This window comes from Oceanobacillus profundus, assembly GCF_003515705.1.
GTDB classification, from domain to species: domain Bacteria; phylum Bacillota; class Bacilli; order Bacillales; family Amphibacillaceae; genus Oceanobacillus; species Oceanobacillus profundus.
On record NZ_QWEH01000004.1, the window covers coordinates 57,672 to 115,342 of the forward strand.

Annotated in this window: 53 protein-coding genes (1 of these 53 only partly in view); 44 read left to right on the plus strand and 9 right to left on the minus strand. The window is 37.8% G+C overall.

Annotated elements, in window-relative coordinates; all coding sequences use genetic code 11:
- The 5 genes from ezrA to D1B32_RS07640 form a co-directional block, all read left to right on the plus strand.
- A protein-coding gene (ezrA, locus tag D1B32_RS07620) for a septation ring formation regulator EzrA (protein WP_118889044.1) crosses the window boundary here: on the plus strand, positions 1–1,238 show its 3' portion. 457 nt of this gene lie to the left of the window's left edge; only the last 1,238 of its 1,695 coding nucleotides appear in the window; its start codon lies beyond the left edge, outside the window; it ends in the stop codon at positions 1,236–1,238.
- 117 nt (positions 1,239–1,355) lie between these two features.
- The gene (locus D1B32_RS07625; RefSeq protein ID WP_095307356.1) at positions 1,356–2,495 is read left to right on the plus strand and encodes a cysteine desulfurase family protein; all 1,140 of its coding nucleotides are present in this window, start codon (positions 1,356–1,358) and stop codon (positions 2,493–2,495) included.
- Positions 2,496–2,502: 7 nt separating this feature from the next.
- On the plus strand, positions 2,503–3,705 hold the full coding sequence (gene thiI, locus D1B32_RS07630) for a tRNA uracil 4-sulfurtransferase ThiI (RefSeq protein ID WP_095307355.1): 1,203 nt from the start codon (positions 2,503–2,505) through the stop codon (positions 3,703–3,705).
- 149 nt (positions 3,706–3,854) lie between these two features.
- A complete protein-coding gene (locus tag D1B32_RS07635) occupies positions 3,855–4,052 on the plus strand; it encodes an alpha/beta-type small acid-soluble spore protein (protein WP_095307354.1) in 198 nt (65 codons plus the stop codon).
- A 182-nt stretch (positions 4,053–4,234) separates the two neighbouring features.
- A complete protein-coding gene (locus tag D1B32_RS07640; RefSeq protein WP_095307353.1) occupies positions 4,235–5,824 on the plus strand; it encodes an amidohydrolase in 1,590 nt (529 codons plus the stop codon).
- A 50-nt stretch (positions 5,825–5,874) separates the two neighbouring features.
- Here D1B32_RS07640 and D1B32_RS07645 read toward each other — a convergent pair whose 3' ends face one another.
- Positions 5,875–6,675 (minus strand): NAD kinase, encoded by an 801-nt coding sequence (locus D1B32_RS07645; protein WP_095307352.1) that lies wholly within the window; start codon positions 6,673–6,675, stop codon positions 5,875–5,877.
- A 143-nt stretch (positions 6,676–6,818) separates the two neighbouring features.
- Between D1B32_RS07645 and D1B32_RS07650 the strand changes: the two genes are divergently transcribed.
- The 5 genes from D1B32_RS07650 to D1B32_RS07670 all read left to right on the plus strand — a co-directional run bounded on the left by D1B32_RS07650 (position 6,819) and on the right by D1B32_RS07670 (position 11,050).
- A complete protein-coding gene (locus D1B32_RS07650) occupies positions 6,819–7,415 on the plus strand; it encodes a DUF2953 domain-containing protein (RefSeq protein WP_095307351.1) in 597 nt (198 codons plus the stop codon).
- On the plus strand, positions 7,415–7,885 hold the full coding sequence (gene ytfJ, locus D1B32_RS07655) for a GerW family sporulation protein (RefSeq protein ID WP_095307349.1): 471 nt from the start codon (positions 7,415–7,417) through the stop codon (positions 7,883–7,885). Before D1B32_RS07650 ends, ytfJ begins: the two co-directional genes overlap by 1 nt.
- Positions 7,886–8,035: 150 nt before the next feature.
- Complete coding sequence (gene tpx, locus D1B32_RS07660) at positions 8,036–8,536, plus strand: thiol peroxidase (RefSeq protein ID WP_095307348.1); 501 nt, start codon at positions 8,036–8,038, stop codon at positions 8,534–8,536.
- A gap of 252 nt (positions 8,537–8,788) precedes the next feature.
- Positions 8,789–9,772, plus strand: a complete 984-nt coding sequence (locus D1B32_RS07665) for a class I SAM-dependent methyltransferase (protein ID WP_095307347.1) — start codon at positions 8,789–8,791, stop codon at positions 9,770–9,772.
- A 93-nt stretch (positions 9,773–9,865) separates the two neighbouring features.
- Entirely contained in the window at positions 9,866–11,050 is a 1,185-nt protein-coding gene (locus tag D1B32_RS07670; RefSeq protein WP_118889045.1) for an acetate kinase, read from the plus strand.
- A 205-nt stretch (positions 11,051–11,255) separates the two neighbouring features.
- Here the strand turns inward: D1B32_RS07670 and D1B32_RS07675 are convergent, their stop codons facing one another.
- Positions 11,256–11,684, minus strand: a complete 429-nt coding sequence (locus D1B32_RS07675) for a universal stress protein (RefSeq protein WP_095307345.1) — start codon at positions 11,682–11,684, stop codon at positions 11,256–11,258.
- 136 nt (positions 11,685–11,820) lie between these two features.
- On the opposite strand from D1B32_RS07675, the gene D1B32_RS24010 reads away from it, so the two are divergent.
- Both D1B32_RS24010 and ald read left to right on the plus strand, forming a co-directional pair.
- Entirely contained in the window at positions 11,821–11,979 is a 159-nt protein-coding gene (locus tag D1B32_RS24010; protein WP_168927288.1) for a hypothetical protein, read from the plus strand.
- Between the two features lie 196 nt (positions 11,980–12,175).
- Positions 12,176–13,297 carry an alanine dehydrogenase gene (gene ald, locus D1B32_RS07680; RefSeq protein ID WP_095307343.1) on the plus strand — a complete coding sequence of 374 codons (1,122 nt, stop codon included), beginning with the start codon at positions 12,176–12,178 and terminating at the stop codon, positions 13,295–13,297.
- A 236-nt stretch (positions 13,298–13,533) separates the two neighbouring features.
- On the opposite strand, the gene D1B32_RS07685 is transcribed toward ald, so the two are convergent.
- Positions 13,534–14,631 carry a M24 family metallopeptidase gene (locus D1B32_RS07685; protein ID WP_095307342.1) on the minus strand — a complete coding sequence of 366 codons (1,098 nt, stop codon included), beginning with the start codon at positions 14,629–14,631 and terminating at the stop codon, positions 13,534–13,536.
- Positions 14,632–14,899: 268 nt separating this feature from the next.
- On the opposite strand from D1B32_RS07685, the gene D1B32_RS07690 reads away from it, so the two are divergent.
- Complete coding sequence (locus D1B32_RS07690; protein ID WP_095307341.1) at positions 14,900–15,565, plus strand: PspA/IM30 family protein; 666 nt, start codon at positions 14,900–14,902, stop codon at positions 15,563–15,565.
- 126 nt (positions 15,566–15,691) lie between these two features.
- A complete protein-coding gene (locus D1B32_RS07695) occupies positions 15,692–16,372 on the plus strand; it encodes a metal-dependent hydrolase (RefSeq protein WP_095307340.1) in 681 nt (226 codons plus the stop codon).
- 146 nt (positions 16,373–16,518) lie between these two features.
- Here D1B32_RS07695 and D1B32_RS07700 read toward each other — a convergent pair whose 3' ends face one another.
- Positions 16,519–17,349: an STAS domain-containing protein gene (locus D1B32_RS07700; protein ID WP_095307339.1), complete on the minus strand. Its 831-nt coding sequence runs from the start codon at positions 17,347–17,349 to the stop codon at positions 16,519–16,521.
- A gap of 180 nt (positions 17,350–17,529) precedes the next feature.
- On the opposite strand from D1B32_RS07700, the gene D1B32_RS07705 reads away from it, so the two are divergent.
- The 6 genes from D1B32_RS07705 to D1B32_RS07730 all read left to right on the plus strand — a co-directional run bounded on the left by D1B32_RS07705 (position 17,530) and on the right by D1B32_RS07730 (position 24,747).
- Positions 17,530–18,291 (plus strand): prepilin peptidase, encoded by a 762-nt coding sequence (locus D1B32_RS07705; RefSeq protein WP_095307338.1) that lies wholly within the window; start codon positions 17,530–17,532, stop codon positions 18,289–18,291.
- A gap of 495 nt (positions 18,292–18,786) precedes the next feature.
- On the plus strand, positions 18,787–19,347 hold the full coding sequence (locus D1B32_RS07710) for a glycerol-3-phosphate acyltransferase (protein ID WP_262366388.1): 561 nt from the start codon (positions 18,787–18,789) through the stop codon (positions 19,345–19,347).
- Complete coding sequence (locus D1B32_RS07715) at positions 19,344–20,963, plus strand: aminotransferase class V-fold PLP-dependent enzyme (RefSeq protein WP_118889046.1); 1,620 nt, start codon at positions 19,344–19,346, stop codon at positions 20,961–20,963. The genes D1B32_RS07710 and D1B32_RS07715 overlap by 4 nt, the downstream gene beginning before the upstream one ends.
- Positions 20,951–22,804, plus strand: a complete 1,854-nt coding sequence (locus D1B32_RS07720; protein ID WP_095307335.1) for an LTA synthase family protein — start codon at positions 20,951–20,953, stop codon at positions 22,802–22,804. The genes D1B32_RS07715 and D1B32_RS07720 overlap by 13 nt, the downstream gene beginning before the upstream one ends.
- Positions 22,805–23,140: 336 nt before the next feature.
- A complete protein-coding gene (locus D1B32_RS07725) occupies positions 23,141–23,368 on the plus strand; it encodes a hypothetical protein (protein ID WP_095307334.1) in 228 nt (75 codons plus the stop codon).
- Between the two features lie 71 nt (positions 23,369–23,439).
- Positions 23,440–24,747 (plus strand): DRTGG domain-containing protein, encoded by a 1,308-nt coding sequence (locus tag D1B32_RS07730; protein ID WP_095307333.1) that lies wholly within the window; start codon positions 23,440–23,442, stop codon positions 24,745–24,747.
- A gap of 54 nt (positions 24,748–24,801) precedes the next feature.
- On the opposite strand, the gene D1B32_RS07735 is transcribed toward D1B32_RS07730, so the two are convergent.
- On the minus strand, positions 24,802–25,098 hold the full coding sequence (locus D1B32_RS07735; protein ID WP_095307332.1) for a YtpI family protein: 297 nt from the start codon (positions 25,096–25,098) through the stop codon (positions 24,802–24,804).
- Positions 25,099–25,216: 118 nt separating this feature from the next.
- On the opposite strand from D1B32_RS07735, the gene D1B32_RS07740 reads away from it, so the two are divergent.
- On the plus strand, positions 25,217–26,164 hold the full coding sequence (locus D1B32_RS07740; RefSeq protein WP_095307330.1) for a DHH family phosphoesterase: 948 nt from the start codon (positions 25,217–25,219) through the stop codon (positions 26,162–26,164).
- 44 nt (positions 26,165–26,208) lie between these two features.
- Here D1B32_RS07740 and D1B32_RS07745 read toward each other — a convergent pair whose 3' ends face one another.
- From D1B32_RS07745 to ytrH, 3 genes are all read right to left on the minus strand, one after another.
- Positions 26,209–26,412 carry a YtzJ family protein gene (locus D1B32_RS07745; RefSeq protein WP_336623541.1) on the minus strand — a complete coding sequence of 68 codons (204 nt, stop codon included), beginning with the start codon at positions 26,410–26,412 and terminating at the stop codon, positions 26,209–26,211.
- Between the two features lie 103 nt (positions 26,413–26,515).
- Positions 26,516–27,019, minus strand: coding sequence for a sporulation membrane protein YtrI (gene ytrI / locus D1B32_RS07750; protein WP_095307328.1), 504 nt, complete (start codon positions 27,017–27,019; stop codon positions 26,516–26,518).
- Positions 27,019–27,351 (minus strand): sporulation membrane protein YtrH, encoded by a 333-nt coding sequence (gene ytrH / locus D1B32_RS07755; protein ID WP_095307327.1) that lies wholly within the window; start codon positions 27,349–27,351, stop codon positions 27,019–27,021. The genes ytrI and ytrH overlap by 1 nt, the downstream gene beginning before the upstream one ends.
- A 140-nt stretch (positions 27,352–27,491) precedes the next feature.
- Here ytrH and dnaE point away from each other — a divergent pair, with 140 nt between their 5' ends.
- From dnaE to D1B32_RS07795, 8 genes are all read left to right on the plus strand, one after another.
- Positions 27,492–30,842: a DNA polymerase III subunit alpha gene (gene dnaE / locus D1B32_RS07760; RefSeq protein ID WP_118889047.1), complete on the plus strand. Its 3,351-nt coding sequence runs from the start codon at positions 27,492–27,494 to the stop codon at positions 30,840–30,842.
- 319 nt (positions 30,843–31,161) lie between these two features.
- A complete protein-coding gene (ystJ, locus tag D1B32_RS07765; RefSeq protein ID WP_095307324.1) occupies positions 31,162–32,397 on the plus strand; it encodes an NADP-dependent malic enzyme in 1,236 nt (411 codons plus the stop codon).
- Between the two features lie 28 nt (positions 32,398–32,425).
- Complete coding sequence (locus tag D1B32_RS07770; protein WP_095307323.1) at positions 32,426–33,079, plus strand: FadR/GntR family transcriptional regulator; 654 nt, start codon at positions 32,426–32,428, stop codon at positions 33,077–33,079.
- A 428-nt stretch (positions 33,080–33,507) separates the two neighbouring features.
- Positions 33,508–34,362, plus strand: coding sequence for an acetyl-CoA carboxylase, carboxyltransferase subunit beta (accD, locus tag D1B32_RS07775; protein ID WP_095307322.1), 855 nt, complete (start codon positions 33,508–33,510; stop codon positions 34,360–34,362).
- A 2-nt stretch (positions 34,363–34,364) separates the two neighbouring features.
- Positions 34,365–35,321 carry an acetyl-CoA carboxylase carboxyl transferase subunit alpha gene (gene accA / locus D1B32_RS07780; RefSeq protein WP_095307321.1) on the plus strand — a complete coding sequence of 319 codons (957 nt, stop codon included), beginning with the start codon at positions 34,365–34,367 and terminating at the stop codon, positions 35,319–35,321.
- A 253-nt stretch (positions 35,322–35,574) separates the two neighbouring features.
- Positions 35,575–36,534 carry a 6-phosphofructokinase gene (gene pfkA, locus D1B32_RS07785; RefSeq protein WP_095307319.1) on the plus strand — a complete coding sequence of 320 codons (960 nt, stop codon included), beginning with the start codon at positions 35,575–35,577 and terminating at the stop codon, positions 36,532–36,534.
- Between the two features lie 73 nt (positions 36,535–36,607).
- A complete protein-coding gene (pyk, locus tag D1B32_RS07790) occupies positions 36,608–38,368 on the plus strand; it encodes a pyruvate kinase (protein ID WP_095307318.1) in 1,761 nt (586 codons plus the stop codon).
- 152 nt (positions 38,369–38,520) lie between these two features.
- The gene (locus tag D1B32_RS07795) at positions 38,521–38,910 is read left to right on the plus strand and encodes an FxsA family protein (RefSeq protein ID WP_095307317.1); all 390 of its coding nucleotides are present in this window, start codon (positions 38,521–38,523) and stop codon (positions 38,908–38,910) included.
- 5 nt (positions 38,911–38,915) lie between these two features.
- Here the strand turns inward: D1B32_RS07795 and ytvI are convergent, their stop codons facing one another.
- The gene (gene ytvI / locus D1B32_RS07800) at positions 38,916–40,022 is read right to left on the minus strand and encodes a sporulation integral membrane protein YtvI (RefSeq protein WP_095307316.1); all 1,107 of its coding nucleotides are present in this window, start codon (positions 40,020–40,022) and stop codon (positions 38,916–38,918) included.
- 407 nt (positions 40,023–40,429) lie between these two features.
- Here ytvI and citZ point away from each other — a divergent pair, with 407 nt between their 5' ends.
- The 15 genes from citZ (at position 40,430) to D1B32_RS24430 (ending at position 57,200) form a co-directional block, all read left to right on the plus strand.
- Positions 40,430–41,551, plus strand: a complete 1,122-nt coding sequence (gene citZ / locus D1B32_RS07805) for a citrate synthase (protein ID WP_095307314.1) — start codon at positions 40,430–40,432, stop codon at positions 41,549–41,551.
- 67 nt (positions 41,552–41,618) lie between these two features.
- A complete protein-coding gene (gene icd / locus D1B32_RS07810; protein WP_095307313.1) occupies positions 41,619–42,893 on the plus strand; it encodes an NADP-dependent isocitrate dehydrogenase in 1,275 nt (424 codons plus the stop codon).
- A gap of 317 nt (positions 42,894–43,210) precedes the next feature.
- Positions 43,211–44,149, plus strand: a complete 939-nt coding sequence (gene mdh / locus D1B32_RS07815) for a malate dehydrogenase (RefSeq protein WP_095307312.1) — start codon at positions 43,211–43,213, stop codon at positions 44,147–44,149.
- 362 nt (positions 44,150–44,511) lie between these two features.
- Positions 44,512–45,204, plus strand: coding sequence for a response regulator transcription factor (locus D1B32_RS07820; RefSeq protein WP_095307311.1), 693 nt, complete (start codon positions 44,512–44,514; stop codon positions 45,202–45,204).
- A complete protein-coding gene (gene pnpS, locus D1B32_RS07825; RefSeq protein ID WP_095307310.1) occupies positions 45,204–46,568 on the plus strand; it encodes a two-component system histidine kinase PnpS in 1,365 nt (454 codons plus the stop codon). The genes D1B32_RS07820 and pnpS overlap by 1 nt, the downstream gene beginning before the upstream one ends.
- A gap of 263 nt (positions 46,569–46,831) precedes the next feature.
- Positions 46,832–49,474, plus strand: a complete 2,643-nt coding sequence (gene polA / locus D1B32_RS07830) for a DNA polymerase I (protein ID WP_095307308.1) — start codon at positions 46,832–46,834, stop codon at positions 49,472–49,474.
- A 14-nt stretch (positions 49,475–49,488) separates the two neighbouring features.
- On the plus strand, positions 49,489–50,316 hold the full coding sequence (mutM, locus tag D1B32_RS07835) for a DNA-formamidopyrimidine glycosylase (protein ID WP_095307307.1): 828 nt from the start codon (positions 49,489–49,491) through the stop codon (positions 50,314–50,316).
- Between the two features lie 13 nt (positions 50,317–50,329).
- Positions 50,330–50,929: a dephospho-CoA kinase gene (gene coaE / locus D1B32_RS07840; protein WP_095307306.1), complete on the plus strand. Its 600-nt coding sequence runs from the start codon at positions 50,330–50,332 to the stop codon at positions 50,927–50,929.
- A 181-nt stretch (positions 50,930–51,110) separates the two neighbouring features.
- Positions 51,111–52,142 carry a glyceraldehyde-3-phosphate dehydrogenase gene (locus D1B32_RS07845; RefSeq protein WP_118889048.1) on the plus strand — a complete coding sequence of 344 codons (1,032 nt, stop codon included), beginning with the start codon at positions 51,111–51,113 and terminating at the stop codon, positions 52,140–52,142.
- Between the two features lie 291 nt (positions 52,143–52,433).
- Positions 52,434–52,832, plus strand: coding sequence for a cytosolic protein (locus tag D1B32_RS07850; RefSeq protein ID WP_095307303.1), 399 nt, complete (start codon positions 52,434–52,436; stop codon positions 52,830–52,832).
- Between the two features lie 28 nt (positions 52,833–52,860).
- Positions 52,861–53,328, plus strand: coding sequence for a transcriptional regulator NrdR (gene nrdR / locus D1B32_RS07855; protein ID WP_095307302.1), 468 nt, complete (start codon positions 52,861–52,863; stop codon positions 53,326–53,328).
- A gap of 40 nt (positions 53,329–53,368) precedes the next feature.
- Positions 53,369–54,709, plus strand: a complete 1,341-nt coding sequence (locus D1B32_RS07860) for a replication initiation and membrane attachment family protein (RefSeq protein ID WP_095307301.1) — start codon at positions 53,369–53,371, stop codon at positions 54,707–54,709.
- A gap of 26 nt (positions 54,710–54,735) precedes the next feature.
- On the plus strand, positions 54,736–55,662 hold the full coding sequence (dnaI, locus tag D1B32_RS07865; RefSeq protein WP_118889049.1) for a primosomal protein DnaI: 927 nt from the start codon (positions 54,736–54,738) through the stop codon (positions 55,660–55,662).
- Between the two features lie 245 nt (positions 55,663–55,907).
- Complete coding sequence (locus tag D1B32_RS24585; protein ID WP_379602426.1) at positions 55,908–56,096, plus strand: transposase; 189 nt, start codon at positions 55,908–55,910, stop codon at positions 56,094–56,096.
- Between the two features lie 975 nt (positions 56,097–57,071).
- On the plus strand, positions 57,072–57,200 hold the full coding sequence (locus tag D1B32_RS24430; protein WP_262366389.1) for a hypothetical protein: 129 nt from the start codon (positions 57,072–57,074) through the stop codon (positions 57,198–57,200).
- The last annotated feature ends 471 nt before the right edge of the window (positions 57,201–57,671 follow it).

A 57,671-nucleotide genomic window follows, 5' to 3' on the forward strand; every position in this document is an offset into this window, starting at 1 on the left:
AACTTTCACAAAGTCGCTATCTCTATGGAAAAGCAGAGCTTCAGTTTGATAATAAGCTGGATGAACTGGAAGACAAATTAGCTTCTTATCATGAATTAGTTGAGGCTGGTGACTATATGGAAGCGAGCCAAATTGTTCAACATGTAAAAGTTGAACTAACCGAATTAGAAGGGATTCTGAATGAATTTCCAGCAATCTACAAAAAATGTAAACACGATCTTCCTTCTCAATTCGATAATTTACTTGCAGGGATTAAGGAAATGAAAGAAGACGGTTATCGAGTCGAGCATCTTTCCTTAGAAAAAGAAATCTATACATATCAGGAAAGAATTTCGGACGTGCTGGAGCAGCTGGAAGCTGGTGACATGTCTGAAGCAGATGACCTCATCTCGGAAAGTGAAGAGAGAATTAAAGAAATGTATGAGCTTTTGGAGAATGAAGCACATGCGAAAAATTATCTCGAAGCACATATTCCTGAATATGAAAATTCCCTCGAAGAGCTTGGAGCAACTTTCGACGCGACGAAAATCGAAGTGGAAGAAATAAAAAAAGCTTATTATGTTGAAAATAATGATTTAGAACGATTTTTATCAGTTGGTAAGACAATTGCCAAATTAAGTGAACAATTACAAAAGCTATCTGATAACATGGAAGAAGAAGGAAAGACGCATACAGAGTTACGTGAGCAGGTGGAGGATGGCTTTAAGAAAATAACAGAACTAGAAGAGAAGCATAAAGAGTTTAAGAAAAGCATCCATAATTTGCGCAAAGATGAGATGGAAGCTAGAGAAAAGCTTGCTGAGATGCGAAATCAAATTACGTACCTGAATCGCCGGTTAAAGAAAAGCAATATTCCCGGTGTACCAAACTTTATTTGGTCAAGTATAGAGACGGCTGTTGCTAAAAACGGTAAAGTTATTGAAGCGTTAGAGAAGCAGCCATTGGACATGGCGGCTGTACAGCAAGCATTAACAGAAGCGCAAAGTTCCCTGGAGCAATCTGCAGAACAAGTAGAAATTATGTTAGATCAGGCATATTTAACAGAACAGGTTATTCAGTATGCAAACAGATACCGAAGCAAGAATCCAGAACTTGCTGCTAAACTGAAAGAAGCGGAGCGTCTTTTCCGTGCGTGTGAATATGAATTATCACTTGAAAATGCAGCAAAAGCTATTGAAGAAGTAGAGCCAGGTGCTTTGAAGCGAATCGAAGCAAACCAAACGGCTGTTAATAGCTAATAACAAAGGTATTCCGCATAAGCGAATGAGGGCTGTCTTTAAGAAACGTTATTCAGTTTCTTAGGTCAGCCTTCCCTTTTTGTTTTTGTACTATCTATAAATGAGGAGTTTAATGAAATGATTTATTTAGACAACAGCGCAACAACAAAACCACATCCATCCGTGCTGGAAAGCTTTCAGCAAGTATCCAGCACGTACTTTGCTAATCCTTCGTCGATACATCAATTAGGTGGAACTGCGGAGAAGCTCCTTTTGACTGCGAAAAAACAAGCAGCAGACATAATTGGAATCGGTGTGGATGAGGTTGTATTTACTTCTGGTGGAACCGAAGGGAATAACACAGCGGTAAAAGGGATTGCCCTCGAGCATCAAGGGAGAGGAAAGCATATTATCACATCTTCTATTGAACATCCTTCGATATATGAGACATGTCAAAGCTTGGAAACATTAGGGTTTGAAGTTACCTATTTACCAGTAGATGAAAACGGAGTTGTATCTGTAACAGAATTGGAAAAAGCAATTCGTAACGATACGATTTTAATAAGTATTATGCATGTCAATAATGAAACAGGCTCAATCCAACCTATAGAAAAAATAGGTGAAATTGCAAAGAAATACCCGAAGCTATTCTTCCATGTGGACGCTGTTCAAAGTATTGGCAAGGTTCCGCTCAAGTTAAAAAATAGTGGAATTGATATATGTACCTTTTCTGGTCATAAGATTCATGGTTTGAAAGGTACTGGTATGCTCTATATAAACAATCGCACCAAACTGTTCCCGCTCCTTCATGGGGGAAATCAAGAGTACGCCATAAGATCAGGAACGGAAAACCTCGCTGGTTCTGTTTCGTTTGTAAAAGCATTACGTATAATAAAAGAACGTGAAAAAAATGAACACCATCATTTATTAAACATGAAAAACTACTTGTACGACGAATTAAATGAGATGGATGGAGTAGAAGTAAACACTCCGGAACTTGCTGCAGCTCATATTATTAATATGTCTGTACCGGGTATTAAACCAGAAGTAATTATTCATATGCTTGGGGAACAGGAGATTTATATCTCGACGAAATCCGCTTGTTCATCTAAACTGAAGGATGAGAGTAAAGTATTAGCTGCTTGCGGTTATGGGCGTGAACGAACAACAACTGCATTACGCGTAAGCCTATCCTATGATAATACGATGGAAGAAATGAAGTTGTTCATTCAAGCATTAAGTAAAGCAATCAAACAATTTAAAGAAGCAATGGAGTAGATTATCTATGCAATATGATCATATATTAATTCGCTATGGTGAAATGTCATTAAAAGGTAAAAACATTAAGCAGTTTATTATTCGCTTGCAGGAAAATATTCAAGCGAAGCTAAAAGACTTTCCAAATGTAAAAGTTAAACGAACTCAAGGAAGAATGTTCGTTCTTTTACATGGAGAAGATCCGAAACCAATTATGGACAAGCTTCAAAAGATATTTGGCATCCACAGCTTAAGCTTGGCCATTATGGTGGACAATGATTTAGAAAAAATTAAAGAAGCAGCATTGTACGCGTTGAAAGAGAATACAGATGTAAAAAAATTCAAAGTGTCTGTTAAACGTATTAATAAAGATTTCCCTGTACGCTCACAGGAGCTTAATCAAATTCTTGGTGGACATTTATTAAAAAACACAGAAGATATTCTTGTTGATGTTCACCAGCCTGATTTGGAAATAAAGGTGGAAGTTCGATTAGAAGCAACGTATATTACTTCCAGTGTAATTCCTGGTCTAGGAGGGCTACCTGTTGGAACATCAGGAAAATCACTTTTGCTTCTTTCGGGTGGAATTGATAGTCCGGTTGCAGGCTATCTAGCGATGAAGCGTGGTGTACAACTAGAAGCAATTCATTTTCACTCTCCACCTTTTACGAGTGAACGTGCGAAGCAAAAGGTATTGGATCTGGCAAAACAGCTGACGAAATATGGAAAAGCGATTAAAATTCATATCGTACCGTTTACGAAACTGCAGCAAGAGATTTTCCGTGAGATGCCTGACGAGTATGCGATGACCATCATGAGACGGATGATGTTCCGTATTAGTGAACGCGTATGCGAACAGGAGTCAATTCTATCACTGACAACAGGAGAAAACCTCGGCCAGGTAGCAAGTCAGACGATGGAGAGTATGCACGCAATAAACGAAGTAACGAATTATCCAATCATACGTCCGTTAGTTGCGATGGATAAGCTGGAAGTTATTTCGATTTCACAGGAGATTGGAACATACGAAACCTCAATACTGCCATATGAGGATTGTTGTACGATTTTTGTACCAAAGTCTCCAAAAACAAAACCGAAGCGGGTAAAGATCAATCATTATGAATCAAAGCATGATTTTGCAGCATCGATTGAAGAAGCAATTGAAAATATCGAGACCATAACGGTTTACGACAAAAAGGATATCGAAGAGTCCTTTAGTGATTTGTTTTAGTGTGTGTTCTCGATGTGTCATTTTCACCGGAATTTTGAACAACCGCTTTTAACAAATATTAGACAGAACTAACAGGAAATACCAATTTTATTTCTGCATGTTTTCCCTCCAGGTGACACATTCTATAAGTACCAAGGAGGTGAACTAACATGGCGACAAACAATTCAAACCAATTAGTAGTTCCTGGTGTTCAACAAGCACTAGATCAAATGAAGTATGAAATTGCTCAAGAATTTGGTGTACAACTTGGTCCAGACACAACTTCTCGTGCTAACGGTTCTGTTGGTGGAGAAATTACGAAACGTCTAGTTTCAATGGCTGAACAACAGTTTGGTGGTATGCAATAACAATAATTAAATAAAATTGGCTGGAGCTACTCTTGAATTCAAGAGTAGCTCTTTAGTATTATTCGAGGCTAACATTTTTAGGCATTTCTAAACTTGCAAGCAAAAAATGTTGCTTGCATTTTCCACTACCAATGCGTAGAGTTTTAAATAATCGAATACTTTACAGATCTAGGGGGAAAAACATGGGAGTGTTATGGTTTGGTGGACAGATTTATACGTTGGAAAATGAAGGAGAAGCTGTTGATGCAGTCTATACTGAAAAAGATGCAATTAAGGCAGTTGGTACATATGAATCGATACACAAGCAATTTGATAAACAAATTGAGCATGAAATAAATCTTCAAGGTAAAACGATGCTTCCTGGATTTGTTGATAGTCACCTGCATATCATTGGTCATGGTGAAAAGCTATTACGCCTGGATTTATCACAAATGAAGTCAGCAAGTGATGTCAAAGCTGCATTAAAGGGAAGAGTAGCGCAGCTGGCCGAGGGAGAATGGCTAATAGGAGAAGGGTGGAATGAAAATCAATGGGATGATCCAGTAATCATTCATAAATCAGAACTCGATGCAATCTGCCCAGATAACCCAATGATGCTTACTCGTGTTTGCAGACATGCATTGCTCGCTAATTCCAAGGCGATGGAGCTAGCTGGTGTTGATAATACAACCCCAGATCCAGATAGCGGAATAATAGTACGAGACGAACAAGGGGAGGCTACAGGATACTTTCATGATGCCGCACAAGACATCATAAAAGGAATGATGCCGGAAGTAACGGGGAGCTATTTAGAAAATGTAATTAAAATAGCGGTAAATGATCTCGTATCAAAAGGATTGGTTGGTGGCCATACGGAAGACCTTTTTTATTATGGAGGTTTCAAAAAAACTTTGGACGCATATTATCGTGCAATACACACTTCTAATAAATTTAAGGCGCATTTGCTAGTTCATCATGAAGTGATGGATGAATTATTTGCAGCAAATCTAGGTTTTAGGAGCGGAACTGAGTATGTTGAACTCGGAGCCATTAAGATTTTCTCTGATGGGGCTCTCGGGGGAAGAACAGCATGGCTCAGCCAAAGCTACTGTGATGATCCAGAAAATAGGGGTGTACCAATGCATACGAAGGCAGATCTTGAAGGACTTGTTGCAAAAGCAAGATCCCGTGACCTACCAGTTGCAATCCATGCGATCGGTGATCAGGCACTAGAAGAGGTAATAGCTGTTATTGAAAAATATCCAATACAAGGGGAAAAGCGAGATCGGATTATTCATGGGCAAATTTTAAATGAATCCACATTGCAAAGGCTTAAATGTCTTCCGGTAGTGGTTGATATCCAGCCGACATTTGTTGCCTCCGATTTTCCATGGGTTATTGAACGAATTGGGTATCAACGTCTTCCACTTGCCTATGCTTGGAAAACATTACTCGATAATCACATAAGGTGTGCAGGTGGTTCAGATGCACCTGTAGAGCAGGTAGATCCCTTGCTTGGTATAGAAGCAGCAGTACGGCGTCAGTCTACATTTGATGGGAATATATACAACGGCGCTGAACAAATATCAGTCTTTGAGGCAGTACATCTATATACAACCGGCAGTTCATATGCTATCGGAAGGGAATCATCAAGAGGATTTATTAAAGAAAATTACAAAGCAGATTTCACTATTTTAGAAGAAGATATTTTTCAAGTAAAAGAAGATCAGATTCATGCGATTCAAATTGCGATGACAGTTATTGATGGGGACATTGTTTACAGTCGTATGTAGCGTATCCAAAAATCCTTCTCGGGAGATAACGAGAAGGATTTTTTAAGCTTTTATAAAAATGTTCGTTTTACGCGATCCCAATAAGAGTTATTTTTCAATTTTACGGTTTTGATGACGCAATCGTCCATCGTAACCTGAATATTATCGATTTGACGAATTGGATGTGCTTCATTATCGAGACTAATAATTGGATAATCATTTCCTGTTTGAAGTACATTAAGTCTTAAATGACGATTCTTATTTAAAATGAATGAGGAACCAAGTGTACGATACTGATTATTATTCAATGACGCAACTTCAGAAATTTGAAAGCATGCTGTTAATGGGTCAATAACGGCACCGTTGGCAGATTTCGTGTAGCCGGTGCTACCAGTAGGTGTAGCGACGACTAGACCATCACCACGGAATGTTTCGAAATGGTTTCCATCAATTTCCACATCCATTACGATTGTTTTTACAATTGTCGAACGAATGGTTACCTCGTTAAGACAATAAAAGGAATTGCCATCATTAATCTGTGCTTTAATAATCGGAAATCGTCGTACCTCTAATTCATCATGTTGAAGGGAATGGAGCATCTGATCAAAGTTATCAATGTTGAAATCACAATATAACCCAGATTGCCCTTCACGCGTGATTCCAGTATAGAGACAGTCCTGTCTGAAGCTTGTTTTTCTCACAGCTTGCAGGAACGCACCATCACCGCCAACGCTCACGATAAGATTGGCATCCTTGTGGTTATCAACGATAGTGAATCCGTTTTCAATAGCTAAATTTTGTAAGGTTTCAACTTTATCATCTGTTTCTCCGTCTCTATTATAATAAAAAAACATGTTTCTGCGATTGTCCATTACTAAACCCTCCAATTGCTACCATTTTCTTTATCATAGCACTCCTTTTTTTAATATCCTAATAATCAGGCATTAAAACGTTTAAAAATATTGTAAATGCTACAGACTAGTGACAAAAGATTGTGTAAGAAAGTTGGCACGATATGCTGCTTATCATTTTACTGGTAATTATTCTGTTTTTATGGCTAATATTCCTATCTCATGTTTACATTTCCATGCAGTACATTTATGACCAGACGAAACAGCATGTTACTGTTTCTGTATTTATTTTGCGAATCAGATTGTATAAAAAATACTACGATCTCTCCAACATCAATGAAAAATCGAATACAAGCAGTGAAACTGATTTGAATTTCTTTTCAGGAAGAATAAAATCGTATCATCAAAAACTTCAAAAGGTTGATCAGCTTTTAAATACTGTTCTAAAGCCAATTTGCTTGCGTCATTTTACATGGAGTACAGTTGGGGGTACCGGAGATGCAGCTCTTACCGGCATCATGATTGGGGGGATATGGACAATTAAAAATACTGTGAGTCTCTATTTAATAAACAAATTACAATTGAAATGTAAGCCAATTATTCATGTTGAACCTAATTTTCAACATCGATTTTTATATACAAATCTAGATTGTATGTTATCGATGCGTTTAGGGAAAGCTATGTACGTTTTTACAAAGCGGAAGAAGTATCTTCAATTGATGAAGGAAGCTTTACAAGCTGATAAAGGAGGAAATGAATAATGGAAGAGCATCCAATACAAGGTTTAATGACAACCGCAATGGAGAATCTACAGAAAATGGTGGAAGTAAATACGATTATCGGAGACCCAGTTAAGTCGTTGGATGGGAGTTTGATAATCCCTGTATCGAAAGTAGGTTTCGGTTTTGCTGCTGGAGGTAGCGAATTTAGCCCGAATCAATCTAATGGTGACGCAGAGGCTACGCTGCCGTTTGGTGGTGGAAGTGGGGGAGGAGTTTCAATTACTCCAGTCGCCTTCTTAATTGTTAACGAGAAAGGCATTAAAATGGTTCATATGGATCAGCATATTCAACTGTACGAAAAGATGATAGACTTTGCTCCTCAAGTAGTTGATAAGGTGCAACAGTTCATGAAAGAATCTGCTAGTTCAAAAAAAGATAATAATAAAGAGGAAAAAGCAAAACAAAAAGATGAGCGACATGGGGATGGCCCGCTTCAATTTGATATCTAGAATAGGTTTTATCTCAAACTATTTTGGGTAATTGTATGATGAATGCCTCGTTCACATAAATTTAACAGTTTTTCAGCTCGAATTATTGGACAGGCAAAGTGGTTATCTTCATAATAATGGTAGGTTTAAATAAAGGGAGGAATACAAACGATGGTAAATGTTACTTTTAAGCAGGAGCCTGTTACGTTAGTTGGGACTGAGGTTAAAGTAGGAGATAAAGCTCCTGATTTTAAAGTGTTATCCAATGATTTAAAAGAGGTTACGTTAAAGGATTATAGTGGAAAAGTAAAATTAATCAGTGTTGTTCCTTCTATTGATACTGGCGTTTGCTCCGAGCAGACAAGACGCTTTAATGAAGAGGCAGATAAGTTAGATAATGTTGTTGTCTTAACGATTAGCATGGATCTGCCATTTGCTCAAAGTCGCTGGTGTGCTGCTAACGGAATTAAGAAAGTTGATACACTATCAGATCATCGCGATGCAGATTTTGGCCAAAATTACGGTGTATTAATGGAGGAATTGCGACTGCTTGCAAGAGCAATCTTTGTCGTTGATTCCAATGATGATGTCAGACATGTAGAATACGTTGAGGAAGTATCTACACACCCTGACTACGAAGCAGCATTGAAAGCTGCTGGTGAAGCAGAATAAGGAAAGAAAAATCTCTCCCGTTTTACGAGGAGAGATTTTCCTGGTAAAGGCTTGCTCAACAGTTCACCAAATAGTCTTTTTTAGAAGGATAAAAAGTAACAGTGAGATTTTTTACATAAAAGCAATGGGGGTCAGCCCCTATGTTATTTTAAATTTTGAGGTTTTTTAAGACTGATTACAATTTAGTTTACATGTTGTTGTATAATTTGTTACACTGGAAAAGTTGTGAAAGAATAGAATGGGGGATAGTTCATGGAAAAATCAAGTGTCGAAACATTATTCGGCTGGTTGGATGAAACAACGACAATCATTCAGCAGCACCTGAATGAACCGTATCTCGATAGCCTAACAGTTGCGATGGAATACTTATTTTATGAAGGTGCACCTGAAGACATGGACGATATTTTAAATCGAAAATTACATAGCGCTTTAGCAAACATAGATTTTCATTCTTTTGAAGTTGAAGATATCCGTAAGGCAGTTCAACTCGTAATCTTAAAAGGAATGAAAGACGCAACGCAAGAGCAACATGTGATGACACCAGAGTCAGTCGGGTTAATTGTAGGGTATCTTGCCGGCAAGCTCACAAAAGATAAAGAAGAGCTGCGTATTTTTGATCCGGCTAGTGGAACGGCTAATTTACTGACAACTGTTCTTGGTCAGCTCAAGCAAAATGTAAAAGCTTATGCTAGTGAAGTTGATCCAACCTTAATTCAGTTATCTGTTATTAATGCGAACCTACAGAAAAAGGAAATTGAGTTTTTTCATCAGGACAGCTTAAGACCATTCCTGATTGATCCAGTCGACTTAATTGTTGCCGATTTGCCAATTGGATACTATCCAGACGATATCGTAGCGAATGAGTACCAGTTAAAAGCAGATACTGGTCATTCTTACGCACATCACTTGTTTATCGAGCAAAGTTTGCGTTATACAAAAGAGGCGGGTTATCTGATTCTAGTCATCCCTGAATTTCTTTTTGACAGTGACCAATCAGATAAGCTGCATGCATATCTTCAAGAACATGCTCATATAATTGGGGTTATTCGCTTACCTGAATCAGCATTTAAATCAGAAAAGAATGCAAAGAGCATTCTCTTGTTGCAGAGAAAATCCGCAACAACAAGTGCGCCAAAACAGCCGCTACTTGTACAAATGCCATCTTTTAAGAATGCAAATGCGACAGCAGACATCCTAGGCCAAATGAACAGATGGTTTGAAAATTACCAAGCATAAATGGACTGTAAAAGCCCCAACCTCTAAGTGTGGGGAGAGGGATCCCGTCAAATGATTTCACTTTATCAACATTAATTTTAGGAGTTGACAGCAATGAGTAATGTATTAGCAATTAATGCAGGTAGTTCTTCATTAAAATTTCAATTGATAAAAATGCCAGAAGAAGTGGTTACGGCGATCGGATTAGTTGAACGAATTGGAATGAGTGATTCAATTTTTACAATTGAAGTAGATGGAAATAAGAATAAAACAGTAATCGATATTCCAGATCATGGTGTTGCTGTTAAGATGCTATTGGATTCTCTGATTTCTACTGGTGTGATTCAATCATTTGATGAGATTAATGCTGTTGGACATCGAGTTGTACATGGTGGGGAATTTTTCAGTGATTCTGTATTGATTACAGATGAAGTTATTGCAAAAATTGAAGAAACATCTGAGCTTGCACCATTGCATAATCCTGCGAATTTAACAGGAATTCATGCATTTAAAGAAATTTTACCGAACATACCAATGGTTGCTGTATTTGATACGGCTTTTCATCAAACAATGCCGAAATCTTCTTATTTATATAGTTTGCCACGTGAATATTATGAGGATTTTGGTATTCGCAAATATGGTTTCCATGGCACCTCACATAAGTATGTTTCGGAACGTGCAGCTGAATTAATGGATGTTCCACTTGATAATTTACGTTTGATTTCCTGCCATATTGGAAATGGAGCAAGTATTACAGCGATCAAAGATGGTAAGTCATTGGATACCTCCATGGGCTTCACTCCACTTGCTGGTGTAACAATGGGTACCCGCTCTGGTAACATTGACCCTGCGCTTATTCCGTATATTATGGACAAGACTGGTAAGACGGCCGATGAAGTTATTAATGTGTTAAACAAAAAAAGCGGAATGCTTGCATTGTCTGGATTCTCCAGTGACTTACGCGATATCGAAGAAAAGTCAGATACGGATCCACGTGCAGAGCTAGCATTGAAGGTTTTCGCAGACCGTATTCATAAATATATCGGTTCTTATGCTGCAAAAATGAACGGGGTAGACGCAATTATCTTTACTGCCGGTGTAGGAGAAAATAGTACAACCATTCGTGAGCAAATCCTAACTGGATTAGAGTTCATGGGAATCTATTGGGATCCTAAACTCAACGATGTTCGTGGGAAAGAGCAATTTATCAATTACCCACATTCACCAGTAAAGGTTATTATTATTCCAACCAATGAAGAAATAATGATTGCGAGAGATACCGTACGTTTAAGCAAATAAACCATTGAGGGCTTTGTCAAACTATTTATGACAGGTCCTTTTTACTCTCGATGAAATTGAGTATAAATCTGTCGGAACTTGAACACAATTACTATGAAAATAAATAAACATAGATATGGAAAAATAAAGCGCCTTGGGTTACCCCAAAGCGCTTTGTTTACGTCCAATCCAACAACTAGCGAGACTCTTCCCTTCCCGCGCGTTATTATCTTACTACTAAAACATCACAGGATGCATATCTCGTAATGCTTTCAGATACACTTCCAATTAGAAAGCGCTCAACTGCATTCATACCAGTCGCACCACAAATAATTAAATCAGCATTAAAATTTTCAGCGATATCTTTCGCAATTTTTACTTTAGGAGAACCGTATTCCACACACCTAATTAAGTCAGTTAGTCCAGCAGCATTTGCATTCGCAACATATGCGTCGAGTAATTCCTTTGCATATTCCTCTGCTCGCTCTGATAATGTACGATCATATGCCTCTGCTGTTGCAAAACTACGGGAATCAACTACATGTGCAAGGATAAGACGAGCATTGTTACGTTTTGCGATATCTAATGATTTCTGAAACGCCTTTTCAGCAGCTTCTGATCCATCAACGGCAACAATTATATTATTATATTCCATAATTTATCTCTCCCTTCTATACTTAGTATATACCCAGATTTAGCTGAATGTAAGCGTGGTAATAGTAATTTGGTAATAAAAGTTATGCGGTTGTTACAGATTTTAGAACATACTATACCTATGGAGGTGAAATGCGATGTCGAAAAAGGCAGGGAAACATGAAAAGCTTTTTGAAGATAACGAAGGAGTTGCCGCTGTTCAGAACCAATTAAATGAAAGTTATCAAAGTGGTGTTATTGAAGACCAACTGCATAATAATAAAGGAATCTACACATTTAATAATCAAAAGAAGTAATAAAGGCTAACAACTGAAGATGTTTAAAAAGTCTGGTTCATCATCGTTCTTTTTGAACTCGCACTGATAGGGGAGAACGGTGAATTATCGATTCTCCCTATTAATCGGTGCTTTTTATACATGCATTTGATACAATTAGATTAGTGATTTGTTTGGATAATTTTGACTACATATAAAAGCATAAGGGGGCGTAATCATGAAAATTGGAATACCAAAAGAATTGATGAACAATGAAAATAGGGTAGCTATGGCGCCATCCGGAGTTCTCACTTTAAAAAATGCTGGACATGAAGTCTATGTTGAAACGTCAGCTGGGATGGGGTCAGGCTTTACAGACGAAGAGTATGTTGCAGCTGGTGCAGTCATCGTGAACACTGCCAAGGAAGCTTGGTCTCAAGAAATGGTGATGAAAGTAAAGGAACCGCTCCAAGAGGAATTTGAATATTTCATTGAAGGACAAATTTTATTTACCTACCTTCATTTAGCAAATGAGCCTGAGGTAACGAAAGCGTTAATTGCTAAAAAAGTTGTGGGGGTTGCTTATGAAACGGTTCAGCTGCCGAACCGAACACTGCCACTATTAACTCCAATGAGTGAGGTGGCTGGAAGAATGGCAACGCAAATTGGTGCACAGTTCTTGGAAAAGTCTAAAGGTGGCAAAGGAATCATTTTATCCGGAATCCCTGGTGTTAGTCGCGGTAAGGTTACCATAATTGGTGGGGGCGTTGTTGGAACAAACGCGGCGAAAATTGCGATTGGATTGGGTGCTGAGGTTACAATTATTGATTTGAACCCAGATCGTTTACGGCAGCTTGATGATATCTTCGGTTCCTCAATCAATACGTTGATTTCCAATTCATTGAATGTACAAGAAGCTGTGAAAAAGTCAGATCTTGTAATAGGTTCGGTTTTAATTCCAGGCGCAAGAGCACCGAAGCTTGTAACAGAAGAAACCGTAAGTGAGATGGAAGCCGGCTCTGTTATTGTCGACGTTGCGATTGATCAAGGTGGTAATTTTGAAACAAGTGATCGAATTACTACACATGATAATCCAACATTTACAAAGCATGGTGTACTACACTATACCGTTGCCAATATGCCAGGAGCTGTACCGCGAACATCGACGATTGGGTTAACGAATGTTACCGTACCATATGCATTGCAATTAGCAAATAAAGGGGTTAAGCGTGCAAGTCTAGAAAATGAAGCACTTTTAAAAGGGATTAATACTATAGATGGTTTTGTAGCGTATGAAGCAGTTGCAGAAGCACATAACTTAGCATACGAAGATGCTCGTGTATTGCTGCAAAAAAAATAAGAGCACTAGGCTCTTAAGTCAAGCGGCCGAACGCAGAGTTGATGGTGTCTCACCTCGTGGCACCATCATCCTGTATTCGCCATTTATGCTCCAAACGCAGAACATGGAACCGCTCTACTTCTCAATAGCGCCAAATCCAGAACTATGACACCATTCCACTTCAAAACAGCGCCAAAAACAAAATGATGACGCTATTCTACAGCCCAATAGCTTCAACTGTCCCGACTACGTTTTACTTATTCAATAATTTGCAGCTCTTTTGGATAAGCGGTTAAGATATCCGGTCCTTTTTCTGTCATGAAAATCATATCTTCAATTCGTACACCACCAGAATTGGGAACGTAAATTCCTGGTTCAATTGTGTAGCACATACCAGATTTTAAGGATAGCTCATTATTGCTGTGCATGGATGGATATTCATGTGTTTCAATTCCTAGACCATGGCCAATTCGATGTGTAAAGTAATCACCGTAGCCAGCCTTCGTAATTGTCTCCCGTGCAGCTTGATCGATTTTTCCGACTGACGTATTCAATTTAGAAGCAGCAATGGCATTCAGTTCTGCAGCAAGCACGGTTTCATATATTTTTCGTTGCTCATCGCGAACGGATTTATAGGCTACCGTTCTTGTAATATCGGAGCAATAACCTTCAAAAATAACACCGAGATCAAATAGTACAAGGTCTCCTGGTGCAACCTTCGCGGATGCAGGTGTACCATGTGGAGAGGCCGTTTTTGCTCCAGTAAGTGTCATCGTTGTAAACGACATTTCTCGCACACCTTGTTTTTTGAGCTCATACTCTATTTTAGCAACAAGTTCAAGCTCAGTTATGCCTTCAGTAATTGCCTTTACACCAGTTTCAATCCCGAAGTCAGCAAGAGCCGCCGCTTGTTTTAATAAGGTATATTCCTTTTTATTTTTGATCACACGTAAGTTAGCCATGATTTCTTTTGCATCTACAATTGTGGTGTTCGGTAAAATTTGGCTTATTGCCTGTGACCGTTCCAATGTGATGTGATCATGCTCGATTGCCATTGATTTTGGAATCTTATTGTTTTTATTTAAGTAATCGGAAAATAGTTTCCATGGATCTTCGTGGTCGTAATAGCTGATCACAACACTAGACCAGCCAGCAGCTTTAGCGTCTTCCTCCTCCATCTTAGGCACGATCAGCACAGGATCAAGCTCCGCATTAACATATACACCAATCAAACGCTCATGTGGATCGGTATAATAATTGCTTAGATAATAGAAATTTGCTTTTGAAGTTATCAGGGCACTATCGATTCCTTCACTTTTTAACTCTGCTAATAAATTACTTAATCGTTCATTCATTTTTGTTTCACCTCGAAAAATAGACTACTCTTAGTATAGCAATGTGTTCATCTGTGTTCAAATAAAGGAAGATTATAAATTAATTCTATATGATACTGAAACTTTTCATCGTTTTACTCGTATTACAAAGGGAAGAGAAGTGACAAGGCGTTGGTAGTAAGAGAGTCAATGTACAAATGCACTCTATTATGAACCTAGTGAATGCAAACTTCTCGAAAAAAATGATAAGATTGTTATAACAAGTATAAATTTAAAAGGAGGAAGACTCATGTTTAAATTTTTTAATCGAATCAAGACAGTCGTAAGCTCAGAATTAAATGCTATGCTTGATAAGGCTGAGGATCCAGTGAAAATGCTTGATCAATTTATGCGTGAAATGGCAGCAGATATTCAAGAAGTGGAAGCTGCGGTTGCCAAACAAATAGCAAGCGAAAAAATGCTAAAACGTAAAGCGAATGACGCTGAAGCAATGATTGAAAAACGCACGCAACAAGCAGAACAAGCAATTGAAGCAGATAATGATGACTTAGCCCGTCGTGCTTTGGAGGATAAAAAAGGCCATGAAGCAACATTCAAAACATTAAATGAGTCATGGGAACGTACAAGTAAAGATGTTGATGCATTAAAAGAAAAATTAACCGAAATGAAAAAAGAATATCAAGAAATGAAACTGAAAAAGGATACATTAAAAGCACGTGCAGAATCAGCGAAAACCAGAACAAAAATGAATCGTACCATGTCCTCAATTGGAAACGATGAATCAAAGCGTGGGTTTGAGCGAATGGAAGAGAAAGTAATGCAGTATGAGGCAGAAGCTGAAACATCAGAGGATTTAGCTCAATCTGCCCGTACGTTAGATGATGAATTCAAGGAGTTAGCAAACAATGACGTGGACGACGAGCTTGCAGCCTTGAAAGCGAAATTAGGGAAATAGTATATGTAGGGGAGCAGATTATTCTGCTCTTTTCTAATGGTGTAAGAAATGTATCAAAAGGGTAAAGGAAAAAGAGATACTCTTGTCGAATAATTAGAGTAAATGAATAAAAAAGGAGAGATATTTGTGAAGGTATCGTATCATGGACATTCTGTAGTACAAGTGGTTACAGATAGTCATACCATCTTAATTGATCCATTTATTTCAGGGAATGAAGCATGTGACCTTGATGCGAACACGGCAAAAGCTGATGTGATTTTGCTGACACACGGTCATAATGACCATGTGGGTGATACGTTTGAAATTGCTAAAAGAAATGACGCATTGGTCGTTGCTCCAAACGAGCTTGCTGTTTATCTAGGTACGAAAGGGTTGGTTACACACCCAATGCATATCGGGGGAGCGCGTGAATTTGACTTCGGCAAGGTAAAATTCACACAAGCTTTCCATGGCTCATCTTATACGGAAGAGGATGGAACCGTCATTTACGGTGGAATGCCAGCTGGAATATTGCTGACTATTGATGGGAAAACAATTTATCATGTTGGGGATACTGCGTTATTTACGGATCTAAAAATGTATGGCGAAATGCATTCCATTGATCTTGCATTTATACCAATTGGGGATAATTTCACAATGGGACCAGAAGACGCACTTGTTGCAGCGGACTGGATTAATGCCAAGATTTCCGTTCCAGTTCATTACAATACTTTCCCAGTTATTGATCAAGATGCGAAAGCGTGGGCTGAACAAGTGAAAACTGGTGAAGGACGCGCACTTAATATTGGTGATGTAATCGAATTATAAAAATATGAGTTTCATCGAGGAATACATGTGTTTATATGATTTCGGTTTATTTGGAGTACTAATAAGACCAAATAAACCGAGATCAATACCTCATAAAATGTTTGACAATAGCAAGTGCTGCGATTGAAGCATAAACAAACCGCAGTTCACTTCGAATTGACTACCAAATAATCATTCAAAGCATGTTGTAACGTTCCTTTTATTTCAATGTCCTTCTCGATGCCCCATCCTAACTGGATCATCTTATTGGCAAGTTGTGGACTTAAGCCTGTGAGAATTGATTTAGTACCCATCAACGTTACCCCGTTTAATACCTTTTGAAAATTAGAAATCGTATATTCATCCATCTCAGGTATTCCAGAGAGATCCATAATTAATACTGATGCCCGTAGTCTTGATATTTCATTTAATATCTTTTCTTTAATAATATCCATGCGATAGGAATCAAAGCTACCAATCATCGGCAATATTGCTATCGAAGCACTAACTGGTATAATCGGAACGGATAGATGCTCAACTAAATTTCGCTGTGTCATAATTAATTCATCTTTATATTTAGAATAGCTAATAAAAAAATTATTTAAGAATTCATCAATTCCATCATTAATATTCTGTTCGAGTTCGTAAAAATCGGTAAGAGATTTAGAATTGCTGTTTAAAGGATTATTTTCACGGAGCAAATGCCATAAAGTACGTCTAAGTGCATGAATCCATTCTAATTTAAGTGCCAGGGTTAATGAATGTTTAGCCCAAGATATTCCTTCCACTTCGGCAAAATCGATGAGCTCCTCTCTTTTGTTTCCCGCAACGAAGAGGGCAATCTTTTCTGCATTTTTTAATAAATCGATATTTCCTTCTTCTAAAATAGAATTAATTTTCGTAGCTACATTACTTGCCTCTGATAATAGTAAAGACTGGAATTCTTCTCTATTATTTAAAATATATTTATCAATTTTACTAGTTGTTGTCACATTCATTACCTCCTGTTTCAGAGCGCTTTTTTATTCGATATTACTTGAAATCTCCTTCTCATACTCTAATTATATCATATTATACTAAGTGATTAATGGACTCATAAATCTGCAAAAAAGAGTTGTGATGCGTTTTATAATACAATTATACTAGTTCTATATTACTGATAATAGGGAGTTATATTCATGGAAATTCTATTGATTATTTTTTTCTTCATTCTAGGCACTACGCTAGGATCTTTTTATAATGTTGTTGGACTCCGATTACCGAATAAAGAATCTTTTTATAAAAAGGGTGATCGCTCGTATTGTCCTAATTGCAAGAAACAGTTAGCTTGGTGGGAGCTCATTCCCGTTCTTTCTTATATGGTGCAAGGTGGAAAATGCCGAGGCTGTAAACACAATATCTCCTTTATTTATCCGACCGGTGAGCTGCTAACTGGATTATTGTTTGCGCTAAGTTATATTAGATTTGGCTTAGAAGTGGAGTTATTTATGGGAGTTTCCTTTGTATCTATGCTTATGATTATTTTCATCTCTGACATAAGCTACATGCTTATCCCAAATAAGATATTACTGTTTTTCTTACCATTCTTTATTATCGTACGCATTATTCAGCCGTTAGATCCTTGGTGGTCTTCCGTTACAGGTGCCGTTACTGGGTTCGGATTGATTTTTATTATTATTCTCCTATCAAGAGGTGGGATGGGAGCAGGAGATATGAAACTTTTTGGTGTTTTAGGACTTGTGTTAGGCTTTGAAAAAGTAATATTAGCTTTCTTCCTCGCTTGTTTGATTGGAGCGTTTGTAGGAATTGTCCTCATGGTGTTGAAAATTGTCAAACGTAAACAGCCAATCCCATTTGGTCCATTTATTGTCATTGCAGCATTAATTTCTTACTTCTTTGGAGATGCGATGGTTGCTTGGTATGTTAGCTTATTAATTTAATTAACGAAAAATTAACAAATCTTTCTATGGAATATATTGTCATGGTAATGCTTAGGAAGACATCTACCTTCTTTGTAAAATGCTTAACTTAAAGCATACTTCTAGTTGAAATTGCAGTACCGCATGGTAAATTACTAAATCATTAAATAGAGATTGTTTTGCGGTTAGTCTTGTATTCATACCTATGCAAACAGTAGCTGAAAATCCGAATTAAACAAGCGCTACTATTGAAGTGACGACATTTTATTATGGGGAATAGGAAGAATGCATATTGTTAACATGACATGTCATATAGGCAAAAATCTTTTTAACGGTTTTTGTTCAATCAGCTAGGATGGATAAACATTAGAAGAAGTAATTGATACTATTTATATTATTACCGGGCGAACATCCAATTAACAATGGGAATTCCCTGTTTTATTGACAATTACACCCTTTCACATGATTCGAGGAAATGATAAAATAGCAAATAGTATGAATTACGAAAAGTAAGGGGTGAAACCTCTGTTTACTTTTATATTGATATTCCTGTCTTATTTATTCGGTTGTGTGAATGGTGCATACTATGTGGGGAAGCTAGCTGTTAATCAGGATATTAGAAAACTTGGTAGCACAAATGCCGGAGCTAGAAATGCAGGAAGGGTATTGGGGCGGAGTGCTTTTATTTATACGGTAATTATAGATGCTTTAAAAACAATTATCCCATTACTCATAGCCGGTTATGTGTTTACTGTCAGCAGTTTCTTATTGGGATGTGCAGCTTTAGCTGTTTTAGTTGGACATATCTGGCCAGTGCAGCTACAATTTCGTGGTGGTAAAGGCGTCGTTGTCTATTTGGCGGCGGCTCTCGTGCTTACACCTTTGACACTGATTGCAACCGGAGTGATCTTATTAATAGGCTTGTGTCTAAAAAGTAGCTTTACAATAGCCGGTCTAGCTGCCCTTGCCATTATTCCAATCACATTGTTAATCATTTCAGAATATATACTGTTTGGAATATTTTTATTGATGCTGATCATCGTTTTACTTCTACACAGAAAAGGGGAACCAAGATGAGTCAATCAACACCTACTTTATATAAAATTGCAGAACTTGCTGATGAAATAGAGCAAATTCATCAACTGAATTATGAAACGTTTGTGGAGGAAATTCCACAGCACAATGCAAATAATCAAAAGAAATTAGTCGACCGTTTTAATGACGAGAATACATATATCATTGCAAAAAAGAATAATGAGGTCATCGGGATGATTGCTATCAGAGGAAACCGACCTTTTTCACTCGATCAAAAGCTTGATCATCTTGAAACCTATTTGCCTGAAAAAGCGATACCCTGTGAGATTAGACTGCTTTCAATAAAACCGGCTTATCGAGGTGGACGTACTTTTTATGGATTATGTGAAAAGCTTGTCTCCTATTGTCTGGAAAAAGGGTATAACATGGCTTTAATCTCCGGAACAACAAGGCAAACAAAGCTGTACAGGCATATCGGATTTGAGGCATTTGGACCACTTGTCGGTACAGAGAAAGCTCCTTATCAGCCCATGTATTTAACAAAAAAGAACTTTGAATTAGCATCCAGGCTTTTCGAAAGACTTATTCATAGGGAAGAGAAGAACTTCTATCATAATTTTCTTCCTGGCCCTGTAGAGATTTCTGAAAATGTGAAAAAAGCATGGGGTAAACCAGCAATTTCTCATCGTTCTGCTAGGTTTAAAAAGGTTATGAATGACGTGCAACAAGGCCTTTGTCAGCTCACTAATGCTAAGCACGTGGAAATAGCGGTGGGTACAGGAACACTAGCAAATGAAATGATTGCAGCACATTTGTCCAACACCCGCTCAAGGGGGCTGATATTGGCCAATGGTGAATTCGGGGAAAGGTTAATTGATCATGGAGTCAGATGGGGACTTTCTTTTGAACAAATAACAATGAAATGGGGGACTGCTATTGAACTGGATGAAATTGAAAATGTATTAGAGCAAAGTCCCGATATTCAGTGGCTTTGGACAGTTCATTGTGATACGTCTACTGGATATGTATATCCCCTCAAAGACTTGCAGGAAATCTGTAAAAAAAATCGTGTGAAACTCTGTCTTGATGCATGCAGTACGGTCGGTGTTCTACCGGTTGACTTCGGTGGGGTGTATATGGCAAGCACTGTTAGCGGAAAGGGACTGGGATCTTATCCCGGACTTGCTATTCTTTTTCACCAGGAGGAAATCTTTCCGAATAAACAGATCCCGGCTATTTTGGATATTGGCACTTATCAGGCTTCAGCAAGTGTACCTTTCACGCATTCATCCAATGGACTGGCTGCGTTACAGGCAGCATTACGTAATCTCGAGCCAGTAAGCGAGGAATTGGCTATGGAGATTTGCCGTGTTTTCAAAGCTTCAGGTATGACAGTACTTCGAGGGAGGGAATATTCACCTGGAATTATAACAGTAAGCTTGCCAGAGAATATGGCATCAAAGGATTTTGGCGATCAGTTAAAAACACTTGGTGTACACGTAAGCTATGAAAGCAGTTATCTAGTAAAAAGAAATTGGTTCCAGATAGCTTTAATGGGAAAACAAGAACCCGCAAAAGTTTGGAAAGCTATTGAAATTATTAAGCAGCAATTTGATTATTTTTTTAAAGAAAAAGGGCAACCGCAATGCGCAAAATAAAAATATTATTATCTAATCATATAATAGCATCAGCAATTATTTTTTTATGGCTAAAAACTGTCCTTGTCATGGTGTTTGGATTTAGTCTGTCGTTCATATCCTGGCTGGATATCATCCTTTTGTTCGTCAGTCCTATAGGAACGCTCATGCTGTTCATCGGATTCAGTTTTCTATTCAGCAAAAAGGTCCACCCGTTAGGTTTAATGGTTATTTATATTCTGATCACAGGACTTTTGTATGCAAATTTACTTTATTATCGTTTTTACATTGATTTTGTAACGGTTTCTGTTTTGTTGCAATTAAATAATGTTGGCGGACTTGGGGCAAGTACGTTGGAACTGTTTTCTCCGTTCGATATTTTATTGTTTATTGACATTTTCGTGGTTGCGTTTGTATTATTTTCGAAAAGAAAAAAACAAATTAACATGCCAAACAAAAGAAAATACGGACTTGCCAGCATTGGAATAATAGTTCTTACCGTTATTATTGGCATGATGCAAAATCAATATTTATTCAAAACGGCGTATGATAGGGAAGGTCTTGTTCAATCGCTTGGATTGTATAATTATCAGGTAGTCAATATGATCTTTGGAGCAATGGCACCGATTGAAAAGGCTTTTTCAGATGAAGTTGATGCGAATACGGTGAGCAGTTATCTCAAGAAGGAGGAAAGAAAGCAAACTGAATTATTTGGAATTGCAGAAGGAAAAAATGTAATCATGATCAGTATGGAATCCACACAGAATTTTGTTGTAAATGAAAAAGTAAATGGGGAAGAAATTACACCATTTTTGAACGATCTTATTCAGGATAGCTTTTATTTTTCCAATATTTATGACCAGACAGCACAAGGGAAGACATCTGATGCAGAGTTTATGATCGATACTGGATTATATCCGCTTCCAAGTGGGTCTGTTTTTGTGCGCCGCCCTAAAAATGAATTTGAATCACTGCCTAATATTCTGCAGGAGTATTCCGGTTATAAAGCATATACCTTTCATGGAAATGATGCCGGCTTTTGGAATCGCAAACAAATGTATGATAATTTTGGCTATGAGCATTTTTTTGCCAAAGAAAACTATGACGTAACAGAGGAAAACTCGATAAATTATGGGATTAAGGATATTGCTTTTTTTGAACAATCGATGGAAGACCTCATCTCATTGCCTGAGCCGTATTTGGCAAAATTCATTACATTAACAAATCATTTCCCTTTTCTGTTAGAAGAGGAGGATCAGTTGATTGAGCTAGCTGAAACAGGAGTTGATGTTGTAAATCGGTATGTTGCTACAGTCAGATACCAGGACAGGGCATTGGAACGTTTTTTTGAAATGGTTAAAGAAGAAGGATTGTATGAAAATACAATTTTTGTGATTTTTGGCGATCATTATGGTATTTCGAAAAAATATGAAGCTGGTGTCCATGAATTGCTTGGGCAGGATAATACACCGCTTAATCATTTGGAACTGCAGCAGATACCAGTTGTCATTCATGTACCGGGACAACAGGGGGAAACAATTGAGGCAAATGGCGGTGAAATTGATATTCGAGCAACACTCCTTCATCTGCTAGGTGTTCCTACTGAAAACCGGTTATCCTTCAGCCGGGATTTATTCACAAGAGCTGCAGACATGCCAGTTGTTTTCAGGAATGGGGATATGATCGCAGAAAGTTATGCATTTACAAATAATGTTTGTTATGAGAGAGATTCTAAAAAGAAGGTAAGCAATAAAAACTGCTCTTCCTATCTAAAAACAGCACGTGAAGAACTGGAGCAATCGGATAATATCATATTTGGAGATTTATTTCGGTTCATTCCACATGCGGGGGAGGAAAGTTAGAAATATCAACACAATTCATCTTCACTGTATAAGGATTATTAATTACGTTTGAATATATAATAGAATTGAAGTAACTCTATGTTGTTGTACTGACTCACTATAAAGTATTTGGTGGAGCTGTTGACATCATAGCAAATTTTGCTGGAAATTTGGGAGCAAATATCATGGCGACACGAGACCATTATTATCTGGAAATGAATTTGCCCCATAATTTATCAAGCTGTTTCATAGGAAAAACCAGAATAAATAATAACATAATTCACTAGTCTATCTTAAGTTCTTAATCCATCCTTCCTCACATAAACTAATACAAAACCAAAAGGAGGAGGATATCCCATGCGACACTACGCTATACTAAGACTACTATTAGCAGCTTTTTTCCTATACATTGCTTGGCCAGTAATTCCATCAGCTTCTACGAATACAGAGCTAATTTTCTGGGGAGGTTGGTTGCTATTTCTAGTGTTAGTAATTGGAGCAAATTTAGCAACGCTTTTACAAATGACAAGCCCTCCAGTTATGGAACAGGAACAATATAACGAGCTGAGACGGGATAATTATTGAGTTTCTGCACTTTCAACTGTATAATAAATAATAATAAGTGATATAGTACAGTTGAAAGCTGGTGAAATAAAATGACAACTAAACATGAGCAGATTATTCAACATATTATTTCGTTGTCGGTTGGCAGTAAAATTTCGGTGCGGCAAATAGCGAAAGATTTGAATGTAAGTGATGGAACGGCATATCGTGCGATTAAAGAAGCGGAGAATCAAGGGATTGTCAGTACAATTGAGCGTGTAGGTACGATTCGAATTGAACGTAAGAAGAAAGAGAACTTTGATCGCCTTACGTTTGCTGAGGTCGTTAATATCATTGATGGACAAGTATTGGGTGGCCACGACGGATTATATAAAACATTGAGTAAATTTGTAATCGGTGCCATGCAGTTAGAAGCTATGATGCGCTATACTCAAGCGGATTCCTTATTGATTGTCGGAAACCGAATTAAGGCTCATGAACTGGCATTGAATGCTGGTGCGGCTGTACTAATAACAGGTGGATTTGATACAGAAGATTATATTAAGAAACTAGCAGATGATAAAGAAATGCCAATCATTTCAACGAGCTATGATACGTTTACCGTTGCTGCTATGATTAACCGAGCGATCTATGACCAATTGATAAAGAAAGAAATTATTTTTGTTGGTGATATTGCTACACCTTTTGAAGAATCCCATTATTTACGTTCAAAGGATACGATTGAAGCGTGGTACAAGCTGAATAGTTTATCCTCACATACACGTTTTCCAGTTGTAGATGATAAACTGCAAGTTATTGGGATGGTCTCTTCAAAGGATATTGTTGGGAAGGACAGAAGCATTGTAATTGATCGCGTGATGAGTAAGAAACCACAAGTAGTTCTAAGCAAGACTTCGCTCGCCTCTGTAGCACATACGATGGTTTGGGAAGGCATTGAGCTTATTCCTGTTGTGGATCAGTCCTATCAGTTGCAGGGTGTTGTATCACGACAGGATGTATTAAAAGCCATGCAGCAAATTCAACGACAGCCACAGGTTGGTGAAACCATAGATGATATAGTATCCAGAAATTTAGAAACAAGTGAAGATGATGAGAATGTTTTCGAATCGATGGTTATTCCGCAAATGACGAATCAATTAGGGACGCTATCAAATGGCGTGTTCACAACATTGATTACAGAGGCAAGCAGTCGTTTGCTGAAAAAAGTGAAAAAAGCAGATGTTACCATTGAAAATATAACCGTCTATTTCAGCAAGCCCGTTCAAATCGACAGTAAACTAATTATTAAACCGCAACTACTTGATGTTGGACGACTTTATGCAAAAATGGATGTAGAAGTATTTAATGAGCGTAATTTAGTAGGAAAAGGATTAATTATGGCTCAGCTAATTAATCGTTAATAAAAAAAGAAATCGGCCGAAACAGCCGATTTCTTTCATTCTTGCACGATTCAGTTATTCACTCGGGTTTAGGCGACGCCATTCACTGCGATAATGTTTTGCCTCCATAAGACCTCGGTAAAATTGAAGCCCTCCGAGAATAAGGAAAACAATCCCTATAAATAAAGACAGCTGTGTTTTATAGAAAATATATTGGTTAATTCCAAACACGAAAACAAATGTACCAAGACATATACGTGCTTTTGCGTTAAAATAGCGTTGAATAAGTTCATCTTTGCTTTTAAGAATGGCAACTTTATAATAGATAAAGAGAACAGCTGCGACAACAATGATGGCAGGGAAAATAAACATGGAATCTCTCCTAAATTAATTTAAAGTTTATGTAAGTAAAATTCTCATATAATTGTAACTTGTTTTTATAAATAAATCTAGAGAAACCAAACAAGATTAAAGGAGTAGGAGCAAAAATATGAAATGGACACAGATTATTGAAGCGATTAAGGAAAACGATACGATTATTATTCATCGGCACGTTAGACCGGATCCAGATGCACTTGGGTCGCAGGTTGGTTTAAAGGAAATCATCAAGCACTCCTTTCCGAACAAGCACGTTTATGCGGTAGGGGAAGATGAGCCTACATTAACGTTCTTGGCTAAGATGGACAATGTCTCCGATGATGTATATGAAAACGCGCTTGTCATCGTATGTGATACGGCTAATAGGCCGCGAATTGATGACCAGCGGTATACGTTTGGAAAGCAGCTTCTTAAAATAGATCATCATCCCAATGTAGATGAATATGGTGACGCGAGTGTTGTTGATACAGCTGCAAGTTCTGTGAGCGAGATGATTTTTGAGTTGTATGATCAGGGGAAGGAAGAAGGATTTAGCTTAAATGATGCTGCTGCACGTTTATTATATGCTGGAATTGTTGGCGATACGGGAAGATTTATGTTTCCAAGTACAACGAAAAAGACATTTCAGTTTGCAGCTGAATTGGTAACCTATGACTTTGACAGACCAGCATTATATGCTGAATTGTATAGTGTGGAAGATAACATTTCTCGTTTGCAGGGGTACATTTTGCAAGAGTTTGAGCTTTTACCATCAGGGCTTTGTACAATCAGGCTAACAAAGGAAATATTAGAGAAGTTCCGTGTTTCTCCTGATGAATCTGGGCAGCTTGTAAATATATTAAGTAACATGAAAGGTATAAAAGCATGGGTGTTTTTCATTGAGGAGGAAGATCAGATTCGCGTCAGATTACGTTCGAAAGGTCCAGTAATTAACGAAATTGCCGCAAATTACAATGGCGGGGGACATCCATTGGCTTCAGGGGCAACGATCTATTCATGGGAAGAAGCAGATAACCTGACAAATGAACTGGAATCAGCTTGTCTTGCATTTATGCGATAAGCTAGAGATTATGCTGGAGACTGCCATCAAGACAGTCTCCAGCTTTAATTCGTTTTACTCGTTGTTAATGGGATAAACCAATAACCAGAGTCAGTTTCATCGCACTGGACAGGCATTTTCTCTTTTTCAATTGCTCGTTTCATTAAACGGACAAGTTCTTCTGATTCTGCGTATGCATTTTGCCCTTTTCTTAATTGATTCATTTTTTCATCACGTATTCTTCTTAGGTTGATAGGCAACACGGACATCGACTCCCTTCAATATATGGAGTGTAACTGCTTTCATTACTATTCTATGATTATCGACAAAGGAAATCCATACGATTGTTCGATGTGTCACGAAAAATACAAATTAATTTGACAATTGCGGGATTATCTCTATTTTTAAGTCGGTTGAAATCGTTAATTTTTTCACCTCAAAATAGTAGGTGAAATCATCAATGGTAAATCCTTTATTCTCTATTGTAGATTGAAGCAATTGATCGCTTTTATCTATAATCGAAATTTCTTGTCCAATTATATGGCTAATTTGTTCCTTAACCATCTCCTCCAGCTGATGTTCAATGAGTCGGTCCAGCTTCAGTCTCTCGCCATCAACAATCGTAACGGAAATAGAGTTAATGGTTAATGGCTCTTCGGATTTTTCACTTAAATCTTCCTTGTCTTGCAGCAATGCTGCATTCTGTTCTTTCAAGTCATTTACTTGCGATGACAGTTCGAGATTTTCCGCTAATAATTCCTCGTACATCGTGCCGTACATATAAATCAGGATGAAGTATGCAATAATACCCCCAATGAATGCACCTGCGAAAAAAAGTTGCCACGAAGGCTTTTTATGATATGGTGGAATATGCATTACGGGCTCCCCTTTTGTAAAAACCAATCAATAATGATGATGCCAGTTTTTACACCACCCATAGCAGACAGAATAAGTAAAACTTGCTTAACGAAATCGATTGTAGATCCATCTGTTAATCCCTTTTCAAAGTTTGCAATCGCATCAAAGGTACCTCCAATTGCCGCAACAATAGCCCAAATTCGCAAGCGGTCAGCAATTCGTCCCATTGATGTAAGTGGGGCATCGCCCGTTGCGAAATCCCCGATACTGCCGATGAAAGATCCTCCAATAATTACACCGAGAGCAATAAAAAAGCACGAAATAAATGCAGCAAAAAACCGTTCTTCCATTATTTATGCACTCCTTTGAGGCATGGTCTATACATTTTATGATTGTCTCGGACGAGTTATGCTAAGAAAAGAATGCAAAAGCGTATGCATGTTCGAAAATGGTTGTTATAATAATAGTTAGAAAGAAAAGGCGGGATAGTATGTCATACACACATTTACAGGTTAAAAGCGGCTATAGTTTGATGAATAGTACAATAACGATTCCTAAATTGGTCGAGCGGGCACATAAATTAAATTTTAATGCGCTTGCATTAACGGATGAAGAAGTGCTGTATGGAATTATTCCATTCTATCGTGCATGTAAGAGCTATGGAATTAAGCCAATTATTGGAATGTCTGTACGACTACTGGACAATGAGGAAGAAGTTATTCCATGTATCTTATTAGCGAAAAATAATGCTGGTTATCACCAGTTAATCAAACTTAGTACAACTATTCAGCAGGATTCTATAAATGGCATCGACTTAGGGGCAATACAGCAGGCAGCTGGTCAATTGATTTGTATTGTACCAGTTCAACATGATAAAATAACGCAGCTTTTTCAACACCAAACACATGCAGGTATTGCCGGTTATTTCAAAAAGTGGCAAGCATTATTTGCCCAAGGTGACTTCTACCTTGGTTTGCAGGAGAGAGACGAGTCGATATTTACACTGGTAAAAGAATTTCATAAAGTATCCCGTATTCCGGTTACGGCGATTAATGATGTCATTTATCTTGATGAAAAGGATGCCATGGCTTTTGATTGTCTCCAAGCGATGAAAACGGGAAAACAGTGGGGAATGAAGATTGCGGATTCCACCATTAAAAATAGACATCTTCGTTCCGAAACGGAAATGGAAAGTTTATTTGGTTTCTTTTGGCCGGAGGTGCTTGCTGAAACAGCGGCAATCGCAGGAAAGTGTAATGTTACGATCGATTTTGAACAGCGTCTGCTGCCATCATTTCCTGTACCTGAAGAAATAAGTGCAGCTGATTATCTAGAGAAATTATGCTGGGCAAAAGTAAAAGAAAGGTACCAAACTTTAACCGATCCTATAAAAAAGCGACTTTCCTATGAGCTCCATGTGATTCAATCCATGGAATTTAGCGATTATTTTCTGATTGTAGCGGACTTTATTGGATATGCAAAAGCAAATCAGATTGTTGTGGGACCTGGTAGGGGCTCATCAGCTGGTTCGATTGTTGCCTATATACTAGGTATTACAGACGTCGATCCAATGGAATACGGTCTATTGTTTGAACGATTTTTAAACCCTGAAAGACAAACAATGCCAGATATTGATGTCGATTTTTCAGATGCGAGGCGTGATGAGGTTATCACGTATGTCCAAGAAAAATATGGCAGGGAACATGTTGCGCAAATCATTACATTCGGTACCTTTGCTGCCCGTTCATTAATTCGAGAATTAATAAAAACAATGGATGTGGATGGGCAGGATGCTAGCTTTATGCTAAGAGAAATTCCGCTGCAGTCAACAAAAAGAATCCCAGAGCTCGTAAAGGAATCGGAAGAATTGTATCGTTATGTCAAAACATCTCCTAAATTAAAGCTGTTATTTGCTGTAGCTGTGAAGCTTGAAGGACTGCCACGTCATATCTCGACCCATGCAGCAGGCGTGGTTATTAGTGAGAAACCGTTAAAGGAACATGTTCCACTAACAATAGGTGCAACCGATACACATCTTACCCAATTTCCAATGAATGATTTAGAAGCAATTGGCTTATTAAAAATGGATTTCCTTGGGCTTCGGAATTTAACCTTATTGGAGAAGGTTATTCAGTCGATAGCTTATACAGGTGCTAACCCGATTTCACTTGATGAAATTCCTGAAAACGATACCCGTACCTATGAATTATTACGAAATGGGCAAACAAATGGTGTGTTTCAGCTTGAATCCCAAGGAATGAAACAGGTACTAACTGAACTTTTGCCTAGCAGTTTTGAAGATATAGTAGCAGTCAACGCCTTGTATCGCCCAGGTCCAATGGATTTTATTCCGGTATATATAGCGCGAAAACATGGGAAGGAAGAAGTAACCTACCCACATCCTGATTTAAAGCCAATTCTTGCCCATACATTTGGTGTGCTTGTTTACCAAGAGCAAATCATGCAAATTGCTAATCGAATTGCAGGTTTTACATTTGGTGAGGCCGATATGCTGCGTCGTGCAGTAAGTAAAAAGAAGCAAGATGTTATGGATGCACAAAAAGAAGCATTTATTCAAGGTTGTCTAAATAATGGTTACGAGCGAAGTGTTGCTGAAGAGATATTTAGCTGGATTGTTAAATTTTCAAATTATGGATTCCCAAGAAGCCATGCGGTTGCCTATAGTAAGATTTCTTATCAGCTCGCCTTCTTGAAAGCAAATTATCCAGCAAGCTTCTTTGCGGAATTATTAAGTGCTTCTCGAAGTCAATACGATAAACTGCATCTCTATATGCAAGAACTAAAAGCGCTTGGACTTGAACTATTACCACCTAATATTAATCGGAGCTTCGGGAAATACAGTGTGGAGAACAAAAAAGTTCGGATGGGACTTACCTCGATTAAGTCGGTAGGTAATCAAGCAATTGGCGAAATTATTCGCGCGCGAAAAGCAGGACCATTTAAAAATATATTCGATTTCTGCCTTCGTACCTCACCAAAGCTCGTTAATCGAAAAACGCTCGAAAATCTTATTATTGCTGGGGCATTTGATGAAACGTATTCCAATCGCGCAAGTTTACTTGCTTCAATAGAACAAGCGATGGAGCAGGGAGAGCTTTTTAAAGAATTTTTTGGTGGGTCTAGTCTTTTTGAGGATCAAATCGAGCTAGATGCCAAATATGTTGAGATCGATGACTTTAGTCAAGTTAAGAAATTAGCAGATGAAAAAGAGCTGCTTGGCATGTATGTTTCGAGTCACCCGATAAAGGAATTTAGGAAGCAGCTGCGAGCTAATGGTCATGTCACACTTAGACAAGCAGCTAAAATGCTTGGAAAGCGAAATTTAGACGTAACGGTAATTATTCAAGCGATACGAGTTATTCGAACAAAACGAGGGGATAAAATGGCATTTCTGACGATTGATGATGAGCAGGCGGAAATGGAAGCCGTTATTTTTCCTGATGTATTCCGAGAGATAAGCTCCTGGCTGCAAGAAGAAATGCTCGTTTGTCTGGAAGGGAAAGTAGAATCTAGAAATAATAAGCTACAAATGGTAATCAATTCCGTCAAGCCATTTCATCAAGAAACATTACAGTCAGATTATAAACAGCGTCTATTTATTAAAGTGGTGAACATGACGAATCAACAAGCACTGCAACTTATCGAGAAGGTAGCGGAACGTTATCCTGGTGGCGCATCGATTATTCTTTATGATGAACAAAAAAAACAATCTTATCAGCTAGCAGAATCTTATTGCCTCTATCCCGACAAAAGTTGTTTAAATATGCTAAAACGGTATTTTGGGAATGAAAATGTTGTTTTGCAAAATCGAGAAGTGTGAAGTAGTTTGAGATTGTAAGTATTTATGGCATTGAAATGGATGCTAATTATAGGAAGCACTTAAAGCATCGTTTCAGTGCTTAGCTTGTTTAGGGTCTCACCGTAACGCATGATTATCACTTTACAGGTGAGATGCATCTGTTATAATAGAGGAGTTATTGGTGGTCTGACCACTATTGAATCAAACAAAAGCCAGCAAGCTTATTAAAGGCAATTATTCTATTTTTTTTAGCTGGTTATGTTTGTTTGGGATATTATACAACAAGACATACAGAGGATATAATACAATTTCTACATCAAAAAGGAGAGAGTAATCTAAAATGGCAAGCTTGAGAGATGAAGCGTTACATATGCATAGGGTAAAGCAAGGGAAATTGGAGATCCAATCAAAGGTTCCTGTTAATAATGCGGCAGATTTGAGTCTAGCGTATTCCCCTGGTGTAGCAGAGCCTTGTAAAGAAATTTATGAAAGTAACGATCGAGTCTACGATTACACAATGAAAGGGAATATGGTCGCCGTAGTAAGTGATGGCTCAGCCGTGTTAGGCCTTGGTAATATTGGACCTGAAGCTGCAATGCCAGTAATGGAAGGGAAAGCTGTGTTATTTAAAGGATTTGCAGGTGTAGATGCATTTCCGATTTGTCTCGCAACACATGATGTAGATCAAATTGTCCAAACTGTTAAATTGTTAGAACCAACATTTGGTGGAGTAAACTTAGAAGATATTGCAGCACCAAATTGCTTTATTATTGAAGAACGCTTAAAAGACGAAACAAATATCCCGATTTTCCATGATGACCAGCATGGAACAGCTATTGTTACAGTTGCAGGTTTAATCAATGCATTGAAGCTTGTTGAAAAGGATTTCTCTGAAATTAAAGTAGTAGCAAATGGTGCAGGTGCAGCTGGCATTGCAATAATTCGCTTATTAGAGAGCTTCGGTGTAAGGGATATGATTATGTGTGACTCAAAAGGAGCTATTTTTGAAGGTAGAACCTATGGTATGAATAGTGTGAAAGATAGAGTTGCTAAATTTACGAATATCAATAAAGTAGAGGGATCATTGGAGGAAGTTCTAGTGGGTGCTGATGTCTTTATTGGTGTATCTGTTGGCGGTGCGCTTACAAAGGAAATGGTTTCTACAATGAATAGAGATGCCATTATTTTTGCGATGGCTAATCCCGATCCAGAGATTCTGCCCGAGGATGCAAAAGCGGCCGGTGCACGCGTGGTTGGTACAGGAAGATCGGATTTTCCAAACCAGGTGAATAATGTGCTTGCGTTTCCTGGTATTTTCCGAGGTGCATTAGATGTGCGGGCAACAAGAATAAATGAACGAATGAAGGTTGCTGCTGCAAATGCAATAGCGTCCCTAATTGAAGAAAATGAAATCACAGAGGATTACGTGATTCCGTCACCATTTGATGCGCGTGTTGCCCCATTAGTGGCAGCAGATGTTGCAAAGGCTGCAATGGACTCAGGTGTAGCTCGAATCAAGATAGATCCGAATGAAGTAGCTGAAAAAACGCGAAGTTTAACCGGAGTTAAGAAATAGACGGTTTTCTAGGAGTGGAGTGTTATTTTTGTCCTTTTCAATTAAACAAAAGGTATATCAGGAAGTAATCAAGGAATTACAACGATATATTGAGAGAAATAATCTAAATCCGGGGGACAAGCTTCCATCTGAACGAGAGCTTTCTGAAAGACTTAATGCTGGCAGGTCATCTGTTAGGGAGGCATTACGGGCGTTAGAGCTTATTGGTCTTGTAGAAACGAGACATGGCGAAGGCACCTACTTAAGGGAATATCGCTCCTTTCAAACTGTAGAGTTATTATCATCCTTTATTTTAAGGCAAGATAATATGAAAGATGATTTAACTTTTACGAAGAAAATTTTGGAAAAGGAAGCAGCAAAGTTAGCTTTTGCCCGAATCAGTGTATCTGATATACAGGAATTAAAAGCAATACTTGATGTAAATAGTAGTAATCCACTTACAAAACATCGTGCCTTTTTTAAATATTTATTTGAGAAAACGGAAAATCTATTGTTAATGAAAATATGGTCGCTAATGGATGAGTTTTCACATGCTGTTTGTGTATACCATTTTGAGGAATCTTTCTATAATACTTTACTTAAACACTACAGTGAAAGAGATTATGAATCCATTGATCCATTATTTTCGGGGCCAAGTGAAGGTGAACAGTTGAGAGGAATTTTTTCCCTCGACTGTTTTTGACACTCTTTTTAACTACAAGCCGTTATGATGAATAAAATGATTTAAATAGGTATGTATATGCGTGTTCAAAAAAATGATGAAATGGATCGAGGTCAGCTAAATTCGCAACGTCCAGTGGCTGCGATTGCTCTTCCCATCAAAGTGCTTTATTGCAACGCCGACACTAGCACGTCCTGTACGTCGAAGTTCAAGGCGGCGAAGCTCCCCGTACCTGGCTTGCACAGGATGTGCTGACTTCTGCGTTGTCCACAGGACTTGTACGTTCTTAGTAGAGGTGGCTCTATCGTCAACGAGCTTCTACAGGATATGGTGATTATGTTAGCCGAAAGTAAGTCGAAGATCTGCTGTTCTCAGATGTGTCATTTTTACCAGACTTTTTGGACAAACTCTACTATTATGTTGATGTAAGTTGTGAAGGGGGAATAACCTTGCTTAAAGATTTTTTTGGCAAGAGAAGAAAATATGCAACCATTCCAAGTGAACAATCAAAAATCGATGTTCCAGAGGGACTTATGCAAAAATGCCATGGTTGTAATAAAATATATTATCGAAAAGAAATGAAGAAGTCTTTAAATGTTTGTCCAAATTGCGGCTATCATCACCCAATGACTGCTTGGGAGCGGATTGATAGTTTATTTGATGAAGGAACTTTCAGGGAATGGGACAAGGGTCTAACTTCAGGAAACCCACTCGATTTTCCGGGTTATAAAGAGAAGATTGCAAAGGACCGTGAGAAAACGACGTTAAATGAAGGAGTAGTCACTGGTAAAGGAATGATAGTAAATCATCCTGTTGCCTTTGCTGTGATGGATTCTAGCTTCCGCATGGGAAGTTTGGGATCTGCGATGGGTGAGAAAATCGCACGTGCTATTGAAAATGCGAAAGAAGAATCGATTCCCTTTATTATTTTCACAGCTTCTGGTGGTGCTCGGATGCAAGAAGGCATGCTTAGTTTAATGCAAATGGCGAAAACGTCGATTGCAATTAAACGATTCAGCGATGCTGGCGGATTAATGATTTCTGTTATGACCCATCCGACAACTGGTGGGGTTTCTGCTAGTTTTGCTTCCATTGGAGATTATAATTTTGCTGAGCCAGGTGCGTTAATTGGCTTTGCTGGAAGAAGAATCATTGAACAGACCATCCGCGAAAAGCTGCCGGATGATTTCCAAACTGCAGAATTCCAATTAAAGCATGGTCAATTGGATAAAGTGATCCACCGTCATGAGATGAAAGAATTGCTTTCCAAGCTGGTTGCAATGCACAGAAGGGAAGTGGAATAAAAGTGAATCAAATACTCGAGTTTGAAAAGCCAATCGTGAATTTAAGAGAAAAAATAAACGAATTGAAAAATTTCACAGCGAATAGTGAAATTGATTTAACAGCGGAAATTGAAACGCTGGAAAAGCGGCTGGCTATTTTAGAGAATGATATTTATGGCAACCTGAAGCCATGGGATCGTGTGCAAATGGCTCGTCATCCGATGCGTCCCACAACAATGGACTACATTGATAAGTTGTTCACCGACTTTATAGAATTTCATGGCGATCGATTTTTTGGAGATGACGAGGCAATTGTAGCTGGTATTGCATATTATAATGAAATCCCAGTAACCGTAATTGGTCATCAGCGCGGAAAAGATACAAAAGAAAATATTCGCAGAAACTTTGGAATGCCACACCCAGAAGGGTATCGAAAAGCATTACGCCATATGAAGCAAGCAGAAAAGTTTAATCGTCCAATCGTTTGCTTTATTGATACGAAAGGTGCTTATCCAGGTAAAGCTGCTGAGGAACGTGGACAAAGTGAAGCAATTGCAAAAAACTTAATGGAAATGGCTGGTTTAACGGTACCAATCGTTTGTATCGTTATCGGTGAAGGTGGAAGTGGTGGTGCACTGGGACTTGGTGTTGGTGATCGTATACTGATGCTTGAGAACTCAACATATTCCGTTATTTCACCTGAGGGGGCTGCTGCGCTTTTATGGAAGGATGCAGGCCTTGCTCAGCGTGCTGCGGAAACAATGAAAATAACATCTTATGACTTGAAAAAATTAGGCATTGTTGACCATGTTATTCCAGAGCCAAAAGGTGGCGCACATCGAAACCTAGAACAGCAGGCAGCGTATATCGATGAGGTATTAAAGCAATCCCTTACAAATCTCCAGACATTGACAGATGATGAATTAATCGAGAATAGATGGGAAAAATATAAACAAATGGGTGAATTTGAAGTGCTTTAACTTTTGCTCAAAAAGAAGCTGAAAAGGAGCAAGTAATTCGATACATCCTTTTTGCGGACTTTTGAACATCGATTTCTTAACTGTATTAGTTGAGACTGATATTTTATAGTATCAGTCTCTTATTGTGGTTGTAAAAATATAAAATATCTTTAATAAACAAGATATTAATTGCTATTTGCGCTGTTTTTATTTATCTTTAAAGGGTATAGTACAGTTATAGAGCAAATTTCGTTTGACATGAGGTGAACTAAACATGAAGAAAATAGGTGTGTTGACAAGTGGCGGAGATGCCCCTGGGATGAACGCTGCAATCCGTGCGGTTGTCAGAAAAGCGATTTATCATAATTTAGAGGTGTATGGGATTAAAAATGGTTTTCAAGGTCTCATGGAAGGTAATATAGAACAGATGGATCTTGGTTCAGTGGGAGATATTATTCAACGCGGCGGTACGATTTTATTCTCGGCTCGAAGTGAAGAATTTAAAACAGAAGAAGGTCAAATGCGAGGAATTGAGCAATTAAAAAAGTTTGGAATTGAAGGTTTGATTGTTATCGGTGGCGATGGAAGCTTCCGCGGTGCCCAAAAGTTAACGGAAAAAGGGTTTCCATGTATTGGTGTGCCTGGAACGATTGATAACGATATTTCCGGTACAGACTTTACAATTGGATTTGATACATCACTAAATACGATAATTGAAGCAGTTGATAAAGTGCGTGATACCGCAACATCACATGAGCGTACGTATATCATTGAAGTAATGGGTAGAGATGCTGGTGACCTAGCACTTTGGGCCGGTCTTGCTGGAGGAGCAGAAAGCATTCTGATTCCAGAGAAGAAAGAAGACTTTGAAGAAATTGTCGACCGACTTAAACGCGGTCATGACCGTGGTAAGAAGCACAGTATTATTCTTCTGGCAGAAGGCGTTGGAAGCGGGTTTGATTTTGGAGAGCGAATTCAAGAAACAACACAGCTTGAAACCCGTGTTACCGTATTAGGTTATATTCAGCGCGGTGGGTCCCCAACGGCTACAGACCGTGTTCTAGCAAGTAGATTAGGTGCTAAAGCAGTTGAATTGCTAATGGACAACGAGGGTGGCAAGATGGTAGGAATTCAAAATAACAATTTGGTAAGTTACCCGTTTGATGAAATCTTTGCACAATCCCATACAATTAATGAAGAAATGTACAACCTTTCGAAAGAGTTATCGATCTAATTAGGAAGGCTAAAGTTAATCGCATTGTTTGGTTATTTAAACTATGTAAAACGTTCAGGGAGGAAGAAAATTAATGAGAAATACGAAAATCGTTTGTACGATTGGACCTGCTTCTGAGTCAATAGAAACTTTAGAAAGGTTAATCGATGCAGGAATGAATGTAGCTAGACTTAATTTTTCTCATGGTGATTTCCAAGAGCATGGCGCTCGAATTAAAAACATAAGAGAAGCTGCCGAAAATAAAAACAAAACTGTCGCAATTTTATTGGATACAAAAGGGCCAGAGATAAGAACAGGGAATTTTAAAGATGGCTTTGCTGATCTTGTACAAGGAAATACGGTCGTTATTTCAATGCTCGAAGTAGAAGGGACTGCTGAGAGGTTTTCCGTTACTTACGACGGTTTAGTGCATGATGTACATCCGGGTTCGAAAATTTTACTTGATGACGGACTAATTGAATTAGAAGTTATCGAAGTAAATGCGAGTGCGGGTGAAATTGTAACGAAAGCATTGAACTCTGGTGTCATCAAAAATAAAAAAGGTGTAAACGTACCAAATGTTTCGGTGAACCTACCTGGGATTACGGACAAGGATACGGCTGATATTCTGTTTGGAATTGAGCAAGACGTTGACTTTATCGCTGCTTCATTTGTACGTCGTGCATCTGATGTCCTTGAAATAAAAGAAGTTTTAGAAAAAAACAATGGGTCACACATTCAAATCATACCTAAAATTGAGAATCAAGAAGGTGTCGACAATATCGACAGTATTCTAGAGGTCAGTGAAGGGCTAATGGTTGCACGTGGAGACCTTGGTGTAGAAATCCCAGCAGAAGACGTTCCACTTGTACAAAAAGAGCTTATTAAAAAATGCAACAATGCAGGTAAGCCAGTTATTACTGCTACACAAATGCTTGATTCGATGCAACGTAATCCTCGTCCAACAAGGGCAGAAGCATCTGACGTTGCGAATGCGATTTTTGACGGCACAGATGCAATCATGCTTTCTGGAGAAACGGCTGCTGGAGCATATCCGGTTGAATCCGTACAGACGATGAGTAATATTGCATTGAAGGCAGAGTCAGCATTGGAACATAAATCTATTTTAAATGAACGCTCGAAAAATGTAGATATGACCATCACAGAAGCAATTAGTCAATCGGTGACACATACAGCGATGAATTTGGACGTTGATACGATCATTACACCAACTGAAAGTGGACATACAGCAAGAATGATTTCCAAATATCGTCCAAAGGCTTCTATTCTAGCTGTGACATTTGCTGCACACGTTACGCGTCAGCTTTCTCTAGTTTGGGGTGTACACCCGGTGATTGGTAAACAAACAAACACAACAGATGAAATGCTAGATGTTGCAATTGATAAAGCGTTAAGCACGAACATGTGTAAACGTGGTGGAAGAGTGATTATAACGGCTGGCGTTCCGGTAGGTGAGAGTGGTACAACGAACTTGTTAAAAGTTCATGTTATTGGCGATGTAATTGCCAGAGGACAAGGTATCGGGAAACGTACAGCGTATGGTAGAGTTGTATTTGCTAAGTCAAATGAAGAAGCTCTAACAAAAGTAGAAGAAGGAGATATTCTAGTTACGTATGGCACAGAACGTGAAATGATGCCGGCAATTGAAAAAGCTGCTGCAATTATTACGGAAGAAGGCGGCTTAACGTCACACGCTGCAGTTGTTGGCTTGAGCTTAGGCATTCCAGTAATCGTTGGCGTAAAAGACGTCTTTACAGCACTTGAAGAAGGTTCTGACATTACAGTAGATGGTGCAAAGGGCGATATTTATAAAGGACATGCATCCGTACTGTAAACAGTTAGATGTTTTCGGATAACTCCATTCTTGAAATAGAAGCTGGCATAATGCCGGCTTCTATTTTTCTAAAAGCTGTTCATCTGCAAATCGTTTAGAAAAGAAGATTTTATAAATTCATGATAAAATAAGCTTAGAAGGGAGTGTTCTTTATGCGTTGGCTATTCCTATTACTTCTATTCATTCCAGCGATGGAAATCGGTGTTTTTATCTGGGTAGGTGGCATGGTCGGTCCATGGTGGGTTATAAGTATCATTATTCTGACTGGAGCTTTAGGAATCCTACTTGCTAAACACCATGGAATGGAGACGTGGAAGCGAGCCCAAGTAAGAATGAGCAAGGGCCAGGCACCAACTGAAGAACTAATGGATGGCATTTGTATATTGATTGGGTCGGTATTTTTATTTGCCCCAGGATTCATTACGGACACAGTCGGACTCATTTTAGTGCTTCCCTTCTCAAGAAAGCTATTTAAAAATTCGATTCGTGCATTATTGTTAAAATTGGCAAAAGGTGGAACAATCATCTACCGAAAATGGTAGATGAATTATCCTCTAATAAAATTCCATAGAGCTTGAAAAATCCCAGCTTGGTAGATCGCATTTCCTAAAACCGTCACTATTGGTGCCACAAAGAGTCCTGCAATCCCCCACAGCTGCATTCCAAAAAACATCGTTGTCAGTACAATAAGTGGGTGAACACCAATACTCGATGAAAGAATTTTAGGTTCAAGAATTTGCCTTGAAATAATAACGACCATATAGAGTACGGTTATCCCAATTGTGAGGGAATAGTCAGATACAGCATATAAATAGATGATCCAAGGAATGAAGATGATGCCTGTCCCAAGATAAGGAATTAAGTCAACAGCGGCAGCTATAAGCGCAATCGTTAATGCATGTTCTACACGTAAAATCATGAGCCCAGTAAGGATAATACAAGCTGAAATAAAGATAAGCAATAGCTGTGCACGTAAATAGCCGGTAATGGCAAGTTTAACATGATGAAAAAAATCGTAAGTAGACCGTCTGACTGTACCAGGAAGTATACGCGAAGCAATCCGTTTAATGTTTTCTAAGTCATTGGTCATCATAAAAGTTGCTAATAGAATAAATGTCAGTGTTGTTAATGAACCAGGAACAACCGCAAGAATTTCAGGAATTTTAGCTAAACTATTTTGGAGCATGTCTGAACCGGTTGATGTTATAAAGCCTGTGATGGAGCTTATATAGTCTTGTATTGTCGTTTGCTGTTCATTATCAAGGGAATGAAAGAAAGAAATTATTTTTTCATAGAGTGGAAGAATGTTGGTATTGAAAAAGGCTTCAAAAAATGAAACGAATGTCTGTATATAGCTCGGAATCTTTACGGCTAAATAGGCAGTACCTTGATATACCTCTGTTATAACTAATAACACGATCCCAACAAAAAACAACAATAAACCGAGCATAACGACGGTTATAGCGAGTGGCCTTGGAAACTTTAGCTTTGTTTCAATAAAAACGACTAATGGGTATATTAACAAGGACAGGATACATGTAATAAGTATTGGATAGATAAATTTGAAAGTATGCATGAAAATAAGGTAGACTGTAAATAGAGCGCCAAGTACAATCAAAAATCGGATTAGTTGCAGTAGAATAAATTTTTGCATTGGAAAGCTCCCCCAATTTAACGACTAGAAATTGCAAATAGTTGAAAGCCTGTACTATAGTTACATATGATAAATGCTGTTGAAATAGACATGCATTTTCGAAATTCAAGTAAAATATTTAATTACCGACTAAATCCCGATAAATATCGCATGATTGAAGTCAAAAAATTTAAATGTTAAACGGTTTCAATTCACTTTCTAGTCATAATACTTTATAATAGATTTTGGGCTGGACAATAATAGAATTACTTTATTCAAATAGTAGATATATGTACTGGGGTGAATATAATCTGCTATTACCATTTAGTATCACAATAACTAGATTATAAGGATGGTTATTATTGTCGTTAACATTGTACATTTCAACCAAATGCTACAATTACTTTAAAAAAAGGAGAGGGTTTACTATGACAACATCTACAAAGGGGTTAGAAGGTATTGTCGCAACTCAATCGTCCATTAGTTCCATTATAGATGATCAGCTATCTTATGTAGGCTATCGTATTGATGATTTAGCTGAGCATGCAAGTTTTGAAGAGGTCATTTATTTACTATGGAATCTGAAGCTGCCGACAAAAGCAGAGTTGGAAAACGTAAAACAGGAACTAGCTAAAAACATGGAGATTCCAGAAGAGGTTATTGATCATTTACGCTCCTATGATTTATCAACTGTTCATCCGATGGCAGCATTGCGTACTGCTGTTTCTCTACTTGGATTGTATGATGATGAATCAGATATTATGGAACCAGAAGCCAATAAACGTAAAGCTATTCGCATTCAAGCCAAAATTGCTACAATTGTAGCTGCGTTTTCGAGAATCCGTAATGGTCAAGAGCCGGTAAAGCCGAAAGCTGACCTTGGCTATGCAGAGAATTTCCTGTATATGCTTAATGGAAAAGAAGCAGATGCGATTGAAATAGAAGCTATTAACAAGGCACTCGTCCTGCATGCAGATCATGAGCTGAATGCTTCTACTTTTACAGCGAGAGTATGTGTAGCAACTTTATCCGATATCTATTCAGGTATTACTGCTGCAATTGGCGCTTTAAAAGGTCCATTGCACGGCGGAGCAAATGAAAATGTAATGAAAATGCTGAGTGAAATTGGCGAAGAAGAAAATGCCATTCCATATGTTGAGAAAAAATTAGCAAACAAAGAAAAAATTATGGGTATGGGGCATCGTGTATATCGTAACGGTGATCCGCGTGCAAAACATTTAAAAGAAATGTCTAAGCAATTAACGACATTGACCAAGCAAGAGAAATGGTACAATATGTCTGTTAAAATTGAAGATTATATAAAAGAAAATAAAGGTCTCCCAGCGAACGTAGATTTCTATAGTGCATCAGTTTATCATAGCTTAGGAATTGACCATGACTTATTCACGCCGATTTTTGCTGTAAGCCGTACATCAGGCTGGTTGGCACACATTTTAGAACAGTACGATAATAATCGTCTGATTCGCCCACGCGCGGAATATATTGGTCCTGACTTACAGGATTATGTCGAATTAAACAAGCGTGGCTAATAATTAGATTAAGAATATAGCTGGGTAATCCGGCTATTCTTATTGAATATATTTAGGAGGTTTTTTTATGGCACAAGGAGAAAAAATTATCGTAGAAAATGGGAAAATGAATGTACCAAACACTCCAATCATTCCTTTCATCGAAGGAGATGGAACTGGTCCAGATATCTGGGCAGCAGCAAGCGAAGTTATTGAAGCTGCAGTTGAAAAAGCATATGATGGTGAGAAAACAATTGAATGGCTAGAAGTGTACGCTGGCCAGAAAGCCTTCGATAAAACTGGCGAATGGCTGCCGCAGGATACACTAGATAAAATTAATGAATATAAAATTGCGATTAAAGGGCCATTAACAACTCCAATTGGTGGAGGAATTCGTTCATTGAATGTTGCACTTCGTCAAGAGCTGGATTTATTTACTTGTCTTCGTCCGGTACGTTACTTTGAAGGTGTTCCATCACCAGTTAAACGTCCAGAAGATGTTGATATGGTTATTTTCCGTGAGAATACGGAAGACATTTATGCTGGAATCGAGTGGCAAAAAGGAACTGACGAAGTTAAAAAAGTAATTGAATTTTTAAAGTCCGAAATGGGCGTCAATAAAGTTCGTTTTCCTGAAACATCTGGAATTGGTATTAAGCCAGTTTCTGAAGAAGGCACGAAGCGTCTTGTTCGTTCAGCAATTGAATATGCGTTAACAGAAGGACGTAAAAGTGTTACTTTAGTACATAAAGGTAACATCATGAAATTTACAGAAGGTGCATTTAAAAACTGGGGCTATGAAGTAGCTGAAGAAGAGTTCGGTGATAAAGTATTTACGTGGGCTGAATACGATCGCTTAGTTGAAGCAGAAGGCAAAGATGCTGCAAATAAAGCACAAGATGATGCAATCGCTGAAGGCAAGATCCTTGTTAAAGATGCAATTGCAGATATTTTCCTTCAACAGATTCTAACTCGTCCGAAAGAGTTTGATGTTGTTGCAACAATGAACTTAAATGGCGATTACATTTCTGATGCACTTGCAGCACAGGTTGGCGGAATCGGTATTGCGCCAGGAGCGAACATTAACTATGATACGGGACATGCGATTTTCGAAGCTACACACGGTACTGCTCCGAAATATGCAGGACTAGATAAAGTGAATCCTTCATCTGTTATCCTTTCAGCAGTCTTGATGCTTGAACATCTTGGATGGAGAGAAGCAGCTGATTTAATTACAAATTCTATGGATAAAACAATTGCTTCTAAAGTAGTAACATATGACTTCGCGCGTCTGATGGATGGCGCAACAGAAGTTAAATGCTCCGAATTTGGTAAAGAATTAATCAAGAATATGGCTAAGTAATGCACAAAAGCGGAAGCGCCCGGTTAGCGACGTACGGACTGGACTTTGCCGGAGGAGATAAAGGAAACACGGCGACCGTAGGGAGCCGATGTTGACTTTCACCACAAGGGTATAAGTGCGACTAAGCCTCTGGCACAGCCAGTCGGCAAGTCTTCTTTATCGTACGGAGGTGAAGGAAGTCTCGCTAGTCGATGGGAGCTGGAGCTGAACGTGATTTTGGTGGCGAATAGGGAGATGAATTCCCTGTTCGCCAATCCGCTATGAACGGGTGAAAAGTGATTCTAATCTGTTAATCTACAATAAAGGGGATATGTACGATGGGGTTACAAAGAAAAAAGATTTCAGTTATTGGGTCTGGTTTTACAGGTGCAACAACAGCATTAATGATTGCACAAAAAGAGCTTGGTGATGTTGTCCTAGTAGACATCCCAAACATGGAAGATCCTACAAAAGGTAAAGCGCTTGATATGGCAGAGGCAGCGCCTGTTCAAGGTTTTGATGCAAAAATCATTGGTACTTCAAATTACGAGGATACAAAAGACTCGGATCTTGTTATTATTACTGCAGGTATTGCGCGTAAACCAGGGATGAGTCGTGATGATCTCGTGAATACAAATGCGAAAATCATGAAAGCCGTTGCAAAGGATATTGTGAAATATTCTCCAGATACGACCATTGTTGTATTAACAAATCCAGTTGATGCGATGACGTACACTGTATTTAAAGAGTCTGGTTTACCGAAAGAGCGTGTCATTGGGCAATCAGGTGTACTTGATACAGCACGTTTCCGTACATTTGTTGCAGAAGAATTAAATCTATCTGTTAAAGATGTAACTGGTTTTGTACTTGGTGGACATGGTGATGATATGGTTCCACTAATACGTTATTCCTATGCTGGTGGAATCCCATTAGAAAATTTAATTTCAAAGGAACGCTTGGATGAAATCGTGCAACGTACACGTACTGGCGGCGGTGAAATTGTTAATCTATTAGGAAATGGTAGTGCATACTACGCACCGGCTGCTTCTCTAACAGTTATGGCTGAAGCAATCTTAAAGGATCAACGTAGAGTTCTTCCGGCAATTGCTTATCTAGAAGGAGAATACGGCTATGACGATATTTACCTTGGCGTACCAACAATTCTAGGTGGGAAAGGTATTGAAGAAATTATCGAGTTGGATCTAACTGCAGAAGAAAAAGCAGCACTAGATAAATCAGCAGATTCCGTTAAAAACGTACTAGGTGTACTAAATTAAAACGATACTTAGAAAAAAGCTTTGGTTACCATCAAGTAGCCAGAGCTTTTTTTGCGTTTTGATCTGCGAACTAGTTACCGTGTTTATTGTCCAATACAACACGCAATATTCCGGCTAAATCCCCCTGCTAAAAATAAAACACATAAAATAAGCTAATTATACGGAAACTATTGTAAAATTTTGTTTACAAACCTTTATTCGTTATGTGTTTTCTATTAATAATGATAAGATAAATAAGAATGTAAATATTATGGTTGGCAGAAAAGAAAATATACAACTCTCTTTTCTCGCATAAATGCAACTAAGCTATCGTCCAAAAGTCAGGCGATACTAAGTTTACTAACAAAATGGGGGATGTTCAAATGAGTCAGAAGGTATTAATTGTAGATGACGAAAAACCAATAGTAACGCTACTGGATTATAATATAAAAAATGCTGGTTTTCAGACGGATGTTGCCTATGATGGAAAGGAAGCAGTTATTAAATGTGAAACAAATGAATACGACCTAATCGTATTGGATTTAATGCTTCCGGAAATGGATGGAATGGCAGTATGTAAGCATCTAAGAATGAATAAAATCGAAACACCAATTTTAATGCTAACAGCAAAGGATGAAGAATTTGATAAAGTTCTAGGCCTGGAATTAGGAGCCGACGATTACTTAACAAAGCCATTTAGCCCAAAAGAAGTTGTCGCACGGATTAAAGCTATTTTAAGAAGAAGTACGAGAAATGATAAACCAAATTTTAGTTCACTGAAAATTGGTGAGTTGACAATTTATCCGGAACGCTATGAAGCAGAAATGAACTCAAATGTTATTACCTTTACAAGAAAAGAGTTTGAGTTATTGTTCCATCTTGCTAAAAACAAAGGAAAAGTTATCTCCAGAGACCAGCTGTTAAGCAGTGTTTGGGACTATGATTTCGTTGGTGATACAAGAATAGTCGATGTACATATTAGCCACCTAAGGGATAAAATAGAACCTAATACAAAAAAACCTGTATATATAAAAACCGTAAGAGGGCTTGGATATAAATTGGAGGATCCTACTTGATGAAAGTATTATTTTCGGTACCTATCCGGCCTTATATGTTTGCAGTTCTGTTAACTTATATTACGATGGGTGTTATCCTATTTCAAGCAGCAGATGAGCCGATTATTATAATCGCAGTTCTTTTCTTTGGATTTATCATCATACAGATTATTGTGTTCCTTTTATATACGAATTACGTCAAGCCAGTGCAAAAAGCCACATACACGATTGACGAATTTATTAAAGGCAATTTTAATGCTAGATTTCATAATTCATCCAATGAAGCGATAGAAGAACTGAGCTACAAGATCAATACTTTAGCAAGGAATATGAGCGCGATATCGATGCAAGAACAGATGCAGTCGGAACAATTATCGACTTTAATTGATAGTATACAAAGTGGGCTTGTACTGATTGATGAAAAAGGATTTATCCATGTGGTAAACCGAAAATTCATTACGATGTTTGGCAAAACTGAAAAGGAATATCGGGGACATCTTTATTATGAGGTACTTGAAAATGAAACGATTCATGAAACAGTTCAAAAAACGTTTTTATATGAACGAAATATCAAAGAAACTTTCACACAAACACATGGAGTAGATAAAAGCTATTTCGAAATTGTTGGAGCACCAATGTTTAATGAACGCAATCTATTAAAAGGTGCTGTTTTAGTACTGCACGATATTACGGAATTAAAGAAAATGGAGAAGACTAGAAAAGATTTCGTTGCGAATGTATCACATGAGCTGCGTACTCCAATTACCTCCATCAAAGGTTTTACCGAAACATTGTTGGATAGTGGTGAAAATAAGGATGAAACGACGAAAGAATTTCTTGGTATTATTTACCATGAAAGTCATCGTCTTCAGTTGTTAATTGAAGACTTATTATCCTTATCAAGGTTAGAGAAAGATGGATTTCGACTCGTTCTTCATACTTTTAAGGCAAAAGATCTAATTGAAGAAGTAATTCCAGCATTAAAGCATAAAGCCATGGAAAAAAAATTGCAGCTTTTGATAAATGTTGATGAAGAAACTGAAATGAAGGCTGATAAGGAACGAATTAAACAAGTTATTGTTAATTTATTAGATAATGCTATTCACTATACACCAGAAAATGGAAAGGTTGAGCTTAGTCTAGATTCAACAGCTGATTTTATTCATATTAAAATCGCTGATACTGGAATTGGTATTGACGAAAAATCAATCCCACGGATTTTTGAAAGGTTTTATCGTATTGATAAGGCACGTAGCAGAAATACAGGGGGAACTGGCTTAGGGTTAGCGATTGTAAAACATATTGTTGAAGTGCATGATGGTAAGATAGAAGTTGAAAGTGAAGTAAATCAAGGAACAATAATTCATGTGTATTTACCGAAATAAACATCCTCATGTCATTGAGGGTGTTTTTTCGTAGAGCAAGGAATCACAGTAATACAGATGATCAGTACTAACTTATTTATGACTAACGACTTAATTTTTTCCTTTCTTTATTTACAATGATAAAATGAAAACAGAGAGTTATATATCACACAATAACGCAATGTAAAATCCCATTTATAAGCGTGTGGAAATTAAAAAAAGTGAAGACGGGAGAGGAAGGAACCTCCCCACTAAATGAAGATTCACTTTATTTGGAGGTTATCATGACAAAAAAATTAGTATTAATTGATGGCAACAGTATTATTTATCGGGCATTTTTCGCATTGCCTCTTTTAAACAATGATAAGGGTGTTTATACGAATGCAGTTTATGGATTTACAACAATGCTGTTGCGCATTTTAGAAGAAGAAAAGCCGACACACTTACTTGTAGCCTTTGACGCAGGGAAAACGACATTCCGCCATACTACGTACAAAGAATATAAAGGCGGTCGTCAGAAAACGCCACCAGAGTTATCGGAGCAGTTTCCAGTCTTAAAGGAATTACTCGACGCATTTCAAATTAAGCATTATCAGCTCGAGCAATATGAAGCGGATGATATTATTGGTACGTTATCAAATCAAGGAAATGAGGAAGGGTTTGAAGTAACGGTTATTTCTGGGGATAAGGATATGCTGCAGCTTGTTTCGGATCATGTTTCCGTATATGTAACGAAAAAAGGGATTAGCGATATAGAGAAGTACACTCCAAGCTATATGCTAGAAAAAATGGAGGTTACGCCAGAGCAGATTATTGATCTGAAGTCGCTTATGGGTGACAGCTCTGACAATATTCCAGGAGTACCGGGCGTTGGGCAAAAGACCGCAACGAAGCTAATCAAGCAATACGGTACATTAGAAGCAGTTTATGAACATTTGAATGATGTAAGTGGTAAGAAATTAAAAGAAAACCTTACAAATCATCAAGAGGATGCATATATGAGTAAAGAGCTTGTCACAATTAATCGCAATTCGCCGATTGAAATAGGAGTTCATGATATTTCCTATGATGGCTTTGACCAGTCTGCTGTTCGTACTGTGTTTAAAGAGCTTGGATTTCAGTCATTGTTAAATCGGGTTTCTGATGATGAGGTAGAAGCTGGTGAGGAACTGCAATCAGAAATGAATGAGATTACGTATACTGTTGCCGATGAAATAACGGAGTCTATCTTAGCCAATGAAACGTCATTTGTAGTGGAAATGCTTCATGACAATTACCATCAGGCAGAAATTATTGGATTTGGAATGGTGAATGAACATGGCGCTTATTTTATTCGGACAGAGGTTGCATTGGCATCCGATTTGTTCAAGCAATGGGCAGAGGACAGTACTAAAAAGAAAATTGTTTTTGATGCAAAGAAAACAATGGTTGCTTTACTGAGAAATAATATTCATATTCAGGGAATAACATATGACATGCTGCTTGCCTCTTATTTGCTCAACCCAGCCGAAAATAATCATGATATTCCAGCAATCGGTAATCGAATGGGAAAAACAGATGTTTTATTTGATGAGGAAGTATACGGAAAAGGCGCGAAGCTAAAAGTACCTGAAGTGCCTGTACTTTCCGAACATGTTGTCAGAAAAACGATGACGATGCATGTGATAAAGGATGAAATGATTAAGGAATTGAAAGAAAACGAGCAATACGAGCTGTTAAAAGAATTGGAAATGCCGCTTGCCATTATTCTTGCAGAAATGGAACATGTTGGTGTCCAGGTGGATATTAGTCGCTTAGAGGAAATGGGCGTCGATTTAAAGGAAAGACTGCAAACATTAGAGAATGAAATACATGAGCTTGCTGGTGAGAATTTTAATTTGAACTCTCCAAAGCAGCTTGGACCTATTTTGTTTGAAAAATTACAGCTTCCAGTGATTAAGAAAACGAAAACTGGCTATTCTACTGCTGCCGATGTATTAGAACAGCTGCAAAACGAGCACGAAATTATTCCAAAACTGCTTCTATATCGCCAGCTCGGAAAGCTTCAATCAACCTACATTGAAGGACTATTAAAAGTAGTTAGAAAAGATACGAATAAAATTCATACACGTTATAACCAAGCATTAACACAAACAGGAAGACTTAGCTCCGTTGATCCGAATTTACAAAATATCCCGATTCGACTAGAGGAAGGGCGGAAAATAAGACAGGCTTTTGTTCCTTCAAAGGAAGGCTGGATTATGTTTGCTGCTGATTATTCGCAAATAGAACTAAGAGTACTTGCACATATTGCAAATGATGAAAAGCTAGTGAAAGCTTTCCAAGAGGATGTCGATATTCATACACAGACAGCAATGGATGTGTTTCATGTAGAGATGGATGAAGTGACATCGAATATGCGAAGACAAGCAAAAGCAGTTAACTTCGGTATCGTATATGGAATTAGCGATTATGGACTATCGCAAAACCTTGGAATCTCGAGAAAGGAAGCGAAGCAGTTTATTGATCGTTATTTTGAAAGTTATCCGGGCGTGAAGCAATATATGGAAGAAATCGTCCAAGAAGCAAAGCATAAAGGCTATGTGACAACCTTAATGAAAAGAAGAAGATATCTGCCTGAAATTACGAGCCGCAACTTTAATCTAAGAAGTTTTGCAGAACGTACAGCTATGAATACACCGATTCAAGGAAGTGCAGCAGATATTATTAAAAAAGCAATGATCGATTTAGATGGTAAATTAAAGGAAGAAAAGCTGCAAGCAAAAATACTATTACAGGTGCATGATGAATTAATTTTAGAAGCACCGAAGGAAGAAATAGAAAAATTGAAAGAAATCGTACCAGAAATGATGGAACAGACTGTTTCATTAAATGTTCCATTAAAAGTGGACTATGAATATGGAGCAAACTGGTTCGATGCAAAATAAGGAGAAACAGCGAGATGCCAGAATTACCAGAAGTAGAAACAATAAAAAATACACTCAAACGATTTGTATTAGATAAAACGATTGACACGATAGATATACAATGGCCAAATATTATTAAAGAACCAAATGATACCGAGCATTTTAAAACCTTGCTGCAAGGACAAACGATTCGTGAGCTTTCAAGAAAAGGAAAGTTCTTAATGTTTTACTTTGATGATGTTGTACTTGTTTCCCATCTACGTATGGAAGGGAAATATAGTGTATACGATTCAAGTGAACCAATAAAAAAACATACCCATGTTACTTTCCGTTTTACGAATGGAGAAGAGCTCCGGTACAATGACGTACGGAAATTTGGTACGATGCATGTCTATCCTAGAGGAAAAGAGTTTTTGAATAAACCGTTGAATCAGCTCGGACCAGAACCGTTCGATGAAGCATTTTCATTGGATTATTTCTATCAAAAGTTAAAAAAAACAGATCGCTATATTAAATCAACATTATTAGATCAAACCATTGTCACCGGGCTTGGTAATATATATGTGGATGAAACCTTATTCAGAGCCGGTGTCCACCCATTAAAAAGGGCAAGCAAGCTATCGAAGAAAGAAGTAAAAGCAATTCGCGAGCAAGCAATCAATACACTTGAAGAAGCTGTTCGAGCAGGCGGCACAACTATACGTTCCTATGTAAATGGTCAGGGCGATATGGGAATGTTCCAGCAAGAATTATACGTCTATGGACAGGAAAATAAAGCTTGTAAAAATTGCAGTAACACGATTACGAAAATGAAAATTGGTGGGCGAGGAACCCATATATGTACGTCATGTCAGAAGCTGTAAGAGGTGAAAAAAAGTGGCAATGGTTATTGGTCTAACAGGAAGTATTGCAACAGGAAAGAGCACTGTCTCACAAATGTTTAAAGACTTCGAGATACCAGTAGTCGATGCGGATAAAATTGCAAGAGAGGTCGTAAATCCCGGTGAAGAAGCATATGAGCGGGTTGTAAAAGTCTTTGGAGAATCAATTTTGCTTCCCAATCAGACGCTCGACCGAAAAGCACTAGGCTCGCTTATTTTTAAAGATGAAGCAAAGCGTAAGCTCCTTAATAGCATTATTCATCCAGCAATCCGTGAAAGAATCTTCGAGCGGAAAGATGCTCATATTAAAGCGGGAGAACAATGTGTCGTGCTTGATGTACCTTTATTATTTGAAGGGGACTATTCGAAAGTTGTTGATCGTACGATTGTTGTAGCTGTGGATGAAGCTGTTCAATTGGAAAGATTAATGAAACGTAACGAGCTCACAGAGGAAGAGGCGAGAGAGCGAATTAATTCCCAGCTTTCAATAAAAGAGAAGGCTAAGTTAGCCGATGCTGTCATTGATAACAATGGAACGATAGCACAATCTCGTGAGCAGTTGAAAAACCTTTTAAGTTTGTGGAACATACGTTAACAGAGAAGCCCGGGAAATGGACAGCCATTTTCCGGGTTTTAGTGTTCAAGACAATAGCATAAATGCAGAAATATATTTAAAAAACAGGGAAATTGTGCGACACAATTGCGTTATAATGTGATATACTATTTAATATAAAATAGATTAAAAGTATAACATATATGGGAGGAATAAGTTTCTTATGAACAAAACTCGTGTGGCCATAACAGGATTTGGTAGAATCGGGCGTATGGTATTTCGTCAAGCAATTGCAGATAATCAATTGGATGTAGTCGCTGTCAATGCAAGCTATCCTCCTGAGACACTCGCACATCTTATTAAGTATGACAGTATTCACGGAATTTTTGATGGGGAAGTCGAAGCGCTTCATGACGGGATTGAAGTAAACGGAAAAAAAGTAACGCTTGTAAATTCTCGAGAACCAGAAAAGCTTCCATGGAAAGCTTTGGATATTGACGTCGTCATTGAAGCAACAGGAAAGTTCAAAACAAAGGAAAGTGCTGGACTGCACTTGAAAGCAGGAGCAAGAAAGGTTGTCATAACAGCGCCAGGAAAACAGGTGGATAAAACGATTGTAATTGGTGTAAATGAGGCAGCATATATGCCTGACGAGGATGACATTATTTCCAATGCCTCTTGTACAACAAACTGTCTTGCACCAATTGTGAAAGTGTTAGACGACAAGTTTTCAATCGATAATGGATTAATGACGACTGTACATGCTTTTACAGGAGATCAGAACAACTTGGATAACCCACATAAGGATCTGCGCCGTGCACGTGCATGCACACAATCGATAATTCCAACAACTACAGGGGCAGCAAAAGCATTAAGCGAGGTGTTACCACATTTAAAGGGCAGATTACATGGTATGGCTTTACGTGTACCAACACCGAATGTATCACTTGTTGATTTGGTTGTCGATGTGCATACTGCTGTTACGGCAGAGGAAGTAAATCAAGCTTTTAAAGAAGCTGCAGAAAACGAATTAAAAGGGATTGTTCACTATTCTGAGGACCCGCTTGTATCGATAGACTATACAACTACCGATTACTCAGCAATTGTTGATGGATTATCAACAATTGTTATGGGTGAGAATAAAATAAAAATAATTGCTTGGTATGATAATGAGTGGGGATATTCGAAAAGGGTACTTGACTTAACAAAATATGTTGGAAGCTATTTATATCAACGAGAAGTTAAAATTTCATAAAAAATGTTAACACCCGCTTCTCAAGTTGAAGCGGGTTTTTTTAGGTTGAAATCATAAGCTAGGACTTGATTGTAAAGTTTCATCGTGTAAAATAAAATTTTACTAGATGTTATTTATGAGAAAATCGATTTATATACAATCTTTTATTTTCATAGCTTTAAAAAAATATCGTTAATGACTTTCTTTCCATACGCTTTTTGAGTTCAACTAGTGGAATTATATAAAACATGTTAAAATAGAATGTACTACAAACACGTTCAAATAGAAAACTTACAGGTTGGGGTGCGAAAAATGTCGATTGGCAATACGTTGAAAAAGTATTTTAGTAATCATGCGGAAACAGCTGAGGCTCATTTTGATCCAGCTTTACGAACGCATTATTATAAGACAACGAAGGAAAAAGCACTTGCGATATTAGAGAACTATTTCGGTAATCATGGAACATATGAAGTAAATGCAATTTCTCAGGAACACGGGGAAATAAGTGTAAACCGCACGAAGGGAAAAAAGGTATTTATTGTGGCAACTGTGATTATGGTAAGACCATTTCATACAGCAATTGATTTTTCAGTTACGACTGAATCGATTATGCCATTTGATTTAGGATATAGTACGAAAGTAATTGCACAGCTATATGAAAAGGTGAATACGGAATTGCCCTTAATCGACGATAAGTATCGAAGAGCGTGAATGAACGGACGAATGGGGTTGAACGAAAATGCGATGTTCGAATTGCCAAAATAAGAATACAAAGGTTTTAGATTCCCGACCAATTGAAGAGGGAAGATCCATTAGAAGACGCAGAGAATGTGAGAAATGTGGTTTTCGCTTTACTACATTTGAACGGGTCGAAGAACTTCCACTAATTGTCGTCAAAAAAGATGGAGCAAGACAGGAATTTTCCCGTGAAAAGCTAACACGAGGTCTTATTAGAGCATGTGAGAAACGACCAGTGCCATTAGAAACAATGGAGGCCTTGGCTTTAGATGTAGAAAGAGAGATGCGTAATTCAGGCATGTCCGAAGTATCCAGTCATGAAATTGGTGAACTAGTAATGGAGAGATTAGCTAAGGTTGATGAAGTTTCCTATGTTCGGTTTGCTTCGGTATATAGGCAATTTAAGGACATTACCGTCTTTTTAGATGAATTAAAGGATATTATTAATACGGATAAAAACAAGGGTTAGCTATAAGTTACTTATTTGTGAGTATAGAGGTGTGTGAAACATGAATTTTATTGGACAAATCTTGCCGGTGGACGGCTATATCGTATCACAAAAAGAAACGTTGCCGGTAGACTATGCCAAATCATTGACCCATCTGTATCAGCCATTGCTTGGTATAAAGGCGGTAGCACTGTATCAAACCCTTTTGCATGACATCGATTTAAATCAGGAACAAGCTCCACAGACACATCATACGTTAATGAATTACTTGGACCTTCCTTTAGATGAAATCTTTCAAGCTCGATTGAAACTAGAGGGGATAGGTTTGCTGAAAACCTATAAGCAAAATTGGGAGTCGAGTGATTTATATACATATGAATTACAGAGCCCATTTGCGCCAAGTAATTTTTTTAAAGATGCGATGCTTTCTCAGCTACTGTATCATCATTTAGGCGATCAAAAATTCGAGCTGTTGAAAAACTATTATGGAAGGCAAACAACACCAGGATATGGTGTAAATATTACAGCTGCCTTTAGTGAAGTATTTCAAACCTTTACGCCATCTGCAGAAATATTAGAAGTGGATGATAATAGGGGAGCAGAACCTAAGGAAGATACGGAAACAACTGATTTTACTTGGATTGAACAAATGCTGAAACAACGAATGGTTCCTCATGCAAAAGTATTAACCACGGAAAATCGTCGTTTGATTTCGCAAATGATGGTTTTATACGAATTAGATACGCATGAAATCGACAAGTCTTTACTTTGGGCGCTAAACGATGAAAATCGATTGGATACAGAAGAATTTAAAACTGCTTGTCATGATTTGTTTAAGGCAAAAAATAACCAAAAACCAATCCGACTTGCCAAAAAAGTTGACGTCTCAGAAACAAAGCAGATTTCGGATAAACCGAAAACTAAAGAGGAAATCCTCGTCGAAAGATTAGAGACGATGTCACCGAAACAGCTTTTAGAAGATTTATCGAATGGAAATCATGCCTCTGAACAGGATATGAAAGCTATTCGTGATGTTATGACAACTCAGGGTCTGCCTGGTCCTGTAATGAATGTACTCATTCATTATGTACTGCTACAGACGAACATGAAATTATCAAAGGCATACCTTGAAAAAATTGCTAGCCACTGGTCGCGAGCGAATATTCAAACTGCTAAAGAGGCAATGGTTTTTGCGAAGAAGGAGCAAGCAAGCTTCCAAAATGCTGTAAAACGTAAAACTGCTTATAACAAAAAGCCGGTTTCCAAGGAAGTAATACCAGATTGGTTTAAAGATAGAAAGCATAAGCAAGAAACACAACCAGCAGCAAATCAAAACGTCGTGATGACAGAAGAACAGAAGCGAATTGCTGCCCGACTTAGACAATACTCCAATGGGAATTAAATTTATGTAGTGTTAGGATGATGGCATTGAAACCAATACAATCCACATTAAAGGCATGGATGCAAAAGAATGAAAGCTTTAAAGATAATTATGTCAAAATAAGAAATGAAGTACTGAATGACCCTGAAATCAAGGAGTTTCTCTCCCTTCATCCCAATCTGTCACAAGAAGAGATTAATAAAAGCCTTATTAAACTTTATGAATATACAACACAATCAAAACAGTGTGACCAATGTGCTTCATATGGATCATGTAAAAATATGGTTCCTGGCTATTCGCCAATTTTACATGTGGAAAAAGATGAAATTAGACTATCTTATGAAAAGTGTCATAGCAGGGTTATGTATGAGAAGGAACGGGAACAGCAAAAATTGATTCAAAGTTTGCATGTTCCTAAAGAAATACTTCAAGCTTCAATGGTAGATATTATCAATGATGAGAGTAGAATTGAGGCTATTGCAGAGTTGCTTGACTTTCTAGATCAAGCAAAAACAAAGCTTCCAAGCAAAGGTCTATATTTTCACGGTCAGTTTGGCGTAGGAAAAACATATTTATTAGGTGCTCTCGCCAATGAATTGAAAAAGCTTGGTTTATCGTCAACACTTATCTACATGCCAGAATTTGTTCGAGAAATAAAAGCTTCTTTTAAAGATGACTCGACAAACGAGAAAATTGATTATTTTAAGAAAGCAGATGTGCTGATGCTCGATGATATAGGTGCAGAGCTGCAATCGGCTTGGTTCCGTGATGAAATTCTCGGTTCGGTTCTTCAATACCGTATGATGGAGCGACTACCTGTATTCTTTACGTCGAATTATGACCTAGAACAATTGGAATTACAGTTAGCCACAACCAAAAGTGGAGTAGAATCGGTAAAAGCAGGCAGAATTATAGAACGTATTAGACAGGTGAGTAAACCTGTGAAAATGGATGGGCCAAATCGGCGCTTTTGAAGTCTAGGAAAATGAAAATTTGGCTCTACCACAGTGCTCGTCATTGTGGTATTTTTTGTGTCTTTTGAAAAATACTAGTTATGTCGGGGATTCCATAGAACTTACAGCGAGGTATAAAAAACCTCTCTTCGTGGTAAAGCAATAGTTGGTTTCCCGACGACCACTTCAAATAGAAGAAGGAGGCATGTAACAATGCAGGACAAGAACAGTTTAAGTTTAGTGCATACAAACATAAGTATCACATTGTGTTTGCACCAGATACAGAAGACAAATTATATATGGAAAATATAAAACAAAGTATAGGGGAAATATTAAGAGAACTACGTGAGAGAAACGATGTAAATATTCACGAAGCAAATGCATGTCGAAATCATATTCATATGTTTGTGAGCATCCCGCCGGAGTTGAGTATATCTCAATTTATGGGATATTAAATAAGAAAGAGTGGTTAAATCGCAAATTCTGGTGTCGGGGATTCTATGGCGATATATTGGGAAGGCATAAGAAATAAATAGAAGAGAAATTACATAAGAGAAGATTATACAGAGGATCAATTAGAGTTATTCGAAGAGTTGTATCCATTTACCGGAGAAAAAATAAGAAAAGATAAGAGATTCTTTAGAATCAGTGAGTAGATGGGGTGCATAAGGGGGAACCGCTTAGTGGGCTTTTTTGGCCGAGACCGTCAAAAGAGGCTTTCAGCCGCAGAACAAACCATCAGTTCACACTGGTGGTTTTGATTATAACCATAATTTGTCGTTATTTCTTCCGATTATTGGTAAAGACTATTGTTTTACCCTCGTATTTGTCAATTAAAAGTTTTCCAATGTTGGTTATCATTAAAAAATACGTTTTAAGATGTCTTTCTCTATAACCTGATTTTGATGAGTAAAATTTCAATATATACCTAATTTATGTCTATAATTTGTTATTATACATGGGAAATATATCTGACTTAATATGTTTAAAAGTTGTTAAATTTTTACCAATACATAATGAATATAATTTGCGCCAGTTTTTTAGTATTGTTAGCTTGAACAGGTGCTCGTTTAAGTGACTTACTATCTGAATACTATTAAGAAATCTATCTATATCTTCATCTATACAATATTGAACCTACCTTATTAATAAGTGATTCTAGTTCTTTGGTATGGTAAGTGTGCTCCTAGTTGGCCTGAAGACATAACTATTTATATGAAATTTCGCCTCGCAAGATAGCCTAAACTATTAAAGTTTCCTGTAATAAGAAAAATAATGTAATTTATCAGAATAAAGCCTATCAAAATGTGTCGAATAACGTCGATATTTCCCAATTGTTAACTAGTAGTTTAGGCTGATATAATAGCTATTAAGACAACTAGAATTTACATTAAAATATCCTAAAAAATAAGAGAAAGGGGGTAAAAGATATGAAGGAAGATATAAACATAATTGGTTCTGAACAAGACCACAATAAAGTTTCCGAGGTATTAAATATGATGGATGAGCTTAATGCAGGGCCTGTAAAAGATGATAAAATCAAGGTTGAGTGGACTTGATAATGGATGAATAACAAACGTCATATTTATATGACGTTTGTTATTCAAATTTTAGTGAAATTCGAATGAAATATTAACGATTTAAACATTATATTTGACTTCAAAATCCTGCATTGGCGGTGTGATTTACGAATCTAGTATTTCAAACATTTTTCGTTAGATGCTTGAGCAATTTTTAAAGAGAATTTGGTAGTATTTCACAAAGTATTGGGCTTGCTTTTCGAACTACGATACTAAGAAACATTCTAACGACTCTACGTTTGGAATTTGTTACTTGCGTTTGGTTTATTTCTTGTTGTTTGTTGAATGACGATTAAATCCATTGAGTAGATGCTTTTCTCAATGGCCTTCGGAAAGCTGTAAACATCAATAAATAAACGTAAAGATTTGTTGACGTTACTATACGACTTTTTCCATTTTTCATAGAGTCTAAAGATGCTTGAGCAAATTCTACATCTTCTGATTAATAAA

What these genes read in the sequence shown, in the direction of transcription:
- D1B32_RS07625 (WP_095307356.1), top strand. Translation starts at nt 1,356, where the DNA reads ATGATTTATTTAGACAACAGCGCAACAACAAAACCACATCCATCCGTG.
- thiI (WP_095307355.1), top strand. Translation starts at nt 2,503, where the DNA reads ATGCAATATGATCATATATTAATTCGCTATGGTGAAATGTCATTAAAA.
- D1B32_RS07635 (WP_095307354.1), top strand. Translation starts at nt 3,855, where the DNA reads ATGGCGACAAACAATTCAAACCAATTAGTAGTTCCTGGTGTTCAACAA.
- D1B32_RS07640 (WP_095307353.1), top strand. Translation starts at nt 4,235, where the DNA reads ATGGGAGTGTTATGGTTTGGTGGACAGATTTATACGTTGGAAAATGAA.
- D1B32_RS07645 (WP_095307352.1), bottom strand. Translation starts at nt 6,675, where the DNA reads ATGGACAATCGCAGAAACATGTTTTTTTATTATAATAGAGACGGAGAA.
- D1B32_RS07650 (WP_095307351.1), top strand. Translation starts at nt 6,819, where the DNA reads ATGCTGCTTATCATTTTACTGGTAATTATTCTGTTTTTATGGCTAATA.
- ytfJ (WP_095307349.1), top strand. Translation starts at nt 7,415, where the DNA reads ATGGAAGAGCATCCAATACAAGGTTTAATGACAACCGCAATGGAGAAT.
- tpx (WP_095307348.1), top strand. Translation starts at nt 8,036, where the DNA reads ATGGTAAATGTTACTTTTAAGCAGGAGCCTGTTACGTTAGTTGGGACT.
- D1B32_RS07665 (WP_095307347.1), top strand. Translation starts at nt 8,789, where the DNA reads ATGGAAAAATCAAGTGTCGAAACATTATTCGGCTGGTTGGATGAAACA.
- D1B32_RS07670 (WP_118889045.1), top strand. Translation starts at nt 9,866, where the DNA reads ATGAGTAATGTATTAGCAATTAATGCAGGTAGTTCTTCATTAAAATTT.
- D1B32_RS07675 (WP_095307345.1), bottom strand. Translation starts at nt 11,684, where the DNA reads ATGGAATATAATAATATAATTGTTGCCGTTGATGGATCAGAAGCTGCT.
- D1B32_RS24010 (WP_168927288.1), top strand. Translation starts at nt 11,821, where the DNA reads ATGTCGAAAAAGGCAGGGAAACATGAAAAGCTTTTTGAAGATAACGAA.
- ald (WP_095307343.1), top strand. Translation starts at nt 12,176, where the DNA reads ATGAAAATTGGAATACCAAAAGAATTGATGAACAATGAAAATAGGGTA.
- D1B32_RS07685 (WP_095307342.1), bottom strand. Translation starts at nt 14,631, where the DNA reads ATGAATGAACGATTAAGTAATTTATTAGCAGAGTTAAAAAGTGAAGGA.
- D1B32_RS07690 (WP_095307341.1), top strand. Translation starts at nt 14,900, where the DNA reads ATGTTTAAATTTTTTAATCGAATCAAGACAGTCGTAAGCTCAGAATTA.
- D1B32_RS07700 (WP_095307339.1), bottom strand. Translation starts at nt 17,349, where the DNA reads ATGAATGTGACAACAACTAGTAAAATTGATAAATATATTTTAAATAAT.
- D1B32_RS07705 (WP_095307338.1), top strand. Translation starts at nt 17,530, where the DNA reads ATGGAAATTCTATTGATTATTTTTTTCTTCATTCTAGGCACTACGCTA.
- D1B32_RS07715 (WP_118889046.1), top strand. Translation starts at nt 19,344, where the DNA reads ATGAGTCAATCAACACCTACTTTATATAAAATTGCAGAACTTGCTGAT.
- D1B32_RS07720 (WP_095307335.1), top strand. Translation starts at nt 20,951, where the DNA reads ATGCGCAAAATAAAAATATTATTATCTAATCATATAATAGCATCAGCA.
- D1B32_RS07725 (WP_095307334.1), top strand. Translation starts at nt 23,141, where the DNA reads ATGCGACACTACGCTATACTAAGACTACTATTAGCAGCTTTTTTCCTA.
- D1B32_RS07730 (WP_095307333.1), top strand. Translation starts at nt 23,440, where the DNA reads ATGACAACTAAACATGAGCAGATTATTCAACATATTATTTCGTTGTCG.
- D1B32_RS07735 (WP_095307332.1), bottom strand. Translation starts at nt 25,098, where the DNA reads ATGTTTATTTTCCCTGCCATCATTGTTGTCGCAGCTGTTCTCTTTATC.
- D1B32_RS07740 (WP_095307330.1), top strand. Translation starts at nt 25,217, where the DNA reads ATGAAATGGACACAGATTATTGAAGCGATTAAGGAAAACGATACGATT.
- D1B32_RS07745 (WP_336623541.1), bottom strand. Translation starts at nt 26,412, where the DNA reads ATGTCCGTGTTGCCTATCAACCTAAGAAGAATACGTGATGAAAAAATG.
- ytrI (WP_095307328.1), bottom strand. Translation starts at nt 27,019, where the DNA reads ATGCATATTCCACCATATCATAAAAAGCCTTCGTGGCAACTTTTTTTC.
- ytrH (WP_095307327.1), bottom strand. Translation starts at nt 27,351, where the DNA reads ATGGAAGAACGGTTTTTTGCTGCATTTATTTCGTGCTTTTTTATTGCT.
- dnaE (WP_118889047.1), top strand. Translation starts at nt 27,492, where the DNA reads ATGTCATACACACATTTACAGGTTAAAAGCGGCTATAGTTTGATGAAT.
- ystJ (WP_095307324.1), top strand. Translation starts at nt 31,162, where the DNA reads ATGGCAAGCTTGAGAGATGAAGCGTTACATATGCATAGGGTAAAGCAA.
- pfkA (WP_095307319.1), top strand. Translation starts at nt 35,575, where the DNA reads ATGAAGAAAATAGGTGTGTTGACAAGTGGCGGAGATGCCCCTGGGATG.
- pyk (WP_095307318.1), top strand. Translation starts at nt 36,608, where the DNA reads ATGAGAAATACGAAAATCGTTTGTACGATTGGACCTGCTTCTGAGTCA.
- D1B32_RS07795 (WP_095307317.1), top strand. Translation starts at nt 38,521, where the DNA reads ATGCGTTGGCTATTCCTATTACTTCTATTCATTCCAGCGATGGAAATC.
- ytvI (WP_095307316.1), bottom strand. Translation starts at nt 40,022, where the DNA reads ATGCAAAAATTTATTCTACTGCAACTAATCCGATTTTTGATTGTACTT.
- citZ (WP_095307314.1), top strand. Translation starts at nt 40,430, where the DNA reads ATGACAACATCTACAAAGGGGTTAGAAGGTATTGTCGCAACTCAATCG.
- icd (WP_095307313.1), top strand. Translation starts at nt 41,619, where the DNA reads ATGGCACAAGGAGAAAAAATTATCGTAGAAAATGGGAAAATGAATGTA.
- mdh (WP_095307312.1), top strand. Translation starts at nt 43,211, where the DNA reads ATGGGGTTACAAAGAAAAAAGATTTCAGTTATTGGGTCTGGTTTTACA.
- D1B32_RS07820 (WP_095307311.1), top strand. Translation starts at nt 44,512, where the DNA reads ATGAGTCAGAAGGTATTAATTGTAGATGACGAAAAACCAATAGTAACG.
- pnpS (WP_095307310.1), top strand. Translation starts at nt 45,204, where the DNA reads ATGAAAGTATTATTTTCGGTACCTATCCGGCCTTATATGTTTGCAGTT.
- polA (WP_095307308.1), top strand. Translation starts at nt 46,832, where the DNA reads ATGACAAAAAAATTAGTATTAATTGATGGCAACAGTATTATTTATCGG.
- mutM (WP_095307307.1), top strand. Translation starts at nt 49,489, where the DNA reads ATGCCAGAATTACCAGAAGTAGAAACAATAAAAAATACACTCAAACGA.
- D1B32_RS07845 (WP_118889048.1), top strand. Translation starts at nt 51,111, where the DNA reads ATGAACAAAACTCGTGTGGCCATAACAGGATTTGGTAGAATCGGGCGT.
- D1B32_RS07850 (WP_095307303.1), top strand. Translation starts at nt 52,434, where the DNA reads ATGTCGATTGGCAATACGTTGAAAAAGTATTTTAGTAATCATGCGGAA.
- nrdR (WP_095307302.1), top strand. Translation starts at nt 52,861, where the DNA reads ATGCGATGTTCGAATTGCCAAAATAAGAATACAAAGGTTTTAGATTCC.
- D1B32_RS07860 (WP_095307301.1), top strand. Translation starts at nt 53,369, where the DNA reads ATGAATTTTATTGGACAAATCTTGCCGGTGGACGGCTATATCGTATCA.
- D1B32_RS24430 (WP_262366389.1), top strand. Translation starts at nt 57,072, where the DNA reads ATGAAGGAAGATATAAACATAATTGGTTCTGAACAAGACCACAATAAA.